The sequence below is a fragment of the uncultured Nostoc sp. genome, from assembly GCF_937863485.1.
Taxonomy (GTDB): domain Bacteria; phylum Cyanobacteriota; class Cyanobacteriia; order Cyanobacteriales; family Nostocaceae; genus Nostoc.
Genome location: NZ_CALMFY010000001.1, coordinates 1 through 51,471 on the forward strand (window position 1 = coordinate 1; position 51,471 = coordinate 51,471).

The following is a 51,471-nucleotide window of genomic DNA, read 5'->3' on the forward strand; positions in this document are numbered from 1 at the left end:
AACTGGTTTACAAACTGTTGTTACTGTACCTCATAAACCTGCAATACGCTGTATTAGCAGTTTGATTTGCACAGCCAAGGAATTTGCTCTCGGTATTCGCGGTCATTGGGGTATCTAAAATTGCCTTCATTGGGTGAAGGATGTTATTTTGAAAGAGGATAGTTCAACAATCCGTCTGGGCGACGCTCCGGCAAATCTTTCCATCATCAGAGCGTAGGCGTAGCCCGCCGTAGGCATCGCACTCAATATACTTCGTCGAAATGGTTATACTTCCATCACAATTGCCCAAAGATTTATTTCTCATGATATTGACAAACTACTTCATCTTGTGGAATGAAACAGCCCTGCTTAATAAGGAGGGATTAAGGGGGGTAATTGGACTTGTGTGTACACCGTAGCCCCTAGTAGGCGAGGGGAGCCTGTAGCTTTAGCTATAGGCGGGGTGAGGTTCTCTTATTGTGGGCAATTCAACGGAGATATCAGATTGAAAATCTCTTTCCCTGTCACCTATTTTCAAGCTAAATATCAGATTTTTCCGGTTGAGCCAAAATATAAGTGAATAATTACTTTACATTGAATATGTATAGCTAAAACTCATGGAACTACCCCAACGCGTATCAGTCCGCTACAAAGACGCGTCCTTCAATACTAATGAAATCCGCTTGAGAACCTTCCGGCTTGGGTTACAAATATGGGAAGAACAAACCAAACCTAGAAAAACAGAGCTTTATCAGTTTATATCGTCTTGCTTGAAACAAGTTGACCGCCAAGATCGTTTTATGTTTTCTCTACTGTTCATAGAATTAACAGACCTTATACGCAATTCTTCGTTGGAGAGAGGAACGAAAGAGGTTCTGATTAAAACAGCTTTTAGGGAGTTTGGTTGTGCGATAACAGATTTTGAAGACGCTGCCAAATAAAGTTGGTCATGGGGGTGCTGGTATTGCGTAGGCATAGCCAAACCCAGGCATTACCCTGAAGTATGAGGGAATGGGGGTTTCAAAACCTCTCTCCGCTTGCCTAACGGCAGGCTGACGCCAACGGGGAGAGGTTTGGAGAGGGGTCTTTAGTATACTTTACGACTGACTTTTTAAACATCCTCTGAGGGTATAACCCATCTCAGGTCAGGTTTTGACTGTTATCCGATTTCAAAAATCAAATATAAATCCTAGTAGTAGTGACAAAAGTAACTATTTAAACATGACTTTTATCACAGGCGTGTGCCTGATTATTCCGATTACATTGAGAATATACAAATCAAGTAATGCAAGGCACATTAAAGGATATATGAACCGCTTTAAATCTATTCTACTTGGAGGCTTATTAGCAGCTGCTTCAATTGCTGCTTTTTCTCAAAATGCTAATGCTGCTGAATTTAAATCTGAGCATGAGCATTTTAATCGTAATACTGTAGCTTTTAATAACAGTAAAGTTCAATACAAACGTCAAGTCCGTGAACAACGCGCTCGTGAATTGCGTGAACGTCAAGCTCGTGAACGACGCGCTCATGAATTACGTGAACGTCAAGCTCGTGAACGACATGTTCGTGAATTGCATGAACGTCAAGTTCGCTTTCATAACTAAGAAAAGAAATTCTCGCTCATATTACCTTAGGAGAGTAGCAATACTCTCCTTTTTTTTTCTTAGTATAAATCTGCTCAAATCAATGCCATTATTATCCTATAAATAAATCTATTAAATATCTTTGAAGATTGGGTTGCTGCCGAATTTAGCATTCAAAAAAGCTAAATTCAAACTCCAGTATTGGTTATCTATTTTATGGAAAATGTTACATATAATGCTGTTTAAAATATCAAGATTATTTGCATTCAATCTGATTTGAAAATTGGCTCTTAATACAGTTCGCTACAATTACTATAGTTTTTATTTTTTAATTTTTGAAGAGGTCTAACATTGAATATGGTAATGCGTCTTCCCATAGTTGCTGCCAGCTTCATGGTTGCCAGCATTAGTATAGGTACACTTTTGGGCGTTGCAGCTCCCGCTTCAGCTCAGGAGATAATCACTTGTTCAAGCCAGAATAATCACAGGAATACTTGTTCAATACCTACTAGAGGTAGAGTGAGGCTTGTTAGGCAATTGTCTGACGCCAGTTGTAGAGGAAATTGGGGCTATAGGGGTAATCGTATTTGGGTGAGAAATGGTTGCCGAGCTGAGTTCTCAGTTGGCGATCGCAGAAACGGCAGATATGACAGATATGACAGAAACGGCAGATATGACAGATATGACAGATAGGAAATTGGGTATTTGGGGTGATCGTAGCGAAACGGTCTAATTAAATGCGATTGCCTGTAATCCTTGTACAGCAATAGTTTAAGCAAGGTGTATCTGGGGTGATATCAGGCTAATTCCTACTTTCAATCAGCAACACCCAAATTCTAGCTAAAGTTATAAGCTCCGGCTCCCCTCCCCTAGTAGGGGAGGGGTTGCTCTTGAGAGGTCACGCAGGAATCACAAGTAATTTACCGGACATGATATCACCAGCGATCGCTAATAAAGAGATGCCAACACCTTATCTGCTGCTGCCCGGAATGCAGTTGCTGCACCAGCACTCATATCGCGTGGCGCACAGATGCGATTTCTCACATAGGCGAGCGTGATCGCTCCAACCGCAGACACAATCGGATCGGCATTGTCTTTGTCGCCCACGCGCCCCCACGGTAATGCTGCACCATTCGCATTCATGAGATAGTCAGCCAGCAATCTGAGGTGAAAATCAACCGCTTCTTTAACGGCTGTTGTGTCGCCATTGACCGCTAATGCTTGCACCCCGGAGTTTTTCAGGATGTCTCCTAAAGCAACTTCTCGGTTATCAGTCAACCTCTCAGCCGCTTCTGCCCGAAATTGGATTTCTTGGCTAACTGCTGGGTCTGGGGGCAAGGGATTGCCGATTGGTGTCATGCCCCATCTGCGAAGCACGACTAAATTGTTGGTCGTATCATCCGATTTGACGCGGTGATAGGCGGGACGCTGTTTAAGTGCTTCAAACCAAGCGTTGATGCGAGGATACCGGGGATTTCCCTTGAGTTGATATCCCCGATAAACGGGTAAGTTAGCTGCCAATCGGTCTAAATGAGGACTATAACTAATATCTACCACGCTAAAGGTTGACAAAAAGTAGGGGCCAGGATACTTTCCGAGAAATTGCTCCAGTTCGTCTAATTTCGCTTCAAAAGCTGCCTTTAAGCTTGCTAATTCATGAGGATCTTCAGGGGCTTCTCTAAGAAATTTGTAGACGATATGTACACCATTGGTTTCAGCATCCTCAAGCCACTGCCTAGCAACGGCGTTTTCCTCTGGGTCTTCAGGGAGCAAGGTAGGCCCAAATCGTTCTTCTAATGCTAACAGAATGTCTTTGGATTCATAGACTAACTTTCCCTCAATTTTGGCAGCCGGGACAACGGTTGTGGTAACTAAATCGGTATACCATTTAGGTTTGTTAGTCAAGTCGATAAACTCTGTTGCAAAAGGAATTTCTTTTTCTTCTAGAGCAAACCAAACCCGTTCGCAAAATGGACACCAAGAGTTAGTATCCCGGTAGAGCAGTACTGGTGGTTCAGTATCTGGGGGCAGTTTATGAAGACTGCTAGGGATGGGAGCAGTAGAAGGGGACTGTCCTGGTCTACGCACCCGTCGAGCAGAGGTATTTTTTTGAGCAATTTCTAACAGTTGTTCCCAATTAGATACTGTGTCTTGAATTGACATATTTCACCTGAGTTTAAGTTAACTTTTTTAAGGTGGGCATTATCCCAACGATATAAGATACGAACATTTTAACCATTACAAGGACGTAGAATTTAGAAGCTCCAATTGTCAGTCAAACACTTGATTGACTATTTGCATTGATTAATCGCATTAGTAAAGCTTCCATCCATAAAGGTTTCACGTTAACTTTCGTTGCGATGACGTCTGCACGATAAAATGTGCCGGCTACATCTTGCTGGGAAGCGATCGCTTGTGGGAAAATCGGCAGCACTTGCGATCGCCGCTGTTTTAACCCTTCTTTGGCCTCTTTAAAGACAAAGGTTTCATCAATTGCAATTGCTTTTGCATAGTTCTTTGACCACGCGTCTATATGCGATGCTTGCCAATCTTGCGATTTCTAGATGCGGCAGAGGAAGTCTGCGATCGCACTCGGCGCTGCGACAATCGTAAAATTGCCTGAGAGAATGTTTTTCGCTGATTTGAGTACCTTGGCTCCATCTTTCTGGGCTTGCTGGATTGCATAACCGTAGGTAGCCCAGGCATCTAAATCACCTCTGGTGAAGGCAGAGAGTCCGTCTGGAATAGTTAGCGCCACGGCATTTTAGATTTTGGATTGAGAAAGTCTTACCCAGACTACCGCTATGAAGACGAAAGACCGCTATTTTGTTTACTGGAAAACTCTATCTTTGATATTTTTATATTTGAGTTTGGATGAAACATTTAGTTTTCACGAGATTTTGATCATTCCGTCAGTGCGAGAATCGCTTCATCTCAATCCTGTATTTTATGAAACCTGGGTTATCCCTGGTATTGTTTTAGTGGGAGTTTTTGCATTTAAATATCTAAAATTTTTGCTCCATCTCCATTACAAGACTCGGTATTTATTTCTGATTGCCGCAATTGTTTATGTGGGTGGAGGCTTAGGTATGGAAATGGTGGGTGGAGTTTTGAGAATAGATTTTGGGCGACGTACCATAATATCGTTAACTGGCATAATTCTTGAAGAGTCTTTGGAAATGGTCGGAATTGTGATTTTTATTTATGCGCTACTAACTTACCTTAGTAGCTTGAGAGAAAGCATTCAACTGAAAATCTATGTATCTGAAAAGTAATATGAAGTCCAGATAATCATATGATGTCCGGCAAATTAACTAATCATGGCTACTTAGCTTCTAGCAAAGTCCAGAAGTAGCCATCTGGCGCAACAAAAGAGAAACTCATCTTGCCAAACTGATTACTAATGATGTCTGTAACTTTTTGTGCAGTACTTGCTTTGATGCGATCGCAAAAGAATTGTCAGCCAACTGTAGGTTTTTCTTTTACTGTATCAATATTCTCTTTGATATCAACATAAATAGGAGATATAGCAATCCGATTTGATTTTTGAAAAAATCTAAGTATATGTAGGGTGTGTTATCGCGTAGCGTAACACACCTAGAATCAGAGGTGGTGCGTTAGCCTTTGGCTAACGCACCCTACGTATATTTCAAAAATCAAATATCAGTCCTATAGTTGGAGTCGTTATGGGGTAAAGCTGTGGTTGCTTATGATTGCCTGTTTGCTTTCTGATTTCGGTAGATTCAGCAAGCAAAAAGGCATATTGCTTACTCAAAAGGCTTGATTGCTTTCTGATTTCGGTAGATTCAGCAAGTAAAAAGGCATATTGCTTACTCAAAAAGCTTGTTGCTTTCTGATTTCGGTAGATTCAGCAAGTAAAAAGGCATATTGCTTACTCAATTTACCTGTTTAGTGTTTAAAGATAAAAATTAGATTGCTCAATAGTCATTAATCATGGGGCATTGAGCATTAGTTATTCTCCCCTGCCTCTTGCCCCTTTGGCACTAGTTAATTACCTTCTAGCAAAGTCCAGAAGTAGCCATCTGGCGCAACAAAGGAGAAACTAGTCTCGCCAAACTCATTACTAATAATGTCTGTAACTTTTTGTACAGTACTCGCTTTGATGCGATCGTAATACTCCTGTATTCCCTTAACTCGATAGGTATATAAAGACATACCCAAGCTACCTGGTTGGGCTGCCTCAAAGCGCGATTCTAAATTAATATCTTCTGGGAATCGAATGATGTAAAGCCTGCCACTGCGTGCAGCCATCAGGTCATACTTAGAAGAACGGGGATCATCAAAGGTAGTGACAATAAACTTTTCACCAGGGTTAAGGTCAAAAATATCTCGACCTGCTGGCGAAGATTCATAGCTAGTTTCGACACCATCACGCACACGTAGCAAACCCAAAACTTCTTCATAAAACTTCAGGGTTTCTTTGCTGTCATCCTGAACGATGATTCCCATATGGGTAAACTGACTAGCCTTGAGAGCAGCATTATGGTTAACTTGTCCGTAATCCGGTAGTGTATAACCAAACCGTTGAAATAAAACCTGTCGAGCTAAGGGTTGCAGTAGCAGCATTTCTCGCACACCAACTGCTGGCTCAATAAAAGGACGGCTTTTCCTCTCTTTGTTGTAGATGACTTCCCAATAAGGGTTAGTGTGCCTAATAGGCAAACCTGCGGCTTTTGCATCCTCTATATGATTTAAGATACTTAAAATATCCGCTGTTAAGGTTGTTGCCCAACGATTTCCTTTAATTTTCATCGACGCTGTTCCCAAACCTTGATGCGTGGGGTTTTGCCAAACCATCAACCGAATCAAACCATGATCTGAATTTTGATGGTAGAGGCGGATTGAGCGTAAAGATGAATTTACCCCATATAATTGATTGGCTACATCTGCGGTTAATTCACCCACTTGACCAATGCGATAGCCAAATTGCTCCCAATACTGAATTGCAGAAATTGGCTCTGGGATGCCGATACAGACTTCATAGATCCCTTCAATTGCAGTTTGTTGTTCTTGAGTCATAATCAGTGCTGAGTTAGGAGTTATTAGTTTTCCTCGTACCCATGCTCTGCATAGGAACGAGAGAAAAGCAAGGATTCGAGTATTCAAAACGACTTTTTACAGCAGTTTTTATTTAAGTAAGTCGGCTAGAAAAATTCAATGTATATGAAGAAATATAAATTGTCAGTAGGGTGTGTTAGCCTACTCTGTAACGCACCTTGAATTGTTGACAGTGCGTTGTTGCATAGCACAACGCAATGCCAGTTGCTACAACGGATAGCGCAGCGTAAAGCCTGCTGCATAGCAACTTTTAGAGAGCCTAATGGGAGGCTCCACCTCAAGACTTGCGGCAGAGCCGCTATGAGGTACATTTCCAGCTAGAGGCTAAAAACGAGGTTTTAAAGGAATTTTAGCTTAAGTTGACACGTATGAGCATTGCTGTGCCTATAGGGCATGGTCTATTTACCTAAAAATAGCTGTAAACATTTATAAAATTTATGTAAAGCTTAAGTATTATTAAGCTCCAAAGTTCTCTGGAGTAACTATAAGTTTAAATTATCTATTTTAGAAAGCATTTCTTTAATATAAAAGTGTTTTTTTTACCAAAAAATTTGATATTGAAATCTAACTTAACGACAATACCACCTTAAGCTGAAAAGTATCGCAATATTTACCAAAAAAATCAGTAGTTTTGAAAAAATATTTGATTAAAAGTTACAAGCGTATTTCAATGTATTATAAATCGCATTTATTTGAGATTTTGAAGATTTGGTAAAGAAGCTTACATAACCTTTCCCTCGTGATAATTAAATAATTACAGCTTGGTTAAAAAAATGTGGAGAAAAAAACAAAATATTTGACCTAATTACTTACCATTTGGGTAATCCATTCAGGCATTTTCAGAAAATAAATTATCTAATTTTGTAAAGTAGGTGTCTCGTTCACCCGTAACCAAAGCCGGGTTTTTCGACCCAGCCCACAATAAATAGTTAGATATTTTTTTATTTGGAAATCCGTAACCAAATCAATAATTAATGTTTTGTAAATAGGATTACGCAAATAGCAAGTAATCTACATTGAACTAATGAATAGTTCTTTGACTGAGGCTGAACTTACGTATTCGTGAGAAATTCAGGAGAAATAACATGGCATTTATTTTCGGCACTACAAGTTCTGACAATCTCTTTGGGACTTCGGGAAATGACACCTTCAAAGGTAGTCAGGGTAACGACAGCATTAATGGTGGAGATGGCTTTGATACAGCAGACTACAGTCAACTAGGTCAAACTATTACCTTGTCAGGTGTCGGAACTATTAAAAAAGCTGGTGGATTGGGGCAAGATCAACTCTTTAAAGTAGAAAAGGTTATTGCTAATGCTAATGTTGCCAACAACACCATAGATGCATCCCAATCTTTGGCTGGGGTATTTATCACCGTTAACCTGCAAACCCAAAGTTTGGCTGCCAATAACGTTCCTGGGTTGGGAAGATTGCCATTTACTGTAGTCAACTTTGATAATGTCATCGGCACAAATGCAAATGACATCATTGTTGGCGACAATCAAAATAACCGATTATCCGGTAATAACGGCAATGACACACTTGATGGCGGCACAGGTACTGACACCTTGAATGGGGGAGCAGGCAACGACACTTACATTGTTGACACTACTACTGACATCATTACGGAGGCTGTTAATTCAGGCACAGATATCGTCCGGTCTTCTGTCACCTACACACTAGGCGCCAATATAGAGAATCTGAGGCTGACGGAAAGTAGCGACATTAGCGGGACAGGTAACAGTCTTAACAACTTACTTTTTGGTAATACTTCTAACAACACTTTGAATGGTGGAGGAGGCAATGACACTCTAGATGGTAATAATGGCAATGATATCCTCAATGGTGGTGACGGCAATGATAGTCTACAGGGCGGGCCAGGCAATGACATACTCAATGGAGGGGCTGGAGACGACATCCTCATTGGTGTTTTCCCTGGTAGTCCGCTTCCACCTGGATTAGGGGAAACTGATAACTTCACTGGCGGGCCTGGGGCAGACAGATTTATCTTGGGGGACGCTGTAAATGCTTTCTACGACGATAACAATACTGCGAATCCTGGTTTTGGGGACTTGGCTAATATTACTGACTTCGACCCTAGCCAAGATCGAATTCAACTCAATGGACTTCCACAGGACTACCGCCTGCAAGTTGTTGGAAGCAACACACGAATATTTTTAGACAAACCCGGAGCAGAGCAAGATGAAATCATAGGTATTGTGCAGGGGGTAGTGGGTCTCACACTTAGTAGTAACAACTTCACTTTTTTATGAGCTGGAAAATGCTGGAGAAGGTACAAACAACACACTCGGTAGCGCTGAAGGGTTGAGTTCCTTATCATCAGGCTCAGACGTTAATCTTTCAGCTCAGTTAGCAACAGTTCAACCGGGGAACACGGCAATGTGTCCCCCCTTACCCAACAAGAGATTATTTAGCAAGTCAGTACCTATTGCTCATTTTATCCCGTAATTTCTAAAGCTTTTTCCCTGATCAACAAGATTTAGCCACAAAATCATCTGACTATTTGATGAAGAAAATAATGAATAGCACTAAATCATTCAACCAAGTTAAACGCAGATTTACTGATAAGTTCGTTCTCAAAACGTGCTTTTTAGTTGCCAAAACACTGTTATTTACAATAGTGATGTTAAATAATGGCACTATTGTTGTAAATGCTGCACCTCAAGCCTTGCGTTCTGATATTAAGATTCGCAAGATTATATCTACGTTATCGACGATCTCTCCTTCTGTTCGGATTGCAAAAGATCCACGAAACAATACCCTCTATTACTTAAAAAGAAATGGTGAGATTTATCAAGTTAATTTAGTCTTATCTACTAGTACACTTGTCTACAACTCTAGTAATCATAAGCTAGGTGAAACTCAAGGTATGGCTATTGGTCCTGACGGGACAATTTATTTAGTTGGCAATGCAGACCTTGTGAATGACCAGACCAAAGCAATTATTGTTAAAGGCGTAATTAACTCAGGTACAGGAGAGCGCATCTGGTCTATTTTGGCTACGAGTGCAGGCTATCCCAAAAGTAAAACAGCTTATGACCATCGCTTCAACGGCGTGGTTGTTAGCCCAGATGGTAAGTTTATCTATGTGAATAGCGGTTCTCGTACCGATCATGGTGAGGTTCAGTCTGCTGGTGGTCTATATCCCAATACTCGCGAAGTAGGATTAACTGCCTGTATACTCCGCCTTCCTAGTAATGGCCAAAATCTCTTTCTTGCAAACAATCGAGCAACCTTAAAGACAGCTGGCTATATTTTTGCAGAAGGAACACGCAATACTTTCGATATGGCCTTTGCGTCTAATGGGGATTTATTTGGCACCGAAAATGGTCCCGATCGCGACATGTCAGAAGAATTAAATTGGCTACGTCTAGGTCATAATTACGGCTTTCCCTGGCGTATAGGCGGGACAGACAATCCCCAACAATTCCCGAATTATAATCCTCTCAAAGACCTTTTGCTAAATCCTAAATTTGGCGCAGTTACAAAAGGCTACTATTATAACGATCCAAGCTTTCCGGCTCGGCCTAATATCACCCTGACTGAACCAATTCGTAATTTGGGACCGGACGCAGACAGTTTCCGCGATCCTCAAGATGGCAAAGTCAAAGACGCTAGTGTTCTTGGGCAAACTTTTAGCACTTTTACAGCACACCGTTCTCCTTTGGGGTTAATTTTTGAAACACAAGGAGCAATGAGTCCGGAATTCAACAAAAATGGATTCGTATTGGGTTGGACACCAGGCGACCCCACTGGCGAAACACTAGCAGGCCCTTTTAAAGATCCCAGCCAAGATCTGTTAGATTTGAAATTGATTAAAGTAGGAACTACCAACTATCAACTTCAAGCCAAGCGCATTGTCCAAGGCTTCAGCAATCCCATTGATACTGAGATTATCGGCAATAAGATTTATGTACTGGAATACGGTGGGATTCAAGGAATTTGGGAAATTTCTATGCCTATAAAGTAAATCTCAATTTAGTTTATATTGTTCAAAGTTTTGGTTGATATAGCCAGAATGCGTAGGCGTAGACCGTCGCAGCGATCGCATCCCAAATGTGCAAAATGCCCCTCAGACTGAATGTCCCTGGCTCACAATAGAAAGTCGAATTCCTGTTAAAAAGCATTCGCCTTTGGAGGAAAACTTTTTGATTTACTGAAATTATGCAAAAATTGCAGTTCAGATGTAGTGAGGTCGCGCCATTGACCCAATTGTAGGTCATCTAATTGTAGGTGGGCTATGCTGACCCTGACCAGTCGCAAAGTCGGAAACCCAACAGCCGCAGTCATGCGCCGTACTTGGCGGTTTTTTCCCTCTGTTAAGGTCATTTCTAGCCAAGCTGTCAGTACATTTTTGCGAAATCTAATCGGCGGGGTGCGTTCAGGTAGCTCTGGCTCTTTTGGTAAGAGCCTAACTTCTGCTGGTTGAGTGCGGTAATCTTGAATTTCCACACCTGTTTGCAACCTTTTTATCGCATCTGCATCTGGAATTCGCTCTACCTGTACCCAGTAAGTACGTTTATGACCAAAACGCGGATGGGCGAGGCGATGTTGCAATTGCCCATCGTTCGTTAACAGCAGCAACCCTTCACTATCCCAGTCTAAGCGTCCTACAGGATACACATCAGGGACATCAATATAATCTTTCAGGGTGCTATGTGTGGGAGCATCTTTTGTAAACTGGCTGAGAACGCCATAGGGTTTGTAAAAAATAATATATCGGTAATGATTTGTCATTGGGCATTGGGCAAATGGCACTAAGAAAAGTCTAAAGGCTTGTGTCACCTCGTTAAGAGTCTTACAGCTATTTACCTGAAAATAGCTGTAAGACTGGGAATGTATTCCTGTGGGCCGTCTGGTCAAGAAAGAGGAGGCAAAGCCTCCAAGGCTCTTAACCAGTCAGGGCAAGGGCTGTATTTTAACTTAGTGCCATTGGGCATTGTTATTCTTATTCTTCTCTTGCTCCTCTGCTCCCTGCTCCTATTCTCTAACGGGACTTAAACATTTTTGAGGGAGAAATAAACCTTCAAATACGCCCCCACATTAAGATGCGTTTATAGGGGAAAAAGAACGGACGCTCATCTTCTAGCAACTCGAACAGTTTCTGCTGATAACGTTCTACAAATCGTTCATAGGTTTGGGCATCTAGCTGCGATTCATATGCTGTTAGCAGTGTCCCACGATACCACTCTACTACGGCTTCTCGTGAAGGCAGCACATGTCCATAAATCTGAAGCTTTACTTCTTGCTTCACAAACCCCAATTTATAAAGCAGTTTGGCGTATGTTTCTGGAGAAAGTACCTCTAAACGCCGCACATATCCTCCCAATTCTTGATTAAATTCCTTTGCAGTCTCAACTGCTATCTTATGCACTGGCTCATTATCCATCGTTGGTATTTGTATAGCAAGCTGTCCACCAGGTTGTAACTTGCCCCGCAATTTCTCAAATAACGCCTCATGTTTCGTCAACCACTGCAATGCTGCATTAGAAAATATCACATCAAACTCCCCATCTCCTGGGTTTTCCTCAATTTTTCCTTGCTCAAACCGTAGTCCGTTACCTTCAAACTGACGAGCCTTTTGCAGCATTTTCTCAGAAGCATCTATCCCTAAAGTCTCCTGTGCTGCTAAGGTGTCGTGCAGATACTTCGTTAACTTTCCGGTTCCACATCCTAAATCGAGAACTCGTAAGTTTTCTTGCCGATGTACCATGTTTACCAAGTCGTAGAACGGACGACTTCTTTCGGACTCAAATCGTTCGTATAGTTCTGGATTCCATTTATCTGGCATCTCTTGATAATTCCTAATTCGTAATTTGTAATTTGTAATTTATAAAGCCGTATTTTTTGATGTAAATGACAAAAAACGATATCGTCAGAAATTGTGGGTTGAAATTTGCTTAAGATACGCACCCAATACTTCTCTACGAGAGGTTGCACCAACGACGCCGCTCAGTACAAGTGCCCTATGACTAACTACTTTCGCTCTAATGTTAATGCAATGGCTAGCTACATTCCCGGTGAGCAGCCCCAACGTGGTACACAGATAATTAAACTCAACAGTAACGAGAACCCCTATCCTCCTTCCCCTGCGGCACTAGCTGTGCTACAAAATATCGATGGCGAGTGGTTACGGCGGTATCCAGAACCTTTCGGGGGAGAATTCCGGCAAGCTGCAAGCAAAGTTTTAGGAGTTCCTAGTGATTGGATCATTGTCGGAAATGGCAGTGACGAATTGTTGAGCGTGATAATTCGAGCCTGTGCAGAACCTGGGAAGAAAGTAGTTTATCCGATGCCAACTTACGTGCTATATCGCACATTAACAGAAATGCAAGCTGCGGAAATTATTGAGATTCCCTACAGCGAGGACTACAGTTTACCTTTGAAAGAACTGGTTGCTGTGGATGGTTCTGTGACATTCATTGCGTCGCCTAATAGTCCATCGGGGCATGTGGTAGCAACAAATGATCTACGAAAATTAGCCAGCCAGTTATCTGGAGTTTTAGTGGTTGACGAAGCATATGTAGATTTTACCGAAGAAAATGCATTGGCTTTGGTAAAGGAATACGAAAACGTCATCGTAATTCGCACACTTTCTAAAGGGTACTCGTTGGCGGGATTGCGGCTGGGCTTTGGGGTGGCGAATCCCAAACTGTTGCAGGGGTTGTTTAAGGTGAAGGATAGCTATAATATTGATGCGATCGCTTGTGCAATTGGCTCTGCTGCTATTACCGATCAAGCTTATAAAAATGCTTGTGTGGCAAAGATTAAAGCATCGCGGACTAAGTTAGCAACAGACTTAAAACAATTAGGTTTTCATCTTTGGGATTCTCAAGCTAACTTTTTGTTGGCACAGCCAAGAGAAGGAAACGCAGAATATCTCTATCAAAAACTGAAGGAACGGGGTATTTTAATCCGCTACTTCAAGCAACCTGGACTAGATGATAAATTACGCATTACTGTTGGCACTGATGAGCAAAATCAGGCTTTAGTGGAGGCGTTGATTTATTTGTTAGAGACTGATACCAATTCTGTATGAAGATGCGGCAAACTATATAACAAACGAACCGCAAAGGGGAGGCAGCGCGGTCTTGGGGGTTTCCCCCATGAGCGACTGCCGTCGCAAAGGACACAAAGAAAGAAAGAAAGAAAGAAAGAAATTTAGCGCAGCCTCACAAAGAAATGGTATGAGAACGAGAGGATCTAAAACCTCGGCTACGCCTTGAATTTTGACTTCTCTGCTTCTGATAAATTGCTTGTTGCAAGAAGTTTACTTTCTGAGCGCTGCACAGCATATATATAGTGCGGTATGTCGCGCCAGAGTATCTCCTTAACGACCTTGAGGCCGTTCTTCTGGGCTACACGCCGAGAGGGAATGTTTTCTGGACGAATCAGAGAAATAACGCGATGCCTACGGCGGGCTACGCCTACGCAGCGTCCCAGCACGTTAAAGGCGTAGTCCTGGCAAGCATATGCAGCTTCAGTTGCGTAACCCTGCATTTGTTGATCGCGGCGGACATGATAACCAATTTCGAGTTCTCGGTGTCCCTCGACTTCCTGCCAAACTAGTCCGCAGTCGCCGATTACCTCGCCCGTCGCCTTGAGAGCCATCGCCCACAAGCCGTGGCCGTGCTGTGCGTAATTGCGGCGCTGCCGATCAATCCACTTTTGCACCATCTCCCGGTCAAACGGCTTTGGATAGTAGCGCATCGACTCTGCATCACCGAGGACAAGCAGTAGCGCGTCGAGGTCAGAAAGCGTCATTTCCCGCAATAGTAGGCGATCGGTTTCCAATATCATGAGAGTTCAATCCAATCTAAGTACAGCATTTCATTAATTCGTAGCGAATTAAATTTGGCAATACCCTGCAATGCCAACGCATCGGCTTACATTGTTAATGCAATACCCTGCAATGCCAACGCATCGGCTTATATTATTAATGCATCGCCTTGCATTGTTAATGCGTCGGCCGCATTGTTAATGTATCCCGATACAATGCCAATGCATTCCTTTAAAATGTTAATGCGTTCTCCTGCATTAAAAACGCTACGTTTCTATGCAAAACTGTATTAAGTCCAGTTGCGTACTACAACAATCTTGAACTTACTTTCACCAGACAAATCGTAGTCTAAAGAGCCGTAGTGTTGCAAAGCCCAGTCTTGCAAATCTTGAATTGCACGGGCAAAGATATCATCCGGGATGTGCCAGGTATTGCGATAAACTTTGTTTTTATGATATTCAAGCAATTTGTTCACAGTCAGTTCAGACTGCCATTTAGCTGCAACCACTGTTTCCAAATTTGCTCCTTGTTCGCGCAACTCACCTAAAACCTCTTCTTGTGTTGCACCATAGCCAGGTAAAGGGTAATCATAGCTAGCAATAATATCTTGCCAACGTTGCTGAAAATCAAACCTACCCTGATTCACATCTTCATTAACTTTGCTGAAATTCATATTACCGTGAGTGTAGAGGTAAATTCCCCCTGGTTTGAGGACTCGGCGAATTTCTGCTAGTGCTTGCTTCCAAGCAGAAACCAAGTGAAATACATGAACTGTCAACGCCACATCAAAAGAGTTATCAGCAAATGGTAGAGAAGTTGCATCTCCCTTGACTGCTGTAAGTTGGTGAGACACACCCTCTAGCTTTTGGTGCAACTCAGCTAGCATTTTTTCAGAGATATCGACACCAGTGTAAGAATAGCCTCTTTTTGCGATCGGGATAGCAATTCTACCAGTGCCGATACCTGTTTCATAGAATTTGGTTTCTGCTGTTGCTGAAACTAGATTGAGGATAAAATCTGTGATTTGCTCAGAAATACCTGGGGGTAGTCCCCGTGTGGCATCGTAAATATCAGAAACGCGATCAAATGAAATTGTTGCAGCCATGTATTTTTTATCCTTTCGTGATGGTTATTGACAAAGGCAAATCCAGTGAGATGATTAAGAAAATTGCACTTTACCAAGTTTTTTTAAAGCAAAGAATAATGAACTAATATGTAATGTTTGCAGCAATATACTATTATCAATATTTGTTATTAGCTTTTCTATAGGCAATAAAACTACATCAATTTGTTCTGTAACATCTAACTTCAAATCAGTTACACGTTCTACATCTGTTGCTAAAAAACAATGGGTTAAATTGGTATGATTCGCTGGGTTGGGTGATAGTATACCAGTTTCAATAAAATTATTGCTAGTGTAACCAGTCTCTTCCAATAACTCGCGTTTTGCTGCTGTTAGTGGCGAAATATCTTCTACCTCTACAGCACCGCTAGGTAATTCTAAAATTGTTTTTCTCAGACCGTGGCGATATTGCTTTACTAAAACCACTTCCTGATTTTTGGTTAAAGCTACAACATTTACCCATGTTGGATATTCCAGAACATAATAGGGGTCAACTATTGTTCCGTTAGGCATTTGGCAAGTATCAGATCGGACTGAAATCCATCTATCTTTGACTAGATGTCTAGATTTTAATACAATCCAATCAAATGAATGTACCATATTTTAAATAATTCGTATGGTCTGGTAAAAAAAGCAGTTACAGTTTCAATAAACTTTTTTCTTCTAAATAACCAAGATTGCTACGGTCATGCTCATCTAATCCTCCCACAACTTCAACTGATTTATCAAATTTTTGGGCAATAATCTGGGCAGTTTCTATAGCTTCTCTACTCCACCAAAACTTCTCGCAGCACAACTGTTATATCCTGCAATGCACGTTCGCCATCGCCAACAAAAGTTGTACCGTGCATTGTCGCCAGTGTACCTGGCTTGAGTGCTGCCAACTCTTTGAGAATGCGTTGGCGCAGTCCGCCGCAGGCATCGGTATGTGTTGTGTATGCTATGTAATTGGGAGAAGGACTGGCTTCATAATTGACGATTGTTTGACGGAACCGTTCAATCACATCAGACTCAGTTAATGGCAAGCCATTCATTTAGCGATCCACATTCGTCAGCTTCAAAATGGCTAAAGCTAATCCAGCGAATTTGTGATGGGTCAATGATCTTTGCCACTGCATCACGTACCAGTGAAAACATTCCCTTTAGACCCGTATGAAACAATAATGGTTCTTCGTCTTTCACTAGAAACTGGATGAATTGCATATCTATTTTTGGGTCATAGGTTGAGATGCGATAGATATCTGGGGCAATTTCGGTAATGCTAGTCATAGTTTTTAAATTCACACTGGCAATAATGAAACATGTGCTGAAACTACCTTCCATCCTTCGGTAAACCTGTACCAAGTCTGGCTTTGTCGCCCGAAACGCTCTACACCATTAATATTGCGGCGAAACTCTAAAGTTACTGTTGCTGCATCTTTGCCAAAGGTCACAACTTTGAGATTTGAGATTTCTCGCTCTATTTTCGGGCTTGGTCGATTCTGGCGAAAGTTACGAATTTCATCGCCGCCATAGAGGTTTTCTGTGATCCCAAACCGCACCACTTCTGCCGCATCCCAAAACAAGCTATCCATCACCTCCAAATTGTTCTTGCAAAGGGCTTCTTCATACTTGAGGTACAAATCAGTTACTTCAGTTACAACAGTAGGATCATTTACGGTAGTCATATCGCTGCGCTCTAATTCGTAATTGTTAATTCGTAACACGTAATTGCACTCCGCGCATAAATAAGTTTACTTGAATCAGCAAGGCACGTATTTTTTTGTTCTTCATCAATGAATAGGGGGCTATCATACTTGAATTAATATGAGTTCGACGAACTAAAAAACAGCAGGGAAGTGTTTGGGATACATATCAAGTGAGGGTTTTGTAGGCAATTATCATTGTTATTTCGGCGACCGCATTTGTTATTTCGGCGACCGCATTTGTTATTTCAGCGATCGCATTTGCTATTTCGGCGATCGCATTTGCTATTTCGGCGATCGCATTTGTTATTTCAGCGATCGCATTTGCTATTTCAGCGACCGCATTTGCTATTTCGGCGATCGCATTTGCTATTTTGGCGACCGCATTTGTTATTTCGGCGACTGCAATTGCTGATTGCGTCCATCCTAAAGCAACTTAAGACAAAGACCTCTTGTTGGTTTATAAACAAACTCAATAGTATTATTCAAGGCCAGCCAAGTCAGAGCCAAAGACTGAAGCATCCCCAGAATCTGGGCAACAAGCAGAATGCGGTGGCGGTTGGTGCGATTGGCAACAATTCTACCCAGAAGAATCAAAATAAGAGTGGGAATTTGGCTAGCAAAACCTACCAGACCTAGCAACCAGGCAGAATCGGTGAGGCGATACACCAGCCAACTAGTAGCCACCTGGGTCATTGACGTACTAATTAGAGAAATTGCCTGACCTATGTAGTACAGGCGAAAATTTCTGGAACTAATAGCACGAAGCATGACCTGCGATTTTGTTGATGCTTCCATACATTACCCCTCAGTAGTTCCCAATCCTTAACCGTGAATAAAAAAGTAGGCAGTCATACTGAAGGCAACAATCATGACAAATTTCCGAATTAAGTGCGGTTCAAGTTTACGAGCATAATGGGCACTTAAATAACCACCAAGAGAGCCACCTACTGCCATCAAAATAGCTTGATGCCAAGCAATCACACCTGCAAAAATAAATGGAATAATTGCAATACCATTAATGCAACTTCCTAAAAATGTCTTAAAGGCATTCACGGTATGAATACTTTTGATACCTAAAAATGTCAGAGTTGCCAGCATTAAAATTCCTAAACCTGCGCCGAAAAAACCGCCATAAATTGCGATCGCTAATTGAGCCAGTACCAAATTAAATAAGGGTACAGATTCAGGCGATGACTTCTGGCTTTGACGCTGTAACCACTTTTTGAAAGGTTCACCAAAGGTAAACATCAGGGTTGCCAGCAGTAACAGATAGGGAATAAGCTTTTTAAACACATCTGGAGAAGTATATAACAAAGCTACAGAGCCAATTACACCACCAACTAAACTGACACCACATAAAAGTAAAAAATCTCGCCGCTCAATGTCTAAATCTTGACGATATGCTCCAGCACTTGCTAGAGCAGCCACCCAAATCGCGGTATTATTCGTGGCGTTAGCTGCGATCGGGGATACACCCGTAAAGATGAGAGTTGGAAAGGTAATAAAGCTTCCACCACCCGCGACAGCGTTTAATCCGCCTGCAATGAAAGCGGTACTAAACAGAAGTAAACTATGGAAAAGTGTTAAAGATGGCGGCATTATTTACGAATTATTAATTTGGGAATATCACTTGGAGAATGAGCAATCAAGTCAGCACCATGAGCTTTCAATTCCTCCTCAGTTCCATAGCCATAGGTAACGCCAATTGAAGCAATGTGATGGTGCTTGGCTCCAATGATGTCATGTGAGCGATCGCCTACCATCACCACAGTGGAGGGTAAAAGTTTTTCTGTTAATAAAATATGGTGAATTAAGTCGCCTTTAACGCTTCGACTTCCATCAAGTTCACTACCGTAAACACCATCAAAAAGCAACGACAAGTCAAAATATTCAATAATCCGCATAGCATAAATGTATGGTTTGGAAGTTGCGACAAAAGTTTTATAACCAGCAAAACGAATGGCTTTTAGAATTTCTGGAATCTGCGGATAAAGGGAGTTTTCAAATAATCCAATGGTGGCAAAGCGACGGCGATACAGTGAAATAGCCTGTTCAATTACTGTGCCATCTAAGGTCTTCAATAATTGCGAAAAGCTATCTTTCAGTGGTGGGCCAATACACCAATACAATTCATCAGCTTCCGGTGGTTTGTAACCGAGTTCAGATAGAGCATACTGAATGCAGCGAGTGATACCAAGTTTAGGATCTGTTAATGTCCCGTCTAAATCAAAAAGGACAGCGGAGGAAGGCATATCTTATACCAATCCGTAATTAACAAAGTCAGATTTGTTCTGGATTTACAGGAGAGCATCTGTAGCTTGATTTTGGACAATTGGTATTACATAAAATATTCTAAAAGCTCCAATCCCCGCTCTCCAGTCCCCAGCTTGATCACAATTTAACTTTTATATTTGAGCGATTTTACAAAACCTTCGGCACTAAGTAACGCAATCCCCAATGTGACAATACCAATCCCCACGCTCTGAATCACGTTTAAAGTTTCGCTAATCGTTACCCATGCAACTAATGCTGTCAATGCTGGACTGCTAGAGCCAATTATGGAGGCGGTAGATGCGCCAACCATCCGAATCCCCACATTGTTTAGAGTGTGTCCGAGAAAACTGACCAGACCGGAAAATATGCTGCCAATCCATAGAGGTGTCCAGTCAAGTTGGGCGCTCTTAGCTGGCCAGAATAGTAAGCTAACACCGGAGAGAAGTAGAGTACAGGCAAAACTGATCCAGGTAAAGGGAACTGGATGGAATTTTTCTAAACATTTTTGAGCAATGATGCAATAAAAGGCGTAAACGATCCCAGCACTAACACTAGCGAAAATGCCGATCGCAATGGTATGACTGCTGTAGGTGGCAGAAGATTGGGGAATGGTGAGAGCGCTTCCTACCAGAATAATTCCCATCACTAGCCAACGGAACAATGTGGGGCGATCGCCAAAAAACCTCCAGGACAGCAGCGCTGTAAATACGGGATAGGTGAAGAAGAGAGTCAAGGCAATGCCTGTGGGAATTAAGCCAATAGCAATGTAGAGTGAGGCAATATACACAAACATCAGTACCCCACAGCCAAGAGCTTGGATTAGAATATCCCTGCGTTCATGTAGTACGCTGGAGGCGGCATTGCGATTGAATAAGTCTTTTAATTCTTTAAGAGCAGATGGATATAGCTTGAATGATAGAGATGCCATGAGTGGAACTACGAGCAGCATTCGCATGAACATCAGCAAGAATGAATTCTGCAAATCTGGTTTAACATATCCACCGAGTAAAAATAAACCGAGTACAAGATGTTCTGAAAACAAAACTCGGACAGTAACGTTGTGAAACGTCAAAACAAAGGAGGATAGTAGAACCGTTAGGATGCCCAACACTATAAAAAGTTTCCCTAGAGACGACCTGATTGTATTGTTAAAACCTAACAAATCAGATGAAGTTTGAGGAAATCAAAGCCGTCGCTTCAAAAACACTGCCAATTGTTCATGAAAGTCTTGCTTATTAAGACTCTGGTATTGTTACTTGCATAGAGGGTCGATAGAAAAGCGCGATCGTTATTAGATACTGAGTTCAGAATTCAGGAGTCACGAGTCATTAGTCAGTAGAAAGTTAAGTCAGCAAAAGGGAATGGGAGGTGAGGGGGAGCAAAGAAGTAGGGAAGTGGATTTCAAAGACTCATTAACGGAGTTCAAAGACTCGTCGGCGAGTATCAAAGACTCGTCGGCGAGTATCAAAGACTCGTCGGCGAGTATCAAAGACTCGCCAGCGAGTATCAAAGACTCGCCAGCGAGTATTAAAGACTCGTCGGCGAGTATCAAAGACTCGTTAGCGAGTGTTAAAGACTCGTCGGCGAGTATCAAAGACTCATTCACGAGTATTAAAGACTCGTCGGCGAGTATCAAACACTCGTGAACGAGTATCAAACACTCGTCGGCGAGTATCAAAGACTCATCCCCTATTCCCCATGCCCAAGTATTACGCAGTCACCGCCTCACGTCGGTTGTACTGAGAAGCGTCTCCCTTGATAGCCTCACTTTGTTTACCATCGATACCCACTGGGAGATCCCCGACAATTGTCACTCGTTGAACGTGGCGGGGCTGGTCGCCGTAATCTGCGATCGCATAATGTTGAGTAGCCCGGTTATCCCAAAAAGCTACGTCACCAACTTGCCAACGCCACCGGACTGTGTTCTCAGGACGTGTTACATACGCTTGTAACAGTCGCAGAATATCATCTGATTCAGTTGTTGATAAGCCACGGAACTGGCGCACAAATCCGCCGATGAATAACCCCCGCTCCCCAGATTCGGGATGGACGCGTACAACTGGGTGCAGAGTCTCGTATACAGTCGAGGTGAAGACAGCCCGGTAAGCCTTGGCATCTTCAGGTAGGTCGAATGCAGTTGCATAGTCGAATTTGTTGCTGTGTACTGCCCAAAGTTGGTCTGCAAGATTACGCAGATGGGTAGGTAAATCTTGGTAGGCAGTTACAGAGTTTGCCCAGATTGTGTCGCCACCAGTCGGAGGAATGTCAAGCGCTCGTAAGATAGAGCCGAGAGGAGGACGGTCTACGAATGTCACATCGGTATGCCAGCTATTGGCGCGGGAAGTGGTGCGACCATAATTCAGGTCTAAGATTTCTGGATTTTCTGGAAGCGCTGGTACAGTTGGGTGGGCTGTAGTGACTTCACCGAAACGACGAGCGAAGGCGACTTGTCCAGCAGCATCGAATTGTTGCTGATCACGGAAAAATATCACTTTGTATTTGACTAGAGTCTTGCGAATATCGCTGATGATGTCATCGCTGAGGTTAGAACTCAGATTAACACCAATGATTTCAGCACCGATACGTCCTGCAACTGGTTTGATATCAAAGTATTGAGAACCCATGTTTTTTATCTCCAAGAAGTTTATGTTTGGGACTAGCCTTTTTAAGGTGGGTGAAAATTTGGATCAAAAAACTCCTCTTTAACCTCTTAACTCTGTGTTGCGCCAGTTGCTTTAAGTCGGGGAACCGCAAGGGCGCACTGGCTTCTCTGTGCCTCTGTGGTTAAATAAAAGATTTTTTAACCGCAGAGACGCGGAGGGCGCAGAGAGAAAAAAGAGATTTTACAAGTCACCTTCCAAAGACTAATGTTTTTATTTAGGTAGTCAGCAGTCATTCAATTTTGGATTTTAGATTTTTCTTTCAATCCAAAATCCAAAATTCAAAATCTAAAATTGAATGACTTCTTTAAGCTGCTAAACACCAGGGGTAGATCCGCCATCAACGATAATCTCTGTTCCTGTAATCGATGCAGCTAGATCAGACACCAAAAATAACGCTAGCGCAGCAATTTCTTCTGGCTGGGCGATTCTTTTTAAAGGAATACTTTGGATGTTTTGTGCCTTCACTTGCTCGACAGTGATTCCTTGCGCTTGGGCATTTTGCTGGGCTAAAGTCTCAGCACGCTCTGTAGCTGTAGCACCGGGCGATATGGCATTAATACGAATGTTGTACTCGGCTAACTCTTTAGAAATGCCCTTTGTGAAGTTGAGCAGAGCTGCATTGCTTGTGCCACCAGCTAGGAAGTTAGGACGAGGTGTCCGTCCTGCACCGCCGACTATATTGACAATCCGCCCATCACCCCGACTTTTTTGATGGGGGACGACGGCTCTAACTAGGCGGATGTAGCCTAATAATTTTAAGTTCCAAGCATCCAAAAATAAATCATCAGTTGATTCAAGGAAAGACCCAGCACGGGCTGATCCGGCATTATTAATCAAGATATCAATCTGACCAAACTGGGCCAAGGTGGTTGAAACAACTTTCTCAACATCCTCTGCTTTTGTTAGATCGGCGCTGATAGCAATTACTTTCGCCCCTAGTGTGGGTAGAGACTGGATGTCAGCTACTGCATTTTCTAATCTTTCTTGATTGCGGGCTGCGATCGCTACATTCACACCCTCACTATAGAGTGCTTTGGCGTTGGCTAAACCAATTCCCGCACTTCCTCCGGTGACGATCGCTGTTTTACCTGATAGTTTTAGCTCTAAACTCATACACAGTTACGCTCAAAAATGTAATTTACTTGCGAACCAATAATATTGCCGATTGAGAGCCTGTATTGTGGATATCCAAGATGACTTGGCTTTCCCCTGATGTACAACCCAGAAGTATTTTGATTTCTGTATCCCGTTTTTCCAAGTCAACACTACAGATGACGGCGGTGACTTTTTTACCAGACAAACTACCTATCCAGACATCAATATCGGCTGCATCCCCAGAGCGAGTATTTTCCAAGTATCCATAGTCCAGTGGATAAACAAAGGATGGATAATGTGGATGTGATGTCCCTTTTGGGCGATCTATCTTGAGATTACTAGCGGCTACAAGCTGATCTAGTTTGAACCAGAAGTCAGCATAATTCGTAATACTCAATTGGAAATGTGCAATACAGCCTTGCCAGGAAAACGCCTGTCGAGTAGTTGTTGCGCTACATCAGCTATTTGTGTCCAAGAAGCTTCTAAATCAATGTGAGGACGCAACTGACCTGCTTCTACTAGACTCAAAAGCCGTTTTAGACCGACTGCGGCTGATTCAAATCTCAGTTCATCGAAAAGACGTAAACCATACAGGCTTACACTACCAGTCCCAAAGAATTGGCCAGCGTTGAATGTCACTTCTGTTCCCCCAGACACTCCATACAACACAGTTTTTCCATCCTGTGCCAGTAAACTAAGGGCTACCCCCAAAGTCTTACCACCCACTGACTCTATAATTAGATGATAGGGGCCATACTCGCTTGCGGGTGAGAGGTCTTCGCTAATCACCACCGATTGTGCCCCTGCTTCCTTGACCAGAGTCTCATAGCCAGCTTGCCGAATGTGTGCCACGACGTGCGCCCCTGACAGCCGCGCCAATTGGATAGCAAAGTAACCAACACCTCCTGATGCACCTGTAACCAGAACTGGGCGACCTAACAGCGAACCGCCTTTAAGCACAGCATGATACGCGGTTAAACCTGCTACAGGCAGTGTGGCGGCTTGAGCAAAGGATACCGATGGCGGCACTTCTGCTAAGGCGTTGGTGGGAACAGACACGAGTTCTGCCCAAGCACCGGCACGGCGAAAGCCAACTACACGCGCCCCTTGGGGAGGCCCTGAACCATCGGTAGCGGGGGTTTCCACTACACCTGCCAAGTCCCAACCAGGCTGCCAACCAGCCTCAGCAGAAGTTGAACGTTTCACCTCTCCCCGATTCAGGGAAATTGCTGCCACTTTGACTAGTGCCTCATCTGGGGTAGGCGTTGGTGCAGTCACTTCACTCAGTGCCAAACGCCCCGGCACATTGGGATCAACAATCACAGCACGTATTTTACTCATAGAGAATGCCTTGGCTTAGAGATGAATTTCTAGATCGGTAGTTCACAATGTACTGCCTACAATAATAAACTCGACAGATTATCTAGTCCCTCTTAACCCCAAATCCCTACAACTAGGTTAATGATATTTAACAAACTACGGTAACTAGATGGGTTTATAGTATTTTAGAGGACGTAGAAAGAAAACTATCACAAGACAGACAAAAGAATCAAGCATTCTGCGAAAAGATTTGTTTCATCAATGCTTGCATTTATTGCTACGTTGTAAGCTAGTCGCGGTCAACCTGCTACTCTATGATCAGCCACCTTCCAGGCGTCTAGGGATTTTACTACGTAGTACAGGAGTATTCAAAAGTAAGAATTTTTATCTGATGAAAATCAAGCGTTATTTCTGGATAACTATTGTAACCATCACTGCACTATTAATTGCTATTTTGCCAGGGAAAACTCAGCAAAGTACGTCATCAAATATCCTATTTCAAACCTCTACAATCAGCGCTTTGGCAGTAGGAGTTTTTGACGGTAATACTAATTTTAAGCAATTGAAAAAATCCGGTGATTTTGGTTTGGGAACAATGAATTCTCTTGATGGAGAAATGATTGGATTAGATGGCAAATTTTACCAGCTTAGATCTGATGGAGTTGCCTCTCTCATTCCTGATTCCATGACAAGCCCTTTTGCGTCAGTCACCTTTTTTAAACCACAAACATTAATTAATCTAGAAGGGCAGATTAATTATCAACAATTGCAGCAATCGCTAGATCAGCGCTTACCGTCTAAAAATTATCCTTATGCTATTCGCATTCAAGGTAATTTTCCTTATCTAAAATTTAGAAGTCTTCCCAAACAAACCCCACCCTATCGCCCTTTAGCAGAGGCGCTTAAAGAACAATCAATTTTTGAGTTAAGAAACGTCAATGGTACTTTAGTGGGTTTTCGTACACCCAAATATATGCAAGGAGTAAATGTTAATGGCTATCACTTTCATTTCATAACTGCAAATCGGAAAACTGGAGGACATCTTTTAGATGGAGAATTCCAAAATGCTAAAGTAGAACTTGATACTCTATCAAAGGTTGAGATAAATTTGCCCAAAACTGCTGAATTTGACCAAGCTGATTTGGGAGATGGCAAACCTACTAAAATCAACAGAGTTGAACGGTAACTAAATATTTTTGGATTAAAGCTATGTCACTACCAGAAACTATTGCAAAAGAAAAGGATACCCGTCCCCCAGTGGCGATTGGTCATGTGAGATTATATGTGAGTAATGTACCGGAGGCTAGCGATTTTTTCATCAAGATAGGGCTGCGGCTGATCACCCAATCAGAACAATTAGCTGTTTTAGAATTACGGGGAGGAACGCACTTAGTTTTGAGAACAACTTCAGAGGCGATCGCTCCTGGAATCAATGCGCCTTTTGATCTGATGGTAGATGATGTTTCCGTCACCAGAGATACTTTTAGGAAGTGGGGACTGACTGTTTCTGAAATCGAACCAGGCAGAATCCACAGTTCATTTACCTTGACTGCGCCAGACGGCTATCTATTGACGTTAACTTCCTCACATACAGGTGGTAGAGAAGTTTAACAATGTTAGTCCAGGGTTAGATCACAAGATGAAAATATACTCTCAACGACTCTGTTTAGAACCACTAAAACCGGATCATGCCGAACTGCTTTTTGATGGATTACAGAGTACGAGTATATACGACTTTATTGAAGATGTGCCGCCACAAAGTGTTGAATCGCTTCGCGATCGCTATATCGTGTTGGCACGTCGTCAATCACCAGATGGAACAGAGATTTGGTTGAATTGGGCTGTCTGGTCTTTTGTAGAGAAATGCTACGTTGGATATGTTCAAGCAACAATTACTGTAGATAACAGTGCAATCATTGGATATGTGTTTTTCCCTAATTCATGGGGAAAAGGTTATGCACGCGAAGCGGTGAAGTGGATGATTAATTATTTAGTTGAGACATACCAAAATCTTAATTTTTGCGCTGATGTTAATGTTCAAAATCACCGTTCTATTGCTTTATTGCATAATCTGGGATTTGTCCGCTCGACATTTTTTGAAAATATTCAGTCTAACCAAGATGAATTTAACCACGAAGTACAGTATCAAAAACGCTGATAGATAATTAAATTCAGATTAGATGAATTTCAAAGTATTTTACATTTTTTAACACCAAGTCTGCACAACATGACCCTTCAACTGTTGTCCTAACCAAGGTGTATTTTGTGAAAGTGTATAAAGACTTTTCCGTTCTACTTTCCAGGTTTGCTGGGGATCAAATAAAGTAAGTTCCGCTGCTTGATCAGGTACGATCGCACTGACTTTCTGCCCCAAACACTCCGCTGGACTGCTACTCAATGCCCGCCATAATTCTAAAGCTGTAAATTCCTCAGTTTCAACGAGATACTGCCATAACAAGGGTAATGCTAACTCGAAACCAATTGCCCCTGGAGGTGCTTCCGCAAAGGCTTGGACTTTTTCTTCGTAGCTGTAGGGTGTGTGGTCAATAGCGATCGCATCTATCACACCCGCACGCACCCCTGCACGCAATGCCATAACATCACTGGGATTACCTAAAGGCGGGTCTAAATGCAAGCTGGTGTTATAACTCTTAACTGCTTTTGTATCAAGTAAAAGGTGCATCCAGGTGGTGCTGGCGGTGATGGGTAAACCAGCAGCCTTGGCTGAGGCGATTAATTCCACGCTGCGAGATGTGGAGACACGCATGATATGGACTGGTGTACCGATGGCTGCAACTAATTCAAGCATTGCTGCGATCGCAGTGGTTTCAGCGCTGGCGGGTATTGGAGGTAAACCGAAACGCAGAGCATCTGGCCCTTCTCTGATTACACCATTTGCTGCTAATTGGCGATCGCTAGGCCAAAATGCTACTCGTTTACCCAACGGCTGGAGATATTCTAACACTCCCCGCAGCAGCGCCAAATTTTCTAAGGGCTTACCATCCGTAAAACCAACAACTCCAGCCGACGCTAAATCTGCGAATTCTGTCATTTGCTTCCCAGCAATATTTAGGGTGATAGCACCCCAGATATGAAGCAAGGGGAGACCAGAAGCAGAAGCAGCCAAATTAATTTTCTCCTTCTCCCTCATGTTTCCATGTCTTTTTTGCTGTAACTGTGCCACAAGCGCAGGGTTATCAATAACTGGGGATGTATCGGGTAAAATGCTAACTCTGGTAAAGCCACCAGCCGCAGCAGCTTGTAAAAGAGACAACAAGGTTTCCCGTTCTTCAAACCCTGGTTCACCAGAGTGGCTGTATAAATCCACCAACCCAGGCCCAAGAACTAATCCCTGACAATCTCTAATTTGAGTATCAGAATTGATTTCAGAAATGTGCGAAGCCACTGCTTGGATATAACCATCAGCAATCAACACATCAAAGAGTTCGTCGATTTCAGAAACTGGGTCGATTACCCGTACTTGTTGCAGCAGTTCAGTCATAAAAGTTTTTAGTTATGAGTTATATAGCGGTTTTCGTTTATATGCAATACACTCTGACCTCACTTCCATTCCTCTGCCCTTTTAGGCTACCGTGTACATACCCTGATCCACATTGGCTTTAATCTGGTAGGGTGCGTTATGGACATTAGTCCTAACGCACCGAATATCTGGGATGATGCCCTACCCTCAGCAATAACACACCCGACAAAACTAGGATTTTAAGACTTTCAATCTTACTCCCCTACGCTACAAGGGTTGGGACTGTTCTTATTAGGTCTGTATTGCAATACAGTTCAGTTAAGGCTTAACTCTTTATCAAAGTCAATTTTTTAACGTAGACGCAAGGCGGCTTGCCGCAGGCTACCGCCAAGGGCGCATTCGCGCAGCGTCTCGTAGAGAAGAACGCAAAGGAAGAGAAGAAAGAGAAGGAAGAAATGCTTAACTGAACTGTATTGGTCTGTATTGGACTTAACCCAGAAGCGCTATCAGTTATTTGTTCCTCAATAATTGCTTCTAACTTTATTCCTCACTCCTGTACAGACGCGATTAATCGCGTCTCTTCACTCAGCACTTTTTTACAATGCCCCAGCTGCTGTTTTATCTAGTACCCCTCCACCCAAGTGAGTAGTGATGTTCATCGCTTGCAGTACTGGTAAACCATCTATTCCACAAGGGTAGTCGATAACACTGACTGCGCCATTACCCTGGCGAAAATTCCAGAAATTTTCCAGCGATAAACCCAGAATGTGACAAAGCAAGGTTTTATTAGTAGCGTCATGAGCTACTACTAATACAGTTTTGAGTTGATTAGTTAATGCTGCTTGCACAATTGATTCCCAAGCTGCAACGCTGCGTTCCCACACCTGTTGCAAATTTTCCCCTTCAGGCATTTGCACTTGGGTCGGAACTAACCGCCAGCGTTGCAACTCTCCCGGAAACTCTTGCTCTATCTCTGCTTCTAATTTTCCTTCCCAGAGTCCGTGGCTGATTTCTCTTAAACCATTTTGCAATTCTAAGTTTATATTAGGATGGTGTTTTAAAATAATCTCTGCTGTTTCTTTAGGGCGCAGCATTGAGCTACTTACAGCAAAATCAATCGCTACCTCTTGGAGAAATTCGCCTGCTTTTTGCGACTGTTGTCTACCATTGTCGTTGAGGGGGACATCAATTTGTCCTTGAAACCTGGTTTGGCGATTCCAGTCGGTTTCGCCGTGACGCACCAATAATAACCGTATTCCTTGATGATCCGGTCGCAATGAGGGTAGAGATTCTCCGGTGTGTTGCGTCTGATTTAAGGATTCTAGCTGGACTGGTTCCCCCAATCCTCCAGCAAAATTTAGTACGGTGATGCCACAGTTAGATTGCTGTATTGAATGGTAGCGACTTGCAGGGATGGATAGCGCTGTGCTAATCAGGGCACGATTAATGCCGTTATGCCCCACTATGAGAATAGTTTCGCCTTGATGGTGGGACGACAAAATTTCTTGCCAAAACTGCCGTGCTTGTTCGTATAAAGCAAGAACAGGAAAATGTTCTCTTGTTCCTTGTGCATCATTCAGCAGCATCCGCAGTTCGTCGGGGCGTTGATGCCAAGTGCGGTAGTCTTCGGCAAACTTTTGCTTGACTTCGGCACTCAGCAGTGCTTCCCATAAAGGCAAGTCGATTTCCAGCAGTAAATCAGAAACTTGGAGTACAGCAGACTGTTCACGATGAGTAGCTAATTCACTATGAATAATATCTGCTGTGTGTTTTGCTCGTTGCAGGGGACTGCTGTAAATCGCATTAAATAAAATATTGCTGAGGGCTTTGCCAACTTTACTGGCATCGTTACGACCTTTTTCGGTTAATGTTGACGCATCAGTGCGCCCCTGAATACGCCGCTCGGTGTTATAACCGCTTTGACCGTGGCGCACAATGATGACACGAGTCATCTCAAAGCCCTCCTCTATCTAGACGATTAATTCTACTGCAAAATGATTGAAGAATTATCGACTCAGGAAGGCGGATTTCGTAAAATGCAACACTTTATACTTGTATAAAAGGTAGGATGAGCAACAAAAACCGCCGTTGTGTTAACGATGCTTCCTAACAAAACTGTTTTTATCTAAACATAAATATTCGCTCTAACTCTAGTACAGCAAGGCGTCAATCCAGCTAGCATCCATCAGTGATAGATTAAGGTCATGAATAATTTGTCAATAAGTAATAGTGCTTAAAATGAAACCAAAAATCAGGTTTGAAAACACAATTTTCGCTCCTGCGATCGCCTAATGTTTAAACCGAGCATTCGTGTGGTAACTCTAGCTTCTCATGTCACTCTGCCTCAATTCTTGCAAAGCTTTGTCTAATCTCGATTTCACCCACTTCTGTCAGGCAGTCAGGGTGTAGTGAAGGACATGCAGCAGGATCTAACGGCTGGAAGTTCAGCGACGGCGAGAGGAAAAGCAACCTCTCTGCGTCAGACACTACCCCGCCGTTCGTTGTAACGCCTTGTTAGGCTCAGTGGCCCGAGAATGGAGGTGGACAGATTTCCATGGTTTGAATCAAGCCATGCTCAATGGTATAACGATGACCAACGTGCTCATCGGAAAGAACTGTTCCAGCTAGGTCGCGCACGACCTGATGCACATCGACTAAGATACGCCCGGAATCCTCCCGATCAAAGGAAATCGGCTCAACGTGCGGATTGATGCCAGACCATTGCCTCGTCCAGTAAGCGCGGACTGCTTGATGTCCATGAACATAACCGCCTTCAAACGCTTTCGGCCAAGCCACGTCAGGAGTCGTTGTGGCGAGGGCGGCGTCAATATCTCGCGCGTTGAAGGCAGCGTACGCCGCGCGTATCAGTTCAATTTCTGGTGCAGATTTATCTGGCATAAGAGGTGTGGTGAAAGACATGCAGCAGGGCTTTGCTTAAAAATTCTTATGCAGAACGCTTCCGCATAATATCCCGCAGCGGGTGGATTAAGCCGAATAATTCTGTATAACACCATAACACCTTACATCACCTCGACATTTCGACACGGCTTTTAGGGCATGGTTAGGGCAGTGGCAGTGTCGGGACAGTCGTTGGGTCTGTGGCGAGTCTTTCGCCATAATGTACTAGCTTTGTTCCATTCTGAAGGTGCGCCCCGCACATGGGCTGCTGACTAGAAGCTGAAGAAGGCGTCTACACTCGTAGGGTATCTCCACTAAAAATTACAGCGTCAACCTTGATGCCTGATTATTTTCTGTCGATATCTAACTGTACTTCCAATCCATCATTGTCACTCCCAGACTGAGCAGGTGTTAAGAAAACAGAAGTATCTGGTAATGATAATGATTCGTTAAACTGGATTTTGACTGGAGTTTTATTACCTCTTCTATTATTGTTGGAGATGCTTGCTGGATTAGTTTGCTCAAAAAACCTTCCAAAGTCATCTTGGGCTGTTCTATTATCAATTCCAATTAGAGAATCACCAGTTAATCTGTATTGTTCTAAATTTGAGCTTGATGTTGGTGACTGGGCGTACACCTGGCTTCCTAAGCTTGCAAAGGCTGCGGTAATTCCCAACAAAGCAATAATTTTGGTGTTCATTTGTTCTATCTAAATTATCTTTGATATTGCTTGTCTTTATTCTCTGGGTAAATTATTTTAATTAACTCTATCGTTAGGTTCTATTACAATAATTATATTGCGTATATACTTAGATCGTCAATGATTCCTGCTCTGTGTTGCGTAAAGTAAACAGAAAAAATATTAGCCAAGCTATAACCTGGGCATCCCTTTAGGCAGTGCGATTATCTAGTTTAGTTTCCAAACGATCGCGGTTGAGTTCGTTGAGATATGCCAGGATTAAATCAGGGATATTTAAGAGTCGCAGTCGGGCGATCGCTCTCAGCAAGAAAAGCGATCAAAGATAGTAAAGTCATCGAAAGATAAAAGTTAAAATTTGTTTAAGCGATATCTACTGTAGATAAAGCGGTAAAATTGCGACACGGAATAGCCCGTCGTAGACATCGCTAACAAGATTTGGACAAACTGACCTAACCGACGTTTCCAGATAGTACGGGAAGTAGACTGACGTTGCAGGATCACTAAATTTTCTCGAATTGTCGCTGTAGTGGGATGATTAACCCCTAAAATGCGATCGCACATTGCCAAGGCTTGGGTGTAGAGGGGTTCGGCTTCGTTGTACCGCCCAAAGCTATAACCAAGCCTTAGAAATTTTTCCCAATCTCAACTTTTCTCATAGGTCAAATTACTTGGATGCGATCGCGCATTTGGAGTCAAAGTAATTAAATCGTCAATATTGCGTTTCATTGTGTCGCAAATCGTATCTAGAGGTAAGTCGTTAGGGTCATAACCAAAAGGGTTTTCTATCTCCAAGCCGATGGCTTCAATGCCAAATACTGTAAAACCAACCAAAGCAGCAATTAAACCTGTCCACCAACCCAAACTATCCACTATTTGAAAGGGTAATAGGAAACAATACAATAATAATAATTGCTTAAGATGAATGGCATAAGCTAATGGCATAGGTGTTTTTAAAATCCGTTCACAAGCACCTAAATTATCAACCAGATTATTCAATAATTCTTGCATAGATGTTAACTGGTAGCTATTAAGGCAATTGCGATGATACTGCTCCTGTAAATAATCTCCTATCCAAAAGGCAACCTCTATGGGGGGATTATTCATAATCTTCAGTTTTATATACTTAGTAGATGGCATTAAATCTTCTAACTCGCTATTGACTGCTTCTCCCCGCAAATGTAATTTGGTTGTCACAGCAAAAGCTACCAATAAATTTAATGCTGTAATTTTATTGTCTTTATCTTCTGGTGATATTTCATCAATTGATACCCAAATCTGCCGTGCCAGATTTCGGATGTTATTTACTAGAGATCCCCAGCATTTTCTCCCTTCCCAAAATCGCTCATAAGCAGTATTTGTGCGAAATACAAGTAACAAACCTAAAACAATACTAGGAATAACACTTCCCAAAATAGGTTGGGATACAGGCATCTCAAAATGGTCAAGTAGAGAAATCAAAAATCCGAAAGCTCCGCACCATAAAATATGTTTGTAAATTGCTTTCATCACCGAACCTTTAAGTTGTAATTTGGTGCGTAGCCATGTGAATTTTTCGGCTGTCATGCAGTCACCCTGAATATTTAGTGAACCGATAGATTAAACATCGATACTTTAAAAATAATAACTATAGAAATAGCACAATTGGCAAAGAGGATACTGTAATAAGTAGTGTTAAAAAGATCACAGGATATGCTGGCGGCAATGACTGTATCCTACCTTCTGTGACAATCCACTGAGGTCGGAAGGGGGAGCAGGGGAGGCAGTGCGTTGCGCGGGTTAAGAGCGTTGTAGCAACTGCCGTGAGGCAGGGGAAGGATTATTATATAAAAGTCAAAAGCGATGCCTACGGTGGTCACTGACTTGTACTGAGCATCTCGGCAACTCTTGGAGACGCTACGCGTAGCTTGCTTCCCCGTAGGGGTACGCTCAATGGAGCCGCAGCCGAAGTAGTCGAAGTAGCTTTGCCGTACTCCTACGGGAATCTTGCTAGCAAGAGCGTCTCCAAGAGTTGTGCTGGCTAGGCCTACGCAGCAATTGTAAATAAATGTAAAGATATCTCGGTGGCTGCATAAATCCCGTGCCTCATCCCGATAAATCAATAGAACAAAAAGTACATGGCTATCGATGATGGTTATACAACATTAGTCTCTATCATGTATGCCAGTAAATTAAAAAGTTCTAACCTGTACAAATCCTGCCCTGTAAATTGAATGTTTAGACATAACTTATTTAGTTATGTCTTTTTTTGTAGTTAGTCTCAAAACGTTGAATTTCAATCAAATAACCACTGGGATCACGGAAAAAACAGTGGTAAATGTTGTACTTTTCATTTAGTGTAGGTGGCTTTTCAAATTTGACGCCACGTTCTTTGAGATATTCAAACCACTCATCCACCTGCTGTGTTACCAAGGTAAAAATGACACTCGATTGCTTGTCGGCTGGAGGATCTGATGTTTTGGTTGCTTGACACAATCCCAAATATCCAGAGCCACTAACAGTATAAATTCGACAGGTTCCTTGATCAAGCCACAATTCCAAGCCCAGCTTTTGTTGGTAGAATTCTGTGGATGCATCGAGATCATGGGTATAAAAGAAAGTAACCTGCTGTTCAATTGGCGGATGATCAGACATAAAATACATTTGAGTATATACCCCAACGACATCTGGCGATCGCATAGGTAAAAATTAATTGATGTTAGAAACCTGTTACTGCTCCAGAATGCCTTAAGGGCGTCTGGAGTTTCTTTTTGGAAAAAGCGATGTCTACCACGGGCTGCGCCTACAAAATTTTCTAAATCATCCGGATATGCCAGAACACGGCTGAATAGGGATACATACTGAATTACTTATATCTAATATAGGGCATCACTGTTGATGTACCCCTCCTAGCAAACAACTCTCGCAAAGCAGCCTCAGATAAACTGGGGCTGTTTTGCGTTACTTCCAACGCAAAAGGTGTGTAAACGAGAAGCACAGCAGTTGATCCTCAGACATCCCTAGCTTTATTTGAGTGTATACCCTGATGACGGAGGATGCTATCAGGGTGAAAATTTGATATAGGTAAATGCGTATCTTTCCTGGCTCCAGATTTGTCACAAATATTTCTGGAGTTTTTTCATTATTGGAGTTTAAAAATTACCCATCTAATCTAGACTTCAGTGAATATTTTACTTTTCTATAGATTGATAGAATAAAAAAACAGAATAAGTAAAGCAAAGTATGACTTACCCGAAATCATATCCGGTGAAATTGGTGAGCTTATTGTAACTAATGGAAGAAAATTTTCTTTAGATGTTTTATTATATACAGGGCTTCGACAATACTCACAGCACCCTTTAGCACGTTCAGCAACAGCCTTTTTCTGTTGCATTGTGACTTGGTTTTCAGGCATACATTTGCGTCTGAATTCCTAAATTTTCCATCAAAGCAATAAGTGAAATCCCGTGCAGACGCGCTAAATCTGCTAAATATTCAATGCGTTGTGTTTGCAATTTTTCTATCTGTTCAGTTAAGCGATCGCACTTTTAATCTTGACTAAAGCAAAGTGCGATGTCTGACGATAAGGCGCTGCGCGTCTACGCACTGAATATAAATGTTTATTTTGTTATATATGTCACAAAAATATCCTTTTTCATCTCTACTTCCGCCGCTGCGTCTGGATTATAAGCTGGTGATAATAAAAAACCCGCAAATGACGGTAAAGTAACTCCTGTTTTGGAATTACATGAGGGATAAAATAATGTGTAAAATGGCTCGGCTACAGAAGGAGTCCCAAGTTTAACACCCATAGTAGTTGCTAAAGCCTGAGCACGACTTTGAGCATCTTTCATAGCTGATTGGTACACTGAACTCTGCAAAGCTTGACAGTCATTGACTGCGTACTCAACGCCCACACTCTTGACGGAAAGATTTTCAATTTCGCTCGTGGACTTGTTCGCTGTAGCAACAATTTCCTGGACGCGCTCGCGTGTTGGTTTTTCCAGTTTCACCAATATTTTGGCGTTATTTTCACTGGAATTAGTGTTAAGTTGCACTTGAATTTTATCAGCACTAATCCCTTTGGCAACTAGGCTATTAACTACAGGCTGGAGAGTTGCTTTAGTTAGTGATTTTTTGCTTGGTAAAGATTCTGCTACTGTTTTGTAATTTAAGAGTAGAATCGGTGAGGATATGCGGCGGACTGACCCTAAAGATGACGGTTGCGTTTCTAAGTTATTATTGCTACCTCCGCTACTGAATAAAAATTCAATATCTGCTGTATCTGCTGGCACTCTCACTACCCCTTGACCGATTACCATTAATGAATGGCGATCGCTTGCTGGTGGGTAAAATAATTGGGCATTAGTGACTTTGGGTGTTAACGCTCCCACCCCGACAGTCACGGAAATACTTAGCATTAGAGCAGTTATTTTTCTCATGTCCTGGGAATGTCCTTTGAACTTAGTAATTGTCAAAGTTTACACCTCAAGAGCAATATACTGAATCCTTTATCCAAATAATTCAGGACTTACGCACTCAAAACCTGAAACCTCGTTCGCATAGCGTGCGCGAAGCGCAATCTCCCCTAACCCCACTAAAAAAAGGGGATCTCTTATGAATACGGTTCACTTAAGAAAATTGTAGGTTGGGTAGAACGAAGTGAAACCCAACAAAGTCACGGAAGTGTTGGGTTTCATTCCTCAAACGCCACTTGCTTCTCCCAAAGGGAGAGGCTAGCGCCTGCCGTAGGATGCCCAAAGGGCTGTAGGGAGAAGGGCGCAGTGGCTCCCCAACCTACGCAGAAGTTGAGTTTTAGGCTTAACTGAACTGTATTGGATCTCTGATCTGACTTTTCACGGTATCTGGAAAATCTCACTTCTTCTAAGAGAGAGACTTTGAATTTTCCCCCTTCCCGATGCAGAAAGGGGGTTAGGTTTTTCATGGGCCTTTCTATACAACGTGAAAAGTCAGATCAGCAGAGAGCCAAATCTTGTTAGAACTATTAACCAAACCAGTGAGAAGGTTCACAAGCTGGTTCAACTGTTTCACAAAGATGATTGCTAATCCAATCTGACTTTTCTTGAATAATTAAACAAATGCCTTGGTGAATCAAATTTTGTAAATGTAGTTGCTGTTCAAAGGGCTTACGAGGCAACTTGTAAAAAGCCAAGCTTCCTTGTTCAGCCTCTGCTAGCGGAATCTGTCCGTTAGACATCACGCTATAAAAGGAGGGAATGCGGTTGAGGACGAAAGCAATTAGCTCTTGGCGTAAGTCAGGAATCGCAAAGGCTTGTTGATATGGATGGGATGGATATGTATCCAAAACGCTTTCAATCTCTCCTACTACTGATTGCTGTGTTAAATTGACTACCGTTTTCATAATTTTTAAACTCCTTTTTTAATCTAGTCAATGGTTGGTGGAGAAAACAACTTTTTTAGATGCCAACGTCGTGATGACAATCAGTTAGAAGTAATTCAACTGATAGATACAATAGACTCTGAAACTAACTTTTTATATAGGTAGAATATCAGACATTTGGGTTTGCTTATTTTAGTTAAGGTTTATACTGGTTCACAGCATGACTTCTTAAAACAGCGTCCAATAAGCTGGTAAGTTACCGACATTTTATATTTATAATCCTAATTATTTAAAAATTCTGCCTTTTTGGCAGAAATCTACATAAAACGCAGCATCAAGGTTAGGGGATCAAGATTAACAGCAACAAAAAAACCTTGAATTAGGAACAACTTTTTAATAAAGTTAAGCTTTTTTGGTAATTTACATCACTTTTTCAGGTCTGCTGCAAAATTTGCTGTTTCATCTTAAAAACTTATTTGTTGCACATTCGTTTAGTAAGTCATAAAAATCACAACTCACTATAGTGCAAAATCAGTCTAGCGACAGATGAAAGAATCAGGTAAAAACATGTAGAAAGTTCACATTATCTAAAGGTAAATGATGCAATTGACGATTAATTTCATCAGCCGCAGCTAATCCAGAAAGCATCGCACCTTCTACAAGATTGCCGCCACACCAATCACCACAACAAATTAAAGGTAGGGGAGTTCCGGCAGACAAAAATGTTTCGTGCCAAGGACGGCTAGGAAAGGCATAACGCCAACGATGTACTTGCATCCATTCAGGAGTATTCAGCCAAGGAAGGGACAGAGATTCAGCTGCTCGTTGCAACATATACTGTCCGGCAGGTTGTAAATCCTGTGATTCTAGATGACGTTGAGCAAAATCAGCGCTACTTTGCACCACAAAATGTGGCTGTTGAGGGTTAGGACGCTTGCTACTGTCCAAACCAATCCATGCTAAATCGGCATCATCCACAAAAGTTAGAGCTTTCCACTCAGGGAGGGCTTGGGATGTGGGAGAATATCCAGCGATGTCTGACGACAAGCCGCTTTGCGTCTACGCACTAATCGAAGGATAAAATTCTACAGAACGCAGATTGTCAAGAAAGACTGCATCCAATACACTTTCACCCAAAGGTGACAACAGCATCACAGCTTGGGGTGCAGGAATGGCGACGACTATAGCTTTTGCAGATAATTCTTCGTTGCTAGATTCAAGAGTCAGACGCCAGCTATTTTCAGGAGTTGGGGTAATAGCAATGACACGCTGATTCAGTAATATTTCTAAACCTGGAGCGAGAGATTTAGCGATGTCTGACGACAAGCCGCTCCGCGTCTACGCACTCATTCCCTCAGGTGCAACATAACGCGGACTGCGGTTTTTGGGTTCAGATAAAAAAGCATCTGCTGTGAGTTCGTAAACTTCCTCTGTCCAAACTTCAAGGATATGGCGCGTAGACGCAAAGCGGCTTGTCGTCAGACATCGCAATATTTCCACAAAACGTCCCAACAATTCACCCTTTGGCTTCAGGTAACAAGCCCCATGATCCGCCCAAGTTCCATGCAAGCGACGTGTAGCCAATCTTCCTCCCAAACCACGGGACTTTTCCACAACTAGCACCGAATATCCAGCTTGACTTAACTGCTGGGCGCAGACTAAACCAGCTATTCCGGCACCAATTACTGCAATATCAGTCATGAGTCAATAGTCCTTGGTCATTAGTTATTAGTCATTGGTCATTAGTTATTGGTTATTATCAAAGGACAAAATTACTACTAATGACTGCTGAAAGCTAATAGTAGAATAAGGTACAGAAAGCTGCACGGAACGGAGGAAGGGAAATTGGATGAAATGAGGGCGGCGCTAGAGTTAGCGACCGAAGAAGAATTGCAAGATTTAACGGCAATTCTATTTAGTCGTAAGTTCAATCCCCTAGACTATGTACACACACCCGAACCCATCAAAGTACAAAGCCAAGACCGTAAAGCTTGGTTAGACGCACTAGAGGGTCGCTTTCGTTTTTTAGCGGCAGATGGGATGACAGTATTACGGGGACGCACAGGCCAGGTAACTTACCGACAAGCCTTAGTTCAAGTATGTAAGTATCTAAAAATTTCCTATTCTAATCAGCTGGCAACTATTGATTTAGAAGCAGAAGTATTTTTGCATCTGCTAGGACAGGTGTGGAAAAAATTACCTGAACAGGAAAAGCAAAAATTGACTGTACGGGTGCAGCATCAGCTGTTCAAATCAGAACTAAAACAACCGCTACCACTTTTATTGCAACATGACCCCTTGGGGTTACTTTTCAAAGGCGGTAGTGCGATCACGGTTACTTCCATGCTCCAGCCACTTGTACTTAAGCAAATTGCCCGGCAATTTGCCATCCACTTTGCTACCTATGAAGTAGCCAAACAAGCGGTAATTACAGGTTCAGAAGCAGCTACAACCCAATTCCAAAGCTATGTAACTATGCAAATGGCTCGACGGGGTATGACTGTGAGTGCAGCTCGTTATGGGGCAACCCGCAGTATATTTGCTGTGATTGGGCCAATGATGTGGGCTTGGTTTTTTGCGGATTTAGGGTGGAGAGTGATCGCCACTAACTATGGTCGGATCATCCCTACCATCTTTGCCTTAGCTCAAATTCGCCTCACTCGTGAGGAATGTTGGGAGCCAGCTTGAACAAAGCTTTTTACTATTTCAAGTCTCGTTGGCAATCTTGCTGGAACTACTCTCTATGGGCACTGTTAATCTTCCCATTGAGTCCTTTATTGGGGGCTGTGACTATAGTTGTTGTATCATTAATAACTTTACTGAAACAATACCAGAAAATTAGTCGCCGCCCCCTCAACTGGGGATTTGCCCTTTTGAGTGTGTTGCTGGTCATAAGTGCTGGGTTTGCCGATGACAAGACCGCAGCTTTCCTCGGCTTATTTAATTTATTACCATTCTTTTTAGTTTTCGCTGCCCATAGCACTCTGATTCAAACATTTGCCCAATTGCGGCAAATGGCTTGGATTTTGGTGATCGGTTCCATGCCAGTAATAATTATCGGTTTGGGACAGTTATTTTTAGGCTGGAGTTTGAAGTTCGAGATTTTGTGGATTGTCTTAGCTTGGACGATCAGACCAGGAGGAAATCCACCAGGTCGCATAGCCTCACTCTTCTTGCACGCCAACACCTTCGCTGCTTATCTAGCGATAGTTTTCATCTTGGGCTTAGGGTTGTGGCTTGAACAATGGCGATTGGGGATTAGGTATCGAGGATTCGGTATTGGAAAGAATTCAGTCTTCAGTTCCCAGTCCCCAGTCCCCTTTCTCTTTTTAACCGTGGCGATAATTACAAATTTCATTGCTTTGATTTTTACCAGTTCGCGCAATGGGTGGACGATCGCTATTTTCGCCTGTTTAGCTTATGCACTTTACCAAGGTTGGCGCATTCTTGTAGGTAGCGTTGCTGCGATCATCTCTAGTGTGCTTTTGGCAGCTTTTGCTCCCTCACCAGTCGCTCAATTTTTTCGTCAGTACGTTCCTGCTTTCTTTTGGGCAAGGTTAAATGACGATATGTATCCAGATAGACCAATCGCTTTAATGCGAAAAACTCAGTGGGAGTTTGCCTGGTCTTTAGCTCAGGAACATCCTTGGACTGGCTGGGGGTTACGCAGTTTTAGTAGACTCTACAAAGCCCAGATGCAGATTCCCTTGGGTCATCCCCATAACTTTTTTTTGATGTTATCTGCTGAAACTGGTTTTCCCAGTACTTTTTTATTTTGTAGCTTACTGGCTTGGATTTTGATTACAGGCGTTCAATTATTGCGAAAGTTAAAATATATAAATACAGAAGACAGACTGATATTTTTCAGTCATTTTCTAGCTTTTGTTGCGTGGGTTCTATTTAATACAGTAGATGTAACCCTCTTCGATATTCGTTTGAATGCGCTCTCATGGTTAATTTTGGCTGCCATTTGTGGAGTAGTACATCGTTATAACCAAGAAGATAGGTTTGCATCTCATCCAAATTAGTCAGTTAGGAAATAGTGATCAGTAACTTAAAATTGCCATTAATTTCCGTGTATGCACTGGGGACGTTTAGAGTTTTAAATTAATAAGATTGCTATATTCACGTCTGTGACTGTGAGAGTGACTAATTAGGTATTAGTCGCTGTTGCTGATTGTTGGGAAGGTGTAGGGACAATCCTTTGCGGTTTTCCTGCATGACGGGCATCTCTTGTAGATGCCCTTTTGAATATTTATTATTTTATTACTTAAAAAATATTTAATTTGACGGAATCTCTGAAAAATTTTTATCTTTCATCAAGGAAAATAAAACATGATTACTGAAATTAAACTAGTACAACACGGCGGAAATAGAGCAACGATTTTAAAACCCTAAAAAACCCATTCCGTAATCCTTTTGACTTTTGAATGCATGACTTGCGCCTTGCGGTACTAGGTCTTTGTAACCCGCCAGAACCTATTTATTTGCATGTAAAAAACGGAGAATTAAATGGGGAATTCTACCTGTGGTATAACTACGATATCAATAGTGTTCAAACTAAGTTGCAGACATCTAAAAATTCCCATATCGTCTCTGGTGAACCAATACTGTTTTGAAAGATTGGCAAGGCTGGGGAAGTGAGGCAGACGGAGAACAACAAATGACCAATAACCACTCAGACAAATAAGTAAGTGGGCAAGAATAAATCAAACAATATTACGCAATCTAAAATTAATTAAATTGGGTGATAGTAAGCGGCTCCAGCCCTATTATAAGGGCTAAAGCCGCTTACTATAAACCTTTAATTATTCACGCCTACTTACTTAACTTTCTCTAACTGAACCGGATTGCAATAACCTTTTTGGTGTAAGCTCTCGGTAAAATGGGTGTGTCGGTAACGAAAAAAAGACGCCTCTATAACCAATCTTATGCTTACAACAGCTGACTTTCTTCAGTACACCCAATGGTCCGGTATAGCCACCTTGGTATTTGCTGCCTTAGCAGTTTTGGCTTTTATTCTCAAATGGGGCATCCGCTTTCGGCTGGTGGGTACGACTGGCTTTATGCTGGTGCTGACAGCTGGTTTATTTGCACTCTCAATAGTCCCCTTGAGTCGGACTGTGATTCCCGGAGCAGTCCGGTACACTTTAGTTTATGACAATGGGTCAACACAAGCGGTGATTGCCACATCACCCCAAATTACACCCACACAATTAGAAGCAACTTTACGTCAAGCAGCTAGTAATCTCTTCTCTTATGGTCGCTCAGGTACACGCGAAGACGACAAGTTGACAGTTCGCGCCCGTACCATTATCCACCCGGAACAAGGGGCTTCTGTACCAGTTTACTTGGGTGAGGTGAAGCGATCGCTCGTTTCGCATCAAAATTCCCCAGTCACAGTCGAAATTTACACAGACAAATTCGCCCAATTGCCAAAACCTACTGCTTAAGAGGAGCACGGGGGCAGGGGAGAATTGGACAATTTTTTCTTCAGCCCTCATTTTCTTTTCCTCTCATCCTCCCAGAGGACAAAATAATTTACCTATTATCAGAATAACAAAATTTATTTTGTATTTACTGATACATTAATAGTTATTTTTAGATTAAGATATTCACACTTTAGTGCTTCCACTGTTAGAAAAGGTCAATCAGCGTGCAGGTAATAGGTACTGAAAATTGTGATTTTTTAGTTGTTATCCTCATTACCACTGTTGCGATTTTCACAGTCTTTGCGGCAAATGAATCGGCTGTGAGGGCGTACAGATAGATGTATGCCTCTTTGCACCTATCCATAGCTGGAATGACCATCGACACATGATTCAGTTCTCAATAACTTTTCCTGAGAATCTGAGAGTGGTAATGTTAATTAATTATACGGTTATTCAAAACTTTGATAGTTCGGAATTTCAGGCTAATGGACATCACAAATTCAAGCAACGTCGTTAAATTGCTTAACCAATTGGCGATGGGGTTTGTATTTTTCATTACATCGGTTAAAACTGAGTTGAGTCAGATGCTTTGTTTGTAGCCATTCTGAAAGCAGCGTGGCAACAAGCATTCCTGACTGCAAGTCTATTAGATTAAGAAATATCAAGGTTTTGGCAAACTAGATTATATGTCTAATCAACTTTCTACTCAAGGTTCTTTGTCTACTCAAACCTCTAGTTCATTATTTACGCTCACAGTTGCCCCAGCAAAAGTAATCCGTGGTTCTGAGGTGTTGCAAGCAGCAGCAGTAGAGATCGCCTGTTTGGGAAGTCGTCCCTTAATTGTGGCAGGTGAATCTACTCTCGCCATCAGCCGAAAAAATTTGCAACCAGTTTTAGAAACGCAACAGTTACATACAGCTCAAGCTTCCTATGGTGCAGATTGCTGCGAAGCTAGCCTAAAATCTTTACAGAAGACGGCAAAAGAACATAAAGCTGATGTAATTATCGGTGTCGGTGGCGGCAAAGCCCTAGATACAGCTAAATTAGCCGCGCAGCAGTTACAGCTGCCAGTGGTGACAATTCCGACATCAGCGGCTACCTGTGCAGCTTGGAGTGCCTTGTCGAATGTTTATTCAAAAGACGGGGCATTTCTCTACGATGTGGGGCTGTCTCGTTGTCCCGATTTACTGATACTTGATTATGACTTGATTAATACTGCACCACAACGGACTTTAGTAGCTGGAATTGGTGATGCGATCGCTAAGTGGTATGAAGCCTCAGTTAGCAGTGGGCATTTGCAAGACACTTTAATTATTGCTGCGGTGCAACAAGCACGAGTTTTGCGAGATATCCTGTTGCAAAAGTCAGCCACCGCCTTGAAAGAACCAGGTAGTGAGGTTTGGCGAGAAGTTGTAGACGCCACTGTTTTACTCGCCGGGGTAGTTGGGGGACTTGGAGGGGCGCAGTGTCGCACAGTTGCAGCCCATGCCGTGCATAATGGTTTAACTCATATTTCAGGACATGGCAGTATTCATGGCGAAAAAGTTGCTTTTGGGATTTTGGTGCAACTGCGTTTAGAAGAAATGCTACAAAGCAATCAACTAGCTGCATCGGCACGACAACAGTTGTTAAAGTTCTACACAGAAATTGGACTACCCCAAAAATTAAGTGATTTGGGATTGGGCAATATTACATTAGGCGAGTTGCAAACAGCCGCTGAAATTGCTCTGGTTCCTAATTCTGACATCCATCGACTACCATTTAAAGTCGCGCCAGAACAGTTGATGGCGGCAATGGTTTCCACCACTGCACCCATAGATAGTAGAGACATGAATCGAGTTTCGCCCAAGGGAATGAGTGACGAGGTTGAAGAATGAGTTTAAATTGGATTGTCCCAGCAGAACGTATACAAAAACTGCCACCTTATGTATTTGCCCGTTTAGATGAACTGAAAGCTAAAGCACGCGAACAAGGGCTGGATTTAATTGATTTGGGTATGGGAAACCCGGATGGTGCGACGCCAGCACCAGTTGTAGAAGCAGCGATCGCTGCTTTAAAAGATCCCGCCAATCATGGTTATCCTCCTTTTGAGGGGACTGCTAGTTTCCGCCGGGCAATCACCAATTGGTATCATCGTCGCTATGGTGTGGTTCTCGATCCCGATAGCGAAGCCTTACCACTGCTGGGTTCTAAAGAAGGATTAACCCATCTAGCGATCGCCTACATTAACCCTGGTGATGTTGTTCTGGTTCCTTCCCCAGCTTATCCCGCCCATTTCCGCGGCCCAGCGATCGCAGGTGGGAAAATCCACAGCTTGATTCTTAAACCAGAGAATGACTGGTTAATCGATTTAGCTGCAATTCCTGACGAGATTGCTAAACAAGCCAAAATTCTCTATTTCAACTATCCCAGTAATCCTACTGCTGCCACCGCCCCCCGCGAATTTTTTGAAGAAATCGTCGCCTTCGCCCGCAAATATGAAATTTTGCTGGTGCATGATTTGTGTTATGCCGAGTTAGCTTTTGATGGTTATCAACCCACTAGCTTGCTAGAAATTCCTGGTGCGAAAGAAATTGGTGTGGAATTTCACACCTTATCCAAAACCTACAATATGGCTGGTTGGCGCGTTGGGTTTGTCGTGGGTAACCGCCATGTAATTCAAGGTTTACGGACGCTGAAAACTAACTTAGATTACGGCATTTTTGCCGCATTACAAACAGCAGCTGAAACCGCCTTGCAACTGCCAGATGTGTATTTGCACGAGGTACAACAACGCTACCGTACCCGCCGCGATTTCCTGATTCAAGGATTAGGAGAGTTGGGTTGGGATATCCCCAAAACTAAGGCGACAATGTATCTTTGGATGAAGTGTCCCGTTGGCGTTGGTTCCACAGATTTTGCCCTGAACGTGTTGCAGCAAACTGGTGTTGTTCTTACCCCAGGTAATGCCTTTGGGGTTGCAGGTGAAGGTTATGTAAGGATAAGTTTAATTGCCGACTGCGATCGCTTGGGTGAAGCTTTACATCGCTTTAAGCAAGCTGGTATCCGCTATCAACCTGAAGCCGTAGTCTCTGCTTCACAATAGAAATGGCGTCCCCTTATCAATAATTCGCGTCGATCGCAAATGGCAGAGGGATTTACGCGAATATTAGGAGAAGGTAAAGTTGCTGTTGCTAGTTCAGGTTTGGTAGCAAATGAGGTAGATCCCGTCACTGTTGAAGTGATGGCAGAGATTGGTATTGAAATTAGCAATCAGACTTCTAATATCAAGTTCGGATAATTAGTTATGATTCCCACAGTCATTGCACCCCACCCCACCAAAGCTACGCTTTGGTGGGGTTCTTGAAGTTTTTTTATTTGACCCAACAATGAAGTCAGGATTTATACTGACTTTTCACAGTATTTGGAAAACCTCACTTCTATTTCTCTTTCCTTTTAGGAGAGAGACTTTGAACTTTCCCCCTTCCCGTGTCGGGAAGGGGGTTAGGTTTTTCGTGGGCTTTTTCAGATGGCGTGAAAAGTCAGAGTATAAATCAAGTTGAGAATTATCCGGATTGATGGACAAAAGCAGTGTAATTACTAAATGTAAAATGTAATAACAATTACAATGATAGTTTATTTAGTATAAATAATTTTATGTTGTCTGATTTAGATTTGGTTCGAGAGTTTGTATACAACTCTATCCAGAAAAAAGATATTTTATTGGCAAATCGTTCTTTAACAGCACAAACAGTTTATAATATTAACCATCTAGCAACAAAGGCTGAAGGCATAATTGCCACTGCCCAACTAAATACCACAGCAAGTGAATTCTTAATTCGGTCTAATTCATCCCATTAGGAATTACTAAATCAGGCTTTATCAGAATGCAATTATCTCCTTAAAGGAAGCATAGATAGTTGTGGTTTCTATCACTATCAACACTACCAAATCCCTAAAGACTATAGGTTGCAATGTACTAAATCTGTCATTTTATGGCGAGCTTGGTGGAAATATCGCAAGAATATTTTACGACTAGGAATTCTATCGGATCTTTTAATACAGACAAGAGATTCCTGGTATCCAATCAGAGATTTAACCATTAGTGATGGACTTCTATATATCAAAACTTTAGGAAATGAGATAGAAATTCATGCAGATGACCTAGTGATTTGGTTAAGCAAAATTGAAGTAAATTCTCAAAATTAGTCATTAGTCATTAGTCAAAAACTTCACCCCTCCCTACCCCTCAGAAGTCAATACGCTTGGGTTAAGGAAATTTATCGTTTAGGCCTTAATGACAAAAGCCCGGCATGAATTACATAAGCAATTACAAACTGCTTAAACAACAAGTATTTCGGCTTTTCAAGCGTGCCATTCGTCTTTGAGTTAAATTATGTCTTTTTTCGAGCTTCCAAGGATTGTAAGTTAGTTTGCAGATTGCTACAACTACAAATCAGGTTTGCGATCGCTCGAATTAATTTAGCAGGCTCTACTGGTTTGGTGATATGCTGCTCAAATCCGGCAGCAATTGCTTGTTGATAATCAACCTCAGCTGCGTAAGCTGTGAGAGCGATCGCTGGAATTGTCCCTCCCATATCTGGTGACATGGCTCTGATTTGACGTATCAGCATATAGCCGTCTACTTCCGGCATTCCAATGTCGCTTAACAGCAGGTTTGGCTGGAACTGAGGCATGACTTGTAGTGCTTCTACAGCTGATGCTGCTTGAGTTACTACCGCGCCAGACTGCTCCAGAATGAAAGCAATTAACTCTCGCGTATCACGTTCATCATCCACAAGCAGAACTTTTACCCCATTTAGATCAGGCGAATCATCAGGTTGTTGCTCACTCTCGTGGCTATTTAGATAAATCTTGATCAGCGGTAGCAGGACTGTAAAGGTTGCTCCCTGTTCTTCGCCCAAACTTTCTGCTTGAACTGTGCCCCCATGTAGCTCTACAATGTGACGAACAATAGCTAATCCTAATCCCAGTCCGCCAAATTTCCTGGTAGTTGCACCATCAGCTTGTCGAAAGTAGTCAAATACATAGGGTAAAAAATCTGGGCTAATTCCCTTACCTGTATCACTAACTCGAAGTTGAGCCTGAGAACCAAGTGACTGTAAACTGATTTCTACCTGTCCACCTTGGGGTGTAAACTTAATCGCATTAAAAAGTAGATTCCAGATAACTTGCTGCAAGCGACTTGAATCACCAGTTACTTGACCGATGTTTGGTTCAAGGATAGTGTTAATCTGAATCAATTTGGCTTCAGCCGCTAGACGTACAGTTTCTATTGCTGCTGCGATCGCACTTTCCAGATTCACAGGAGCAATATTCAGGCTGAGTTTACCTTGCAAAATTCGAGAGACATCCAGCAAATCTTCAATTAATTGCGTCTGAAGCTTGGCATTGCGCTCAATGGTTTCCAGGGCGCGAGTGGTGGTTACTTGATCATACTTTTTAGTTTGCAGTAACTTCGACCATCCCAGGATCGGGTTTAGCGGCGTGCGAAGTTCGTGGGAAAGAACCGCCAAAAATTCATCTTTGATCCGGTTAGCTTGAACTAACTGCTCTTTTTGCTGCTGTAACGAAGTCATCAATTGAGCGCGTTCCAGAGCAACCGCCACCTGATCAGAGGTTGCTTGCAGCAGGGCAATTTCCCCAGAAGTGAAGTGGGTACGGGTGCGGCTGGCAAAGGAGAGGACACCAAGCAGCTTTCCCTGAGCAATTAACGGTTGACCGGCATAGGCTGTGATTCCAAAAGGATGAAGGATTTGGGCATTTGGATGGCTAGAGTGCAGCACATCATTGACGACAATTTGATGGCGTTCTTGCGCCACTAGTCCGCACATCCCTTGATTAAATTCCAGGTATTCAATTGTTTGAAATACTTCATCAGTAATGCCGTTGCAAGCTACTAACCGAAATTTCTGCTTATTTTCATGTGTATCGATTAGATAGTGGAAGTAAAAATGCAAATCCATCTGCGCCGAGAGTTTGCTGAACAAGCTGTTCATTAGATCCAAGGGGCGCTCGGTTGAAAGCAAATCGCTGGTTGTTTCAGAAAGCAGTTTGAGTCGTTCACTGCGCTCTTGCAGAGCAAGTTCAGCAAGCTGGCGTTCCCGAAGGGCGCGTTCGCGTTCGGTGATGTCAACTGCAACCCCTCCTACCAGGCGTTGCCCAGATGCATTGGCAATCGGAAACTTATATACTAAAAATTCGCCGAGGGTGCCATCTGTGCGTGGCGCAGACTCAATCATTTCAACAACCTGATTCGTCTCGGCAACCATTCTAATGTTATCAAGCAGGGGTTGAGCGATTTCGGCTGGGTATAGGTCAAAAATATTTTTATTAATCGCCTTATTTGTTGCTAAATCAAATGTCTTTAGATAAGTTGGACTGAGGTAAAGTACACGTCCGTCCGCATTCGTAATCCATGCGGCGGCTGGAATATTGTCCATAAAAGCTTGAAATTGCTCTTGACTCTGACTCAGCGCTTTTTTAGCTTGTTTGAGATCACTAATATCAAGAATGAACGCAACTGATTTGTGCCGAGATTCTCCTAAAAGGGAGTAACCAACTACAACTGGGACACTCGAACCATCCTTGCGAATGCACTCCTTCTCATAGGGAGTACAGGTTCCCTTCGCTGTTGCTTCGGCAATAGCCAGTTCATCTAAATATTGGTACTCAGGGGGCGTGATATCAGTCCAGCATAGGGGAGCAACGCGAAAAAGTGAGATCGGGGTTTAGTTCTCAATTATACCTCTATATTCTCAACAAAACTTGGTTTTTTAGTTGCGATCGCATCCCGAAACAAGCTATATACGTCCCAGGTTGCAGCACCTCACAAAATCGCGTTGCTCCCCCAGCATAGTCTGCCAGCCTGGATATCTTCCTGGGTATAGCCCACAATTCGCAAGAACTCGTCATTAGCTTCAGTGATGCTACCATTCACATCACCAAAGAGAATGCCAACTATATTCGCTTTAACAAAACTCCTGAGGCGTTCATCACTTGCTTGGACTGCCTTTTCTGCTAGCTTGCGATCGCTGATGTCACGGAAGAAAATGTTAAGACCATCCTCACAAGGGTAGACGTGAATCTCCAGCCACAGGTCATACTTGGACGGGTAGTAGTAGTGATGCTGGAAGTGGACGGGAATCTGTTCTGCCATCGCCCGTCGGTATTGGCGTTCTACATTAGTGCCTACTGATGCAGGCCACTCCTCCCAGTGCGACTTACCGATAACCTCTGTGCGGAGTTTGCCGTTAATTCGCTCTGCTTCGGCATTTTGGTAGATGATTCGCCAGTCCCGGTCTAAAGTAATAAATGCATCACTCATGTTTTCCAGAGTGCGTGTATTCCGCTCGTTGGCTTGCTGTAATGCCGCTTCTGCTTGTTTGCGTTCGCTCAAATCAACAACGAAGCCAATGACTGTTTCTTGAGTATCTCCCACAAGCACAGAACCGAGCAAAACGGGAATGCGATCGCCATCTTTGCAGATGTATTCCTTTTCAAAGGGTTTACATACTCCGGTCGTTCTAAGTTCTTCCACTGAATACTCACTCAATTGAAGATACTCAGGTGGGGTGATCTGGCGCCATTTCATTTGGTTAGCGGACAAATCTTCTCGCGTATAGCCTACCATCTTCAGAAAAGCATCATTGGCTTCGATGATCGAGCCATTTTTTATCTCAGTTAGGATGACTCCAATGATGTTGGATTCTGCTAGTCGGCTAAACCGCATTTCGCTATTTTGCAACAATTTCAGGCTTGTCTCTGCCGAAAGTCTAGCAGTTCGTAACTCTGAAGAAAGGGCAGTAATTAAGAAGGATACTAGTGAGAATGTGGTTAATCGTACCAAGACGTTCAGGCTGAGGAAATCGAACGAGTAGACTGGCTCAATCAAAAAATAAACAACAGTTGTAATAGATAGAGCGATCGCCACTACTCCAAGTCCCATGCCACCATACCAAGCACTGATTGCCACAGCAGCATAAAATAATGTAAATACGCTCGGATCGAAGACTGGCACCAACAGTCGCGTCAGCAGCAGCGCCGCTATGACTGCCAGAATCATCACACTATAGTTTAGCAACCAAGAGCGCATCATCAAAATCTTTTCCGGTACTTTCACCATCATCTTAAGAGTCCTCTCGCTGCTCTGCTATTAGGAGATACTCGTTCAGTAGTCTTTTGCCTGATTCGCCCATCTTCTGTAACATTTCTTCAATTAGTTTTAGTCCCATCTGTGAAGGCACTGTAGATCCGTTCTCCCAGCGATTGACTGTTCGTAGGGAAACTCCCAACTTAGCTGCAAACTTTTCCTGAGAGAGATTGAGTTGCTGCCGAAGTTCACGGATGAAATCTGAAATTTTTAATAGCTTTCCTAGTTCCATAATAAGAAGATTAAGACAGTTGTCTCGCCATTTGTCTCGAACTTGAGGAAGAATTTGAACAGTCATTAGTCGTTATCAATTTCATCTTTTGACGAAATACTGATATCAATTCTCAGTCTTCATTGGTTACTGTTAACTGGAGAAAGTATCTATATAAACATTAAATTTTGTCAGGTGTGTAATGTTCAAATAGGATTATTTTAAGTACTTTGATGAGTTTCAAGGATTACGCAGTGCCAAAAATCTATGGGTAGTGGATTACATTGTTACGGCTCGTACCCTACTTAATACTTTATATATAGTAATCCTATTTTAGTTGTAAAAATTATTGTAGACGCGCAGCGGTGAAGCAGCGCGGTCTTCTCCCAAAGGGAGAGGCTAGCGCCAAGGGGGTTTCCCCCATGAGCGACTGCTGTTAGCGCAGCGGTAGCGACGTAGGAGCGTCACCCGGAGGGCTTGCCGCAGGCTACCGCCAACTCTTGGAGACACTACCTGTAGCAAGATCCCCGTAGGGGTACGCGCAGCGTCTCCAAGAGCGCCAAAAAAGAAGGAAAGAAGTTTACGAATCATTTAGGAATGCTATAGCAATCCTAAATGAGTTGTGAAAAATCACAGTTGTTGATAAAGTGAAT

Annotated in this window: 51 protein-coding genes and 4 pseudogenes; 19 read left to right on the forward strand and 36 right to left on the reverse strand. The window is 42.6% G+C overall.

The genetic code is table 11. From position 1 onward, the window contains the following. The first annotated feature begins 596 nt into the window (after positions 1–596). The 4 genes and pseudogenes from Q0541_RS00005 to Q0541_RS00015 all read left to right on the forward strand — a co-directional run bounded on the left by Q0541_RS00005 (position 597) and on the right by Q0541_RS00015 (position 2,296). A complete protein-coding gene (locus Q0541_RS00005) occupies positions 597–920 on the forward strand; it encodes a hypothetical protein (RefSeq protein WP_298903980.1) in 324 nt (107 codons plus the stop codon). Between the two features lie 367 nt (positions 921–1,287). Beyond that, the gene (locus tag Q0541_RS00010; protein WP_298903982.1) at positions 1,288–1,584 is read left to right on the forward strand and encodes a hypothetical protein; all 297 of its coding nucleotides are present in this window, start codon (positions 1,288–1,290) and stop codon (positions 1,582–1,584) included. A gap of 372 nt (positions 1,585–1,956) precedes the next feature. Beyond that, positions 1,957–2,133: pseudogene (locus tag Q0541_RS34265) on the forward strand (DUF3011 domain-containing protein); the annotation flags it as partial. Between the two features lie 28 nt (positions 2,134–2,161). Further along, on the forward strand, positions 2,162–2,296 hold the full coding sequence (locus Q0541_RS00015) for a hypothetical protein (RefSeq protein ID WP_298903984.1): 135 nt from the start codon (positions 2,162–2,164) through the stop codon (positions 2,294–2,296). Between the two features lie 215 nt (positions 2,297–2,511). Here Q0541_RS00015 and Q0541_RS00020 read toward each other — a convergent pair whose 3' ends face one another. The 3 genes from Q0541_RS00020 to Q0541_RS00030 form a co-directional block, all read right to left on the reverse strand. After that, positions 2,512–3,726, reverse strand: coding sequence for a glutathione S-transferase family protein (locus Q0541_RS00020; protein ID WP_298903986.1), 1,215 nt, complete (start codon positions 3,724–3,726; stop codon positions 2,512–2,514). 112 nt (positions 3,727–3,838) lie between these two features. Continuing rightward, a complete protein-coding gene (locus tag Q0541_RS00025) occupies positions 3,839–3,997 on the reverse strand; it encodes a hypothetical protein (RefSeq protein WP_298903988.1) in 159 nt (52 codons plus the stop codon). Positions 3,998–4,123: 126 nt separating this feature from the next. After that, entirely contained in the window at positions 4,124–4,321 is a 198-nt protein-coding gene (locus Q0541_RS00030) for a hypothetical protein (RefSeq protein WP_298903989.1), read from the reverse strand. 46 nt (positions 4,322–4,367) lie between these two features. Here Q0541_RS00030 and Q0541_RS00035 point away from each other — a divergent pair, with 46 nt between their 5' ends. Continuing rightward, on the forward strand, positions 4,368–4,838 hold the full coding sequence (locus Q0541_RS00035) for a hypothetical protein (protein WP_298903990.1): 471 nt from the start codon (positions 4,368–4,370) through the stop codon (positions 4,836–4,838). 49 nt (positions 4,839–4,887) lie between these two features. On the opposite strand, the pseudogene Q0541_RS00040 reads toward Q0541_RS00035, so the two are convergent. Together Q0541_RS00040 and Q0541_RS00045 are read right to left on the reverse strand one after the other, a co-directional pair. Further along, a pseudogene (locus Q0541_RS00040) lies at positions 4,888–5,016 on the reverse strand (VOC family protein); the annotation flags it as partial. A 555-nt stretch (positions 5,017–5,571) separates the two neighbouring features. Beyond that, positions 5,572–6,603 (reverse strand): VOC family protein, encoded by a 1,032-nt coding sequence (locus tag Q0541_RS00045; protein ID WP_298903991.1) that lies wholly within the window; start codon positions 6,601–6,603, stop codon positions 5,572–5,574. A 1,124-nt stretch (positions 6,604–7,727) separates the two neighbouring features. Here Q0541_RS00045 and Q0541_RS00050 point away from each other — a divergent pair. After that, complete coding sequence (locus Q0541_RS00050) at positions 7,728–8,915, forward strand: calcium-binding protein (protein ID WP_298903992.1); 1,188 nt, start codon at positions 7,728–7,730, stop codon at positions 8,913–8,915. Between the two features lie 266 nt (positions 8,916–9,181). Continuing rightward, positions 9,182–10,633 carry a PQQ-dependent sugar dehydrogenase gene (locus Q0541_RS00055; RefSeq protein WP_298903993.1) on the forward strand — a complete coding sequence of 484 codons (1,452 nt, stop codon included), beginning with the start codon at positions 9,182–9,184 and terminating at the stop codon, positions 10,631–10,633. A 146-nt stretch (positions 10,634–10,779) separates the two neighbouring features. On the opposite strand, the gene Q0541_RS00060 is transcribed toward Q0541_RS00055, so the two are convergent. After that, a complete protein-coding gene (locus Q0541_RS00060; RefSeq protein ID WP_298904048.1) occupies positions 10,780–11,400 on the reverse strand; it encodes an rRNA large subunit pseudouridine synthase E in 621 nt (206 codons plus the stop codon). A 289-nt stretch (positions 11,401–11,689) separates the two neighbouring features. Further along, entirely contained in the window at positions 11,690–12,454 is a 765-nt protein-coding gene (locus Q0541_RS00065; RefSeq protein WP_298903994.1) for a methyltransferase domain-containing protein, read from the reverse strand. A gap of 177 nt (positions 12,455–12,631) precedes the next feature. Here Q0541_RS00065 and hisC point away from each other — a divergent pair, with 177 nt between their 5' ends. Further along, the gene (hisC, locus tag Q0541_RS00070; RefSeq protein ID WP_298903995.1) at positions 12,632–13,702 is read left to right on the forward strand and encodes a histidinol-phosphate transaminase; all 1,071 of its coding nucleotides are present in this window, start codon (positions 12,632–12,634) and stop codon (positions 13,700–13,702) included. A gap of 176 nt (positions 13,703–13,878) precedes the next feature. Here hisC and Q0541_RS00075 read toward each other — a convergent pair whose 3' ends face one another. The 6 genes from Q0541_RS00075 to hpxZ form a co-directional block, all read right to left on the reverse strand. Further along, positions 13,879–14,463 (reverse strand): GNAT family N-acetyltransferase, encoded by a 585-nt coding sequence (locus Q0541_RS00075; protein WP_366941787.1) that lies wholly within the window; start codon positions 14,461–14,463, stop codon positions 13,879–13,881. 269 nt (positions 14,464–14,732) lie between these two features. After that, positions 14,733–15,548: a class I SAM-dependent methyltransferase gene (locus Q0541_RS00080; protein WP_298903996.1), complete on the reverse strand. Its 816-nt coding sequence runs from the start codon at positions 15,546–15,548 to the stop codon at positions 14,733–14,735. Positions 15,549–15,602: 54 nt separating this feature from the next. After that, positions 15,603–16,079 (reverse strand): NUDIX hydrolase, encoded by a 477-nt coding sequence (locus Q0541_RS00085; RefSeq protein ID WP_298903997.1) that lies wholly within the window; start codon positions 16,077–16,079, stop codon positions 15,603–15,605. A 254-nt stretch (positions 16,080–16,333) separates the two neighbouring features. Further along, positions 16,334–16,600 (reverse strand): hypothetical protein, encoded by a 267-nt coding sequence (locus Q0541_RS00090; RefSeq protein ID WP_298903998.1) that lies wholly within the window; start codon positions 16,598–16,600, stop codon positions 16,334–16,336. Next, complete coding sequence (locus Q0541_RS00095; RefSeq protein WP_298903999.1) at positions 16,578–16,835, reverse strand: hypothetical protein; 258 nt, start codon at positions 16,833–16,835, stop codon at positions 16,578–16,580. The genes Q0541_RS00090 and Q0541_RS00095 overlap by 23 nt, the downstream gene beginning before the upstream one ends. Before the next feature lie 11 nt (positions 16,836–16,846). Further along, entirely contained in the window at positions 16,847–17,233 is a 387-nt protein-coding gene (hpxZ, locus tag Q0541_RS00100) for an oxalurate catabolism protein HpxZ (RefSeq protein WP_298904000.1), read from the reverse strand. Positions 17,234–17,408: 175 nt separating this feature from the next. Here hpxZ and Q0541_RS00105 point away from each other — a divergent pair, with 175 nt between their 5' ends. Then, positions 17,409–17,666: a hypothetical protein gene (locus Q0541_RS00105; protein WP_298904001.1), complete on the forward strand. Its 258-nt coding sequence runs from the start codon at positions 17,409–17,411 to the stop codon at positions 17,664–17,666. 11 nt (positions 17,667–17,677) lie between these two features. On the opposite strand, the gene Q0541_RS00110 is transcribed toward Q0541_RS00105, so the two are convergent. The 8 genes from Q0541_RS00110 to Q0541_RS00145 form a co-directional block, all read right to left on the reverse strand. Beyond that, on the reverse strand, positions 17,678–18,049 hold the full coding sequence (locus tag Q0541_RS00110) for an MFS transporter (RefSeq protein WP_298904002.1): 372 nt from the start codon (positions 18,047–18,049) through the stop codon (positions 17,678–17,680). A 27-nt stretch (positions 18,050–18,076) separates the two neighbouring features. Beyond that, positions 18,077–18,853 carry a sulfite exporter TauE/SafE family protein gene (locus tag Q0541_RS00115; RefSeq protein WP_298904003.1) on the reverse strand — a complete coding sequence of 259 codons (777 nt, stop codon included), beginning with the start codon at positions 18,851–18,853 and terminating at the stop codon, positions 18,077–18,079. Next, positions 18,853–19,506, reverse strand: a complete 654-nt coding sequence (locus tag Q0541_RS00120) for an HAD family hydrolase (RefSeq protein WP_298904004.1) — start codon at positions 19,504–19,506, stop codon at positions 18,853–18,855. Before Q0541_RS00120 ends, Q0541_RS00115 begins: the two co-directional genes overlap by 1 nt. Before the next feature lie 146 nt (positions 19,507–19,652). Further along, positions 19,653–20,639, reverse strand: a complete 987-nt coding sequence (locus tag Q0541_RS00125) for a DMT family transporter (protein WP_298904005.1) — start codon at positions 20,637–20,639, stop codon at positions 19,653–19,655. A 598-nt stretch (positions 20,640–21,237) separates the two neighbouring features. Beyond that, positions 21,238–22,152 carry a TauD/TfdA family dioxygenase gene (locus Q0541_RS00130; protein WP_298904006.1) on the reverse strand — a complete coding sequence of 305 codons (915 nt, stop codon included), beginning with the start codon at positions 22,150–22,152 and terminating at the stop codon, positions 21,238–21,240. Positions 22,153–22,503: 351 nt separating this feature from the next. Beyond that, entirely contained in the window at positions 22,504–23,304 is an 801-nt protein-coding gene (locus Q0541_RS00135; protein ID WP_298904007.1) for an SDR family oxidoreductase, read from the reverse strand. A 25-nt stretch (positions 23,305–23,329) separates the two neighbouring features. Then, positions 23,330–23,683: a hypothetical protein gene (locus Q0541_RS00140; protein WP_298904008.1), complete on the reverse strand. Its 354-nt coding sequence runs from the start codon at positions 23,681–23,683 to the stop codon at positions 23,330–23,332. Beyond that, entirely contained in the window at positions 23,680–24,627 is a 948-nt protein-coding gene (locus tag Q0541_RS00145; RefSeq protein WP_298904009.1) for a zinc-binding dehydrogenase, read from the reverse strand. The genes Q0541_RS00140 and Q0541_RS00145 overlap by 4 nt, the downstream gene beginning before the upstream one ends. Before the next feature lie 370 nt (positions 24,628–24,997). Between Q0541_RS00145 and budA the strand changes: the two genes are divergently transcribed. Genes budA through Q0541_RS00160 form a run of 3 tightly spaced genes read left to right on the forward strand, consistent with a single transcriptional unit; the run spans position 24,998 to position 26,764 of the window. Continuing rightward, positions 24,998–25,792, forward strand: a complete 795-nt coding sequence (gene budA, locus Q0541_RS00150) for an acetolactate decarboxylase (RefSeq protein ID WP_298904010.1) — start codon at positions 24,998–25,000, stop codon at positions 25,790–25,792. 23 nt (positions 25,793–25,815) lie between these two features. Further along, the gene (locus Q0541_RS00155; RefSeq protein ID WP_298904012.1) at positions 25,816–26,217 is read left to right on the forward strand and encodes a VOC family protein; all 402 of its coding nucleotides are present in this window, start codon (positions 25,816–25,818) and stop codon (positions 26,215–26,217) included. 28 nt (positions 26,218–26,245) lie between these two features. Beyond that, a complete protein-coding gene (locus Q0541_RS00160; protein ID WP_298904014.1) occupies positions 26,246–26,764 on the forward strand; it encodes a GNAT family N-acetyltransferase in 519 nt (172 codons plus the stop codon). A gap of 48 nt (positions 26,765–26,812) precedes the next feature. On the opposite strand, the gene Q0541_RS00165 is transcribed toward Q0541_RS00160, so the two are convergent. From Q0541_RS00165 to Q0541_RS00215, 11 genes and pseudogenes are all read right to left on the reverse strand, one after another. Beyond that, a complete protein-coding gene (locus tag Q0541_RS00165) occupies positions 26,813–28,108 on the reverse strand; it encodes a dihydroorotase (RefSeq protein WP_298904016.1) in 1,296 nt (431 codons plus the stop codon). 575 nt (positions 28,109–28,683) lie between these two features. After that, complete coding sequence (locus Q0541_RS00170) at positions 28,684–30,039, reverse strand: histidine phosphatase family protein (protein WP_298904018.1); 1,356 nt, start codon at positions 30,037–30,039, stop codon at positions 28,684–28,686. 568 nt (positions 30,040–30,607) lie between these two features. Beyond that, complete coding sequence (locus Q0541_RS00175) at positions 30,608–31,006, reverse strand: nuclear transport factor 2 family protein (protein ID WP_298904020.1); 399 nt, start codon at positions 31,004–31,006, stop codon at positions 30,608–30,610. Positions 31,007–31,331: 325 nt separating this feature from the next. Continuing rightward, on the reverse strand, positions 31,332–31,685 hold the full coding sequence (locus Q0541_RS00180; protein ID WP_298904022.1) for a hypothetical protein: 354 nt from the start codon (positions 31,683–31,685) through the stop codon (positions 31,332–31,334). Positions 31,686–32,033: 348 nt separating this feature from the next. Further along, positions 32,034–32,246: a hypothetical protein gene (locus Q0541_RS00185; protein WP_366941788.1), complete on the reverse strand. Its 213-nt coding sequence runs from the start codon at positions 32,244–32,246 to the stop codon at positions 32,034–32,036. Positions 32,247–32,327: 81 nt separating this feature from the next. After that, complete coding sequence (locus Q0541_RS00190; protein WP_298904023.1) at positions 32,328–33,248, reverse strand: bestrophin family protein; 921 nt, start codon at positions 33,246–33,248, stop codon at positions 32,328–32,330. Between the two features lie 666 nt (positions 33,249–33,914). Beyond that, the gene (locus Q0541_RS00195) at positions 33,915–34,361 is read right to left on the reverse strand and encodes a VOC family protein (RefSeq protein WP_298904025.1); all 447 of its coding nucleotides are present in this window, start codon (positions 34,359–34,361) and stop codon (positions 33,915–33,917) included. A 920-nt stretch (positions 34,362–35,281) separates the two neighbouring features. Continuing rightward, entirely contained in the window at positions 35,282–36,082 is an 801-nt protein-coding gene (locus Q0541_RS00200; RefSeq protein WP_298904027.1) for an SIMPL domain-containing protein, read from the reverse strand. Positions 36,083–36,357: 275 nt separating this feature from the next. Then, positions 36,358–36,606 carry a hypothetical protein gene (locus Q0541_RS00205; RefSeq protein WP_298904029.1) on the reverse strand — a complete coding sequence of 83 codons (249 nt, stop codon included), beginning with the start codon at positions 36,604–36,606 and terminating at the stop codon, positions 36,358–36,360. Positions 36,607–36,666: 60 nt separating this feature from the next. Continuing rightward, a complete protein-coding gene (locus Q0541_RS00210) occupies positions 36,667–37,044 on the reverse strand; it encodes a hypothetical protein (RefSeq protein WP_298904031.1) in 378 nt (125 codons plus the stop codon). A 534-nt stretch (positions 37,045–37,578) separates the two neighbouring features. Next, positions 37,579–38,724: pseudogene (locus tag Q0541_RS00215) on the reverse strand (FAD-dependent oxidoreductase). 144 nt (positions 38,725–38,868) lie between these two features. Between Q0541_RS00215 and Q0541_RS00220 the strand changes: the two are divergent. The 7 genes and pseudogenes from Q0541_RS00220 to Q0541_RS34270 all read left to right on the forward strand — a co-directional run bounded on the left by Q0541_RS00220 (position 38,869) and on the right by Q0541_RS34270 (position 46,295). Next, positions 38,869–39,711 carry a YaaW family protein gene (locus tag Q0541_RS00220; protein ID WP_298904033.1) on the forward strand — a complete coding sequence of 281 codons (843 nt, stop codon included), beginning with the start codon at positions 38,869–38,871 and terminating at the stop codon, positions 39,709–39,711. Next, complete coding sequence (locus Q0541_RS00225) at positions 39,693–41,051, forward strand: O-antigen ligase family protein (RefSeq protein WP_298904036.1); 1,359 nt, start codon at positions 39,693–39,695, stop codon at positions 41,049–41,051. Before Q0541_RS00220 ends, Q0541_RS00225 begins: the two co-directional genes overlap by 19 nt. 903 nt (positions 41,052–41,954) lie before the next feature. Next, positions 41,955–42,476: a Ycf51 family protein gene (locus Q0541_RS00230; RefSeq protein WP_298904038.1), complete on the forward strand. Its 522-nt coding sequence runs from the start codon at positions 41,955–41,957 to the stop codon at positions 42,474–42,476. A gap of 665 nt (positions 42,477–43,141) precedes the next feature. Beyond that, the gene (locus tag Q0541_RS00235; RefSeq protein ID WP_298904040.1) at positions 43,142–44,332 is read left to right on the forward strand and encodes an iron-containing alcohol dehydrogenase family protein; all 1,191 of its coding nucleotides are present in this window, start codon (positions 43,142–43,144) and stop codon (positions 44,330–44,332) included. Beyond that, entirely contained in the window at positions 44,329–45,540 is a 1,212-nt protein-coding gene (locus tag Q0541_RS00240; RefSeq protein WP_298904042.1) for an aspartate aminotransferase, read from the forward strand. The genes Q0541_RS00235 and Q0541_RS00240 overlap by 4 nt, the downstream gene beginning before the upstream one ends. 15 nt (positions 45,541–45,555) lie before the next feature. Then, positions 45,556–45,717, forward strand: a pseudogene (locus Q0541_RS00245) (ArsC family transcriptional regulator); the annotation flags it as partial. 374 nt (positions 45,718–46,091) lie between these two features. Continuing rightward, the gene (locus tag Q0541_RS34270) at positions 46,092–46,295 is read left to right on the forward strand and encodes a hypothetical protein (RefSeq protein ID WP_366941789.1); all 204 of its coding nucleotides are present in this window, start codon (positions 46,092–46,094) and stop codon (positions 46,293–46,295) included. Between the two features lie 533 nt (positions 46,296–46,828). Here Q0541_RS34270 and Q0541_RS00255 read toward each other — a convergent pair. From Q0541_RS00255 to Q0541_RS00270, 4 genes are all read right to left on the reverse strand, one after another. Continuing rightward, complete coding sequence (locus tag Q0541_RS00255; protein ID WP_366941791.1) at positions 46,829–49,180, reverse strand: ATP-binding protein; 2,352 nt, start codon at positions 49,178–49,180, stop codon at positions 46,829–46,831. Positions 49,181–49,284: 104 nt separating this feature from the next. Further along, positions 49,285–50,583: a PAS domain S-box protein gene (locus tag Q0541_RS00260; RefSeq protein ID WP_298904044.1), complete on the reverse strand. Its 1,299-nt coding sequence runs from the start codon at positions 50,581–50,583 to the stop codon at positions 49,285–49,287. A 1-nt stretch (position 50,584) separates the two neighbouring features. Then, entirely contained in the window at positions 50,585–50,905 is a 321-nt protein-coding gene (locus tag Q0541_RS00265) for a helix-turn-helix domain-containing protein (protein ID WP_366941790.1), read from the reverse strand. A 312-nt stretch (positions 50,906–51,217) separates the two neighbouring features. After that, the gene (locus tag Q0541_RS00270) at positions 51,218–51,409 is read right to left on the reverse strand and encodes a hypothetical protein (RefSeq protein ID WP_298904046.1); all 192 of its coding nucleotides are present in this window, start codon (positions 51,407–51,409) and stop codon (positions 51,218–51,220) included. Between the last annotated feature and the right edge of the window lie 62 nt (positions 51,410–51,471).

Coding starts and splice junctions, on each gene's coding strand:
- Q0541_RS00005 (WP_298903980.1), top strand. CDS start 597: ATGGAACTACCCCAACGCGTATCAGTCCGCTACAAAGACGCGTCCTTC.
- Q0541_RS00010 (WP_298903982.1), top strand. CDS start 1,288: ATGAACCGCTTTAAATCTATTCTACTTGGAGGCTTATTAGCAGCTGCT.
- Q0541_RS00015 (WP_298903984.1), top strand. CDS start 2,162: ATGGTTGCCGAGCTGAGTTCTCAGTTGGCGATCGCAGAAACGGCAGAT.
- Q0541_RS00020 (WP_298903986.1), bottom strand. CDS start 3,726: ATGTCAATTCAAGACACAGTATCTAATTGGGAACAACTGTTAGAAATT.
- Q0541_RS00035 (WP_298903990.1), top strand. CDS start 4,368: ATGAAGACGAAAGACCGCTATTTTGTTTACTGGAAAACTCTATCTTTG.
- Q0541_RS00045 (WP_298903991.1), bottom strand. CDS start 6,603: ATGACTCAAGAACAACAAACTGCAATTGAAGGGATCTATGAAGTCTGT.
- Q0541_RS00050 (WP_298903992.1), top strand. CDS start 7,728: ATGGCATTTATTTTCGGCACTACAAGTTCTGACAATCTCTTTGGGACT.
- Q0541_RS00055 (WP_298903993.1), top strand. CDS start 9,182: ATGAATAGCACTAAATCATTCAACCAAGTTAAACGCAGATTTACTGAT.
- Q0541_RS00060 (WP_298904048.1), bottom strand. CDS start 11,400: ATGACAAATCATTACCGATATATTATTTTTTACAAACCCTATGGCGTT.
- Q0541_RS00065 (WP_298903994.1), bottom strand. CDS start 12,454: ATGCCAGATAAATGGAATCCAGAACTATACGAACGATTTGAGTCCGAA.
- hisC (WP_298903995.1), top strand. CDS start 12,632: ATGACTAACTACTTTCGCTCTAATGTTAATGCAATGGCTAGCTACATT.
- Q0541_RS00075 (WP_366941787.1), bottom strand. CDS start 14,463: ATGATATTGGAAACCGATCGCCTACTATTGCGGGAAATGACGCTTTCT.
- Q0541_RS00080 (WP_298903996.1), bottom strand. CDS start 15,548: ATGGCTGCAACAATTTCATTTGATCGCGTTTCTGATATTTACGATGCC.
- Q0541_RS00085 (WP_298903997.1), bottom strand. CDS start 16,079: ATGCCTAACGGAACAATAGTTGACCCCTATTATGTTCTGGAATATCCA.
- Q0541_RS00090 (WP_298903998.1), bottom strand. CDS start 16,600: ATGAATGGCTTGCCATTAACTGAGTCTGATGTGATTGAACGGTTCCGT.
- Q0541_RS00095 (WP_298903999.1), bottom strand. CDS start 16,835: ATGACTAGCATTACCGAAATTGCCCCAGATATCTATCGCATCTCAACC.
- hpxZ (WP_298904000.1), bottom strand. CDS start 17,233: ATGACTACCGTAAATGATCCTACTGTTGTAACTGAAGTAACTGATTTG.
- Q0541_RS00110 (WP_298904002.1), bottom strand. CDS start 18,049: ATGGAAGCATCAACAAAATCGCAGGTCATGCTTCGTGCTATTAGTTCC.
- Q0541_RS00115 (WP_298904003.1), bottom strand. CDS start 18,853: ATGCCGCCATCTTTAACACTTTTCCATAGTTTACTTCTGTTTAGTACC.
- Q0541_RS00120 (WP_298904004.1), bottom strand. CDS start 19,506: ATGCCTTCCTCCGCTGTCCTTTTTGATTTAGACGGGACATTAACAGAT.
- Q0541_RS00130 (WP_298904006.1), bottom strand. CDS start 22,152: ATGGGTTCTCAATACTTTGATATCAAACCAGTTGCAGGACGTATCGGT.
- Q0541_RS00135 (WP_298904007.1), bottom strand. CDS start 23,304: ATGAGTTTAGAGCTAAAACTATCAGGTAAAACAGCGATCGTCACCGGA.
- Q0541_RS00145 (WP_298904009.1), bottom strand. CDS start 24,627: ATGAGTAAAATACGTGCTGTGATTGTTGATCCCAATGTGCCGGGGCGT.
- budA (WP_298904010.1), top strand. CDS start 24,998: ATGAAAATCAAGCGTTATTTCTGGATAACTATTGTAACCATCACTGCA.
- Q0541_RS00155 (WP_298904012.1), top strand. CDS start 25,816: ATGTCACTACCAGAAACTATTGCAAAAGAAAAGGATACCCGTCCCCCA.
- Q0541_RS00160 (WP_298904014.1), top strand. CDS start 26,246: ATGAAAATATACTCTCAACGACTCTGTTTAGAACCACTAAAACCGGAT.
- Q0541_RS00165 (WP_298904016.1), bottom strand. CDS start 28,108: ATGACTGAACTGCTGCAACAAGTACGGGTAATCGACCCAGTTTCTGAA.
- Q0541_RS00170 (WP_298904018.1), bottom strand. CDS start 30,039: ATGACTCGTGTCATCATTGTGCGCCACGGTCAAAGCGGTTATAACACC.
- Q0541_RS00175 (WP_298904020.1), bottom strand. CDS start 31,006: ATGTCTTTCACCACACCTCTTATGCCAGATAAATCTGCACCAGAAATT.
- Q0541_RS00180 (WP_298904022.1), bottom strand. CDS start 31,685: ATGAACACCAAAATTATTGCTTTGTTGGGAATTACCGCAGCCTTTGCA.
- Q0541_RS00185 (WP_366941788.1), bottom strand. CDS start 32,246: ATGTGCGATCGCATTTTAGGGGTTAATCATCCCACTACAGCGACAATT.
- Q0541_RS00190 (WP_298904023.1), bottom strand. CDS start 33,248: ATGACAGCCGAAAAATTCACATGGCTACGCACCAAATTACAACTTAAA.
- Q0541_RS00195 (WP_298904025.1), bottom strand. CDS start 34,361: ATGCGATCGCCAGATGTCGTTGGGGTATATACTCAAATGTATTTTATG.
- Q0541_RS00200 (WP_298904027.1), bottom strand. CDS start 36,082: ATGCTAAGTATTTCCGTGACTGTCGGGGTGGGAGCGTTAACACCCAAA.
- Q0541_RS00205 (WP_298904029.1), bottom strand. CDS start 36,606: ATGAAAAACCTAACCCCCTTTCTGCATCGGGAAGGGGGAAAATTCAAA.
- Q0541_RS00210 (WP_298904031.1), bottom strand. CDS start 37,044: ATGAAAACGGTAGTCAATTTAACACAGCAATCAGTAGTAGGAGAGATT.
- Q0541_RS00225 (WP_298904036.1), top strand. CDS start 39,693: ATGTTGGGAGCCAGCTTGAACAAAGCTTTTTACTATTTCAAGTCTCGT.
- Q0541_RS00230 (WP_298904038.1), top strand. CDS start 41,955: ATGCTTACAACAGCTGACTTTCTTCAGTACACCCAATGGTCCGGTATA.
- Q0541_RS00235 (WP_298904040.1), top strand. CDS start 43,142: ATGTCTAATCAACTTTCTACTCAAGGTTCTTTGTCTACTCAAACCTCT.
- Q0541_RS00240 (WP_298904042.1), top strand. CDS start 44,329: ATGAGTTTAAATTGGATTGTCCCAGCAGAACGTATACAAAAACTGCCA.
- Q0541_RS34270 (WP_366941789.1), top strand. CDS start 46,092: ATGTTGTCTGATTTAGATTTGGTTCGAGAGTTTGTATACAACTCTATC.
- Q0541_RS00260 (WP_298904044.1), bottom strand. CDS start 50,583: ATGATGGTGAAAGTACCGGAAAAGATTTTGATGATGCGCTCTTGGTTG.
- Q0541_RS00265 (WP_366941790.1), bottom strand. CDS start 50,905: ATGACTGTTCAAATTCTTCCTCAAGTTCGAGACAAATGGCGAGACAAC.
- Q0541_RS00270 (WP_298904046.1), bottom strand. CDS start 51,409: ATGATTCGTAAACTTCTTTCCTTCTTTTTTGGCGCTCTTGGAGACGCT.